This is a genomic window from Nocardia arthritidis NBRC 100137 (genome assembly GCF_001612765.1).
GTDB classification, from domain to species: domain Bacteria; phylum Actinomycetota; class Actinomycetes; order Mycobacteriales; family Mycobacteriaceae; genus Nocardia; species Nocardia arthritidis.
In genome coordinates this window covers 112,916-169,603 of sequence record NZ_BDBB01000019.1, presented here as the reverse complement: position 1 = coordinate 169,603, position 56,688 = coordinate 112,916, and the positions used below count along the sequence as shown (strand labels likewise).

Sequence of the window (56,688 nt, the reverse complement as noted above, 5' to 3'; positions counted from 1 at the left end):
GGGCTCGCCGGTTGCGGGATCGACCGCACCCCGATCCCGGAGGGTATTCCGCCCGGACCCGGCACGCCGCTGCCCGTGATCGACCTGGACGCCCCCGGCCGCACGGCCGTCCAGCTGCGCGGGTGGGCAGGCGAGCAGGCCGGGCGGCTCGGCATCCCGCCGGTCGCCCTCGAGGCGTACGGCTACGCGGCGGCCGTGATGACCAGGGCCCGCCCCGACTGCGGCATCGCGTGGACGACGCTGGCGGGCATCGCGAGCGTGGAGAGCAGGCACGGCAGCTATCGCGGTGCGCAGCTGGGCGAGGACGGCTCGATCCGCCCGCCGATCATCGGCATTCCGCTGGACGGCTCGCCCGGCGTCGCCCTGGTCGAGGACACCGACCGCGGCGCACTCGACGGCGATCCGGTGCACGACCGCGCCGTCGGCCCGCTGCAGTTCATCCCGGAGACCTGGAAGCGCTGGGGCGTCGACGCCAACGGAGACGCGACCGCGGATCCGCAGAACATCGACGACGCCGCGCTCACCGCCGCCAGGTACCTGTGCGCCAGCGGCGGCGATCTCACCTCCGAGCACGGCTGGCAGCGCGCGCTGCTCACCTACAACCAGTCGCACAGCTACCTGCTGACGGTGCGCGATCGAGCCGCGAGTTACAGCGTCGGCCGCCGGGTGTGATCCTCCGGTCCCCGGAGTGCCGGTTACCCGCCTCGCTGCCGGGACGATAGGCTCGCAGCGCACGGCCCATCCCGTGAGACCAACCGTGTCAGCAGCCGAAGGAGTGTCGTTTTCGTGGCCATCATCGAACAGGTCGGAGCTCGCGAGATCCTGGATTCCCGCGGTAACCCCACCGTCGAGGTCGAGATCGCTCTCGACGACGGCACCCTGACCCGCGCGGCCGTGCCCTCCGGCGCGTCCACCGGCGAGCACGAGGCCGTCGAACTGCGCGACGGTGGCGAACGCTACGGTGGCAAGGGCGTGCGCAAGGCGGTCGAGGGTGTGCTCGACGAGATCGCGCCCGCCGTCATCGGCTTGGACGCCGTGGAGCAGCGCACCGTCGACCAGGTGCTGCTGGACCTGGACGGCACCCAGGACAAGTCCCGGCTCGGAGCCAACGCCCTGCTGGGTGTCTCGCTGGCCGTGGCCCGCGCCGCCGCCGAGTCCTCGGGGCTCGAGCTGTTCCGCTACCTCGGCGGTCCGAACGCGCACGTGCTGCCCGTCCCGATGATGAACATCCTCAACGGTGGCGCGCACGCCGACACCGGTGTCGACGTGCAGGAATTCATGGTCGCCCCGATCGGCGCGCCTACCTTCAAGGAGTCGCTGCGCTGGGGCGCGGAGGTCTACCACGCGCTGAAGTCGGTGCTGAAGGCCAAGGGCCTGTCCACCGGCCTCGGTGACGAGGGCGGTTTCGCACCCGACGTCGCGGGCACCAAGGCCGCGCTCGACCTGATCAGCGAGGCCATCGACAAGACCGGCCTGAAGCTGGGCAGCGACGTGGCGCTCGCGCTGGACGTCGCGGCCACCGAGTTCTACAGCACCGGCAGCGGCTACAAGTTCGAGGGCGTCGTGCGCTCGGCCGAGGAGATGGCGCAGTTCTACGCCGACCTGATCGGCGCCTACCCGCTGGTGTCCATCGAGGACCCGCTGTCGGAGGACGACTGGGACGGCTGGGTGACCCTGACCGACCAGATCGGCGAGAAGATCCAGCTCGTCGGCGACGACCTGTTCGTCACCAACCCGGAGCGCCTGGAAGAGGGCATCGCCAAGGGCGCTGCCAACGCGCTGCTGGTGAAGGTCAACCAGATCGGCACGCTCACCGAGACCCTGGACGCGGTGGAGCTGGCGCATCGCAACGGCTACAAGACGATGATGTCGCACCGGTCCGGCGAGACCGAGGACACCACCATCGCCGACCTCGCCGTCGCGGTGGGCAGCGGCCAGATCAAGACCGGCGCCCCCGCTCGCAGCGAGCGGGTCGCCAAGTACAACCAGCTGCTGCGCATCGAGGACGCGCTCGGCGATTCGGCGCGTTACGCCGGCGACGTCGCGTTTCCTCGCTTCGCGTTCGAAGGCTGACCTGCGGTACGAGCGACGGGCCCTGAGGAGGTAGCGGTGCGTGATCACCCAGGGCCCCGGGAGTACCGCGAAGCAGAGACCGAGGCGTGAGATGACGGAGCGACGTGCGCGTGGGACCAGTCCGGCCGGACGTGGGGACCGCCGCACGTCGCGTGCCGACGGATCGCGCCCGGCCGATGCCGCGGCCAAGCGCGGCCGCAGGCGATCGGAGACCGCGGAGAAACCGAAACCGCGCAAGAGCGCGCGGGGTTCGGCCGCGGGCAGGCACGACCACACGTTCCTGGGGCTCTCCACCGGCAAGGCGGTGATCCTCGCGATGGTGGTGTGCGGGCTCGCGCTCACCCTCGCCGTGCCGATGCGCACGTACTTCACCCAGCGCGCGGAGGCCACGCAGCTCGCGCAGCAGCGCGAGGAACTCGAGGCGGATCTGGCTCGGTTGCGGGATCGCCGTGCGCAGCAACAGGATCCGGCCTACATCCGGACCGAGGCGCGCGACCGCCTTCGCCTGGTGCTGCCCGGCGAGACGCCGTACATCGTGCAGGTGCCCGGCATCGAGGCGCCCGCCCCGCCCCCGGCGCCCACCAGAGCCAGGGAACCCGAGCCCTGGTACACCGAACTGTGGCGCAGCATCGCCGAGCCGCAGCCGACGCCCGCGGCCGCTCCGGCGCCGCCCACCGCACCGGAAGGACCCAGGTGACCGCCCCGAACGACCAGGATCTCGCGATCATCGCCGAGCAGCTCGGCCGTGCGCCGCGCGGCGTGCTCGCCATCGCCTATCGCACCCCGGACGGGATCCCGGCCGTGGTGAAGACCGCGCCCCGGTTGCCCGACGGCACCCCCTTCCCGACGCTCTACTATCTGACCGATCCTCGGCTCACCGCGGAGGCGAGCAGGCAGGAATCCGCCGGTGTGATGCGCGAGATGACCGAGCGGCTGGCCGCCGACGCGGAGCTGGCCGCCGCCTATCGCGCCGCACACGAGAGCTATCTGGCCGAACGGGACGAAATCGAGTCGCTCGGTACGGATTTCACCGGCGGTGGGATGCCCGAGCGGGTCAAGTGCCTGCACGTCCTGATCGCGCACGCACTGGCCAAGGGGCCGGGGGTGAACCCGCTCGGCGACGAGTCCGTGGCGCTGGCTGCCGAGCACGGCTTACGTGGCACCGCCGTTCCGGCCGACTGGCCCGCACCGCGCCCGACCGGCCCGCGAGAGACTGGAGCACAGTGATGAGTGACCGCGTAGCCGCCGTGGATTGCGGCACGAACTCCATCCGACTGCTGATCGCCGACGTGCTCGCTGAAGGGCGCCTGGCCGACGTGCACCGCGAGATGCGCATCGTCCGCCTCGGCCAAGGGGTCGACGCGACCGGTTCGCTGGCGCCGGAGGCGATCGACCGCACCCGCGCCGCCCTGGCCGACTACGCCGCGATGATGCGCGAGGCGGGCGTCGGCCGGGTGCGGATGGTGGCCACCTCCGCCACCAGGGACGCCGCCAACCGCGAGGACTTCTTCGCCATGGCCAGGACCGAGCTGGGCACCGTGGTCGCGGGCGCGGAAGCCGAGGTGATCACCGGCGACGAGGAGGCGCGCCTGTCGTTCGCGGGCGCGATCGGCGAACTGTCCAGCGCCTCGGGTCCCTTCGTCGTGGTGGATCTGGGCGGCGGATCGACCGAGCTGGTGTTCGGGGACAGCGCGGGGGTGCGGTCGGCCTTCTCCGCCGACATCGGCTGCGTCCGGATCACCGAGCGCTGCCTGGCGGGCAACCCGCCGACCGCCGAAGAGATCGCGGCCGCCCGCGCCTTCGCCACCGAGCGGTTGACCGAAGCGTTCACGCACGTCCCCGTGGAGGGCGCGCACACCTGGGTCGGCGTGGCGGGCACGATGACCACCTTGGCCGCGGTCGCGCTCGATCTCCCCGAATACGACTCGGAGCGGGTGCATCTCACCCGATTGACCATGGACCAGGTCCGCGAGGTCTGCGACCGGCTGATCGCCATGGACCACGATCAGCGCGCCGCGCTGGGGCCGATGCACCCCGGCCGGGTCGACGTGATCGGCGGCGGCGCGGTCATCACCGAGGTGCTCGCGGAGGAACTGTCCCGGCGCGCGGGCATCGCCGAGTTGGTCGTCAGCGAGCACGACATCCTCGACGGCATCGCGCTGTCGATCGCCTGACCGGGCTCCATCCGGCGACCGGGCCGGTCAGTTCTGCGGTACGTTACCGTCGAGCCGTACCTCGGCGTGTGTCTCCGCGCCCGGCCGGGCTTGCGCGCGGCCCTCGAGACGGGCTTTGCCGACCGCGATATCGGCGAGCCGGGACAGCGATTCCTTGTTCCGCGGCACCAGGAGCAGCTCTTGCAGAATATTGGGCACCAGGTTGCCCAGTCCTCGCTCAGCGTGCTCGTACATCCGGATCTGGGTCTCGCCGGGTGCGGTCTCCACGAGTTCCAGACGGATCCACGCGGCGCCGAGCGGCGAGAGTTTGGCCTCGAGTTCGAGCATGTGCGGCGGATCCACCGACACGACCTGTGTGGAGTCGTTCACGGTGAACGGCCATACACCCGCGCTGTAGTGCAGTTGGGAGCCGACGCCGGGCCATTCGCCGTCGACGTCGCGGATGTGCGTGGCGCCGACCACCCAGGCGCAGAACAGCCATCCGTCGGCGAGGACGTCGAAGACCTGTTCCGGTGTCGTCGGCACGGTGATTTCCACGTGGACCATCAGCTCAACGCTTTCTGGGGGTAGTCCGTGGCGGGTTTGCCTGTCGATTGCGGGGTGCCCGGTGGTGCGGTGGGCAAACCACCTGCCGCGACCCGGTTGCCCCACGGGCGTGAACAGAACCTACGAATCCTCCACAATGCGGTCCGAGCTGCGATCTTCGAAACATGGTTGAAGCGGCAACGCCACGGCTCGGTGGTCTCGGAACGTCGATGTCGGGTAGTTTGGCTCGGTTCTATGACCCAGGTCACGAGTTCGCCGATTTCCGGTACCGCCGGGACGGTCATGGTTTGTGCGGGGGCTGATCGTCGCCGCCATCGCACCATGGATCAGCAAATTCCTGGCCGGCGTGCATCGCCTCGCCGGATGGGTACAGAACACCAAGCACAGCAGCACGATCTAAGGAGAACGCGTGACTAACCCCGGGCCACAAGCCGATCCGGCGGGTGATGTCTCGTCTCGGTGGGGCGGTTTGTTCCGCACCAAGTCCATCGAACAGTCGATCCGCGACACCGACGAACCCGACTCGAAACTCCGCAAGGACCTGACCGCCTGGGACCTCACCGTCTTCGGTGTGGCCGTCGTGGTCGGCGCGGGCATCTTCACCCTCACCGCACGCACCGCGGGCAATGTCGCGGGCCCGTCGGTCTCGCTGGCCTTCGTGTTCGCCGCGATCGCCTGCGGGCTGACCGCGCTGTGCTACGCCGAGTTCGCGTCCACCGTGCCGGTGGCGGGCAGCGCCTACACCTACTCCTACGCCACCTTCGGCGAGCTCGTCGCCTGGATCATCGGCTGGGACCTGATCCTGGAGTTCGCCCTCGCCGCGGCGGTGGTGGCCAAGGGCTGGTCGCAGTACCTCGGCGAGGTACTCGGGGACATCTCGCCGATCGCGCACCTCGGCCCGGTGACCTTCGACTGGGGCGCGGTGCTGCTGATCTCCGTGCTCGGCGTGCTGCTCGCGACCGGCACCAAGGTGTCCTCGCGGGTGTCGGCGGTGGCGGTCGCCATCAAGCTGGGTGTGATCGCGCTGGTGCTGGTCGTCGGCTTCACCTATTTCAAGTCCTCGAACCTCTCGCCCTACATTCCGCCGTCGCAGCCCGGTGAGCGGGGCGAGGGCCTGCGGCAGTCGCTGTTCTCCTACCTGACCGGCGCCGGGGACAGCAACTTCGGCTGGTACGGCCTGCTCGCCGCGGCCAGCCTGGTGTTCTTCGCGTTCATCGGCTTCGACGTGGTCGCCACGACGGCGGAGGAGACCCGCAACCCGCAGAAGGCGGTGCCGCGCGGCATCCTCGGCTCGCTGCTGATCGTCACCGTCCTGTACGTCGCGGTGTCGCTCGTGCTCACCGGCATGGTGCCCTACACCGAGCTGTCCGGCGGCGACGCGACGCTGGCGACGGCGTTCGCCATCCACGGGGTGACCTGGGCGAAGAACATCATCTCGATCGGCGCCCTCGCCGGGCTCACCACGGTGGTCATGGTGATGTACCTCGGGCAGACGCGGGTGCTGTTCGCGATGGCGCGCGACGGACTGATGCCGCGCAGGCTCGCGCACACCGGCGGCAACGGCACGCCGGTGCGCGTCACCGTCATCGTGGGGGTGGCCTGCGCGCTCCTGGCCGGGTTCGTGGATTTCGGCACGCTGGAGGAGATGGTCAACATCGGGACGCTGTTCGCGTTCGTGCTGGTGTCGATCGGCGTGCTCATCCTGCGACGCACGCGTCCGGACCTGCCGCGCGGATTCCGGGTGCCGCTGGTGCCGCTGATCCCCATCCTGGCGGTGCTGTCGTGCCTGTGGCTGATGCTGAACCTGTCGGTGGAGACCTGGCTGCGGTTCCTGGTGTGGATGCTGATCGGCTTCGTCGTCTACTTCGCCTACTCCCGGCGCAACTCCCTGGTCCGCAAGGCCGCGGCCACCCGGTAGCGCGGCCGTGTTCGGCGTGCCGGAGGCCGGCGGATAGCCTGACGCGGTGTCGCAGCGTGAGTTGGTTGTTCTCGGAACCGCGAGTCAGGTGCCGACAAAACAGCGAAACCACAACGGGTACCTGCTCCGGTGGGACGACGAGGCGATCCTGTTCGATCCCGGTGAGGGGACGCAGCGGCAGATGACCTATGCCGGTGTGTCCGTCACCGGGATCACCCGGATCGCCATCACCCATTTCCACGGTGACCACAGCCTCGGGCTGGCCGGAGTGGTGCAGCGGATCAACCTCGATCGGGTGCCGCATCCGGTCGACGTCTGCTTCCCGGCGTCGGGCGGCGTGTACTACGACCGCTTGGTCAACGCGACGTCCTACTATCACCGCGCCGAACTGCGGCCGCGCCCGGTCGCCGCCCCCGGCCCCGTGGACTTGCCGGGGGCGCCGTTCACGGTGACGGCGGTGCACCTCTCGCATCCGGTGGACACCTTCGGCTATCGGCTCAGCGAGCCGCCCGGCCGGCGCATCCTGCCGGATCGGTTGCGCGCCTTGGGGTTGCGCGGGCCGATCATCGCCGAACTGCAACAGCGCGGCGAGGTCGAGTTCGACGGTCGCACCATCACTTTGGCGGAGATCAGCGAACCCCGAGCCGGTCAGAGCTTCGCCTTCGTGATGGACACCCGGCTGTGCGCCGGTGTCGGCGAGCTCGCGGCCGACGCCGACATGCTCGTCATCGAAGCCACCTTCCTGGACGCCGACGAACACCTCGCCGTCGAATACGGCCATCTCACCGCGGGCCAAGCCGCGCGGGCCGCCGCCGAAGCGGGCGTCCGCACCTTGGTCCTCACCCACTTCTCCCAGCGCTACCGAGACCTCGACGAGCACCTGGCCGAAGCGGCGAAGTACTTCACCGGCGAGATCCACATCGCCACCGACCTCGCCCGAATCCCGGTGCCACCCCGGCGCTGACGCCCGACACGCCGAGTCGACCGGCGAACGTTAACACCGGCCCGCCCAGACCGATCTAGTTCTCTGGGACGCCTGCCGCCCCGGGCTCGAAACAACCGCCACCGGCGCCGGTCACCCGACCGCGCCCTCCGGCATCCGCCCACGGCCGACGCCCCGCCACCCCGAGGAACACTCGGAATTCCGGTACAGCCGTACGACTCGGTACGCTGTCCCGGACGCCCCTATAGCCCAATTGGCAGAGGCAGCGGACTTAAAATCCGCCAAGTGTCGGTTCGAGTCCGACTGGGGGCACTGCGACCACCTCGAGTTCGCGACGGCGCGGCTCGCAACCAGCACGGCCGACCGATGCGCTTCGGCGCGGGCTACGACTGCGCGAGTAAACGATCAGGTGCGCTCTTGTTGTTCAACCACGCCGAGGCGACCTTGCGCGCAACCGCGCGGAACAGTATGTCCTCGGTGCCGATCTCGGGGCGTATCGTCTCGGCGACCTTGTCGAGGAGAAGGGTTCGCTCGACTCCCGACGCGGTGGTGTAGGCGTAGCGGACCTGCCGCTGGTCTTCCGCTATCTTTCGGATCTCCGCGTACAGCGCCATCGGGTACTCAGCGCGAAAGGCCGTGGGCGCGGGCGATGATGCGTTCCATGACCGTGCGGGGGAGGAGGCGGCGGAGGGTGAAGAGGGCGGGGGCGTTGCTTCCTACGGCGTAGAGGGGTTTGGGGCGGTCGGCTTCGATCGCTTCGACGATCGTGGTGGCGACCTTCTCCGGGGCGATGCCCTTGCCCTGCTTGTCGTCCAGTTTCGCCATGAAAGTCGTGAAATCGGCGGTGTGGGGGGAGTTTTCGGCGAGGTACTTGGTGCGGCGCTCGCGCAGGCCGGTGTTGATCTGGCCGGGCTCGACGGCGGTGATCCAGACGCCGAAGGGGGACTCCTCGAAGCGGGCGGCTACCGCGAAGCCGCGCAGTGCCGCCTTGGTGGCGACGTAGGACGAGCGGTAGGGCATGGGGAAGCTGGCGAGCATCGATCCGACCATGACGACGCGGCCGTACCGGCGTTCCCGCATGCCGGGCAGCACCGCACCGGTCAGGGCGACCGGTCCGAGCACATTCAGCTGGAACAGCCGTTCGACGGCGTCGGTGGGTAGTTCGGCGAGCGGGCCCGCCTGGCTTTCGCCCGCGTTGTTCACCAGTACGTCGACCTGGTCCAGACCGGCGGCGAAGGCAGCGATCGACGACGGGTCGGTGAGGTCGAGCGCCCGGTACTCGACGCCGGGCACAACGGCGTCGGAGCCGATGGTGCCGGGGTTGCGGCTGGTTCCGATCACGCGATATCCCCGCCCGGCCAGAGCGGCGGCCGTGGCCTTCCCGATTCCGGACGACGCACCGGTGACCACGGCGACGCGAGACATAGGGCTCCTTTCGACGGGCAATGCGCTGACGATATCGTCAACTCCTCGGTTCGCGCTACCCGGAAGTAATTCTCTGCCGCTGACGAGGGCGTCCGGTGGGGTGGGGCACCGAGCGCCACGAGTGTGGCGTCGATGGGCACGTCCCGTCCGCGCGGCGGCGGGAAACGGGAATACAACGTGTGGTGGCGGGTCGGGGATTGCCCATTGAATTCTCCATGGCGGGCTAGGCGCCGCCCGCGGTGGCACGGTGCTGCCGCGTGCGCTCTGCTCGGGTCGATCGCGAGCCTGTGAGCTGGGCAGACGGACCCGCGCATCGTGGTGAGATGCGCACCGGCGCAGCCGAAATCGTTCACCGGAGGGAAGTCTGCGCGGATGTCGGCGGTCGCGTGATGGGGCTAGTGTTGGCCAGCGCGGTGCAGGCCGGAGACGCTGCCGCGTTACCCCCGACGCCGAGGAGACTGTGGTGGTTGTCGATACCGTCCGCGAGGAACAGGCGATCCGTCAGATGACGGAGCGGCTGGTCGAAAACTACACCGAGACCTATTCTCCCGAGCATATCGAGAGCACCGTGGGCGCGGCCCGGCAGAAGTTCGCGGGCCATCCGGTGCGGCAATTCGTTCCGATCCTGATCGAGCGCGTGGTGCGACGGGAGTTGGAGAAGTCTCCCGAAGCGGAAGTCCAACCCGCTACGGTCCCGATGGACAAGGCGCCCGAGCCCTCCGCGAGCCCTGCGGGGAAACTGTCGCAGCTGCGTGACCTGTGGTCGTCGAAGAAGCGTTTCGCGCCCTATGCGGTGGGCGCCGTCGTCATCCTGACGGTGGTCGCCGTCGTTCTCGCCGTGCGGCAACCCGCTCCCGAGGCGCCCGCGGCCGCTCCGGCTCCCGCCGCGCCGCTCACGGTGGTACGCGGCGTGGTCGGGTCGGAGAAGATACCGTTCTTCCAGGACCCGAAGGTGATCGACGCGCTGGCGCGCGGCGGCGTGCGCGTGGAGGTCGAGCCCGCCGGGTCACGCCAGATCGCCACGTCCATCGATCTCGCGAAATTCGACTTCGCCTTCCCATCCAGTGAGCAGGCGGCCGAGCGAATCCAGCGGCAGCGCAATGTGACCGCCAAGTACACGCCGTTCTCCTCGCCGATGGCCGTCGCGACGTTCACGCCGATCACCGATCTGCTCACCCGGGCGGGCGCGGTGCGCCCAGGCCCGGTGCCGACGCTGGACATGCGCCGCTACCTCGAACTCGTTCGCAACGGCACGCGCTGGGACGAGCTGCCCGACAACACCGCCTACCCGGTGCGCAAGAACATCTTGATCTCCACCACCGATCCGCGTAGCTCGAATTCCGCCGCCATGTACCTGGCGGCGGCGAGCTATGCCGCGAACAACAACTCGATCGTGCAGGGACAAACCGCCGAGCAAGCCGTGCTGCCCGCGGTGTCGCGACTGTTCGTGGGCCAGGGTTACACCGAGAACACCAGTGAGGGCCCGTTCAACAACTACCTCGCCACGGGGATGGGCCCGACGCCGATGGTGTGGATCTACGAGGCGCAGTACGTCGAGGCGCTGGTGCGCGGCCAGATCAAACCGGAGATGACGCTGGTGTACCCCTCCCCGACGGTGCTGTCCCGGCACACGCTGGTGCCGTTCGGCGAGACGGGTGACCGGCTCGGTCGCCTGCTGTCCACCGACCCGGAGTTGCAGCGGCTGGCCGCCGAGCACGGTTTCCGGACCAACGACGGCGCCCAGTTCGCGAAGGTCGCCGCCGAACGCAACGCTCCGGTGGCCGCGGACCTGCTGGACGTTGTCGCCACCCCGACCTACGACACACTCGAGCACCTGCTCGAGGGAGTCACCAAGACCTACAACTGAAGCCAAGCGGTTTCGGTGGAAATGATGCGGGCATCCTCTGCGCATCAGGTACCGGAAGAAATGGCCGGTATCGCGGCGGGAGGAAACACCGGTGACAGCGGACGACGGGCCATGGGAGATCCCTCCGATCGATAACGCTCCGGACATCGCGCGCGACCCCGCGCCCGCGCCCGGAGCGACGATGGCCGACACCAGGAACTGGCCGGGATACGGGTTGCTGCTGGTCGCGGCCGCGGTCGCGATAGCCGCAGCGGTACTGGCGGGCTGGGGGTTCGCCCAGCTATCGACCGTAGCCGCGATCATCGCGGCCGTCTTCCTGGTGATCGGGGTGGGCCTGATCGTGCTGGAGCAGGTGCGCGCACGAGCGCGGGCCCGCGAGCACACCGAGCAACCCGTCGAGCGGGCCACCGTCCCGCCGGGCAACTGAGTTGCTCAATCCCGGGGCAGGAAACCCGATTCGATGAACTCGCGGACGAAGGTGTCCACCACCGTGCGGTCCACCTTCGGGCAGTCCACGCCGGTGCCCGCCAGCGCCGCGCGGGTGTGCTCGTCGGCCCAGTCGAGGTGACCGGCGAGTTCGGCGAAATCGTGGCTCAGCAGCGCCGCGCGCACCAGCGAATCGTCGCCGCGCGCGTCCCGGCGGCGCGCTTCCCTGACCAGGCCCGCGCGCACGGCGTCCTCCGGCATCGTCGCCACCGGCAGCCCGTGGGCACGCAGACTGGCGAGAATGTCGCCGACCGCGACGGGGGCCCGATTGACCAGGTGGAACACGGTTTCCGGGCGCGGGCGGGCCGAAATCTCCACGACCGCGCCCGCCACATAGCTCACCGGAACCAGCGAGACGGTGGCGTCGCCCACATCGGGCGCCATACCGAGCATCACGGCGGCGCGGACCATGTTCCACAGCGAATCGTCCGGGCTGTTCACGCCGACGTCCGGGCAGCCGCAGATGGTGCCCGGCCGGTAGATGGCGATCGGCAGTCCGCGCTCACCGGCCTGACGGACCAGTTCCTCGGCAACCCATTTGGACGCGAGATAGCCGTTCCCGGGCACCTGGTCGGCACGCAGGCGGACGCCCTCGGCGACCACCGCAGATTCCGGTGCGACGCCGACGGCCGCGCCCATGGTGGAGATCAGATGGAACGGCTTCACCCGGCGAGTGGTCGCCAGCCGCAACAATTCCCGGGTGCCCTCCACGTTGGCCTGCCGTAGCCGGGCGTAGGGGTCGACGTGATTGACGCGAGCGCCGTTGTGGTAGATCGCATCGATACTGTCGGCCAGGCAGTCGTAGTCGGCAGGGTCCAGGCCGAGGCGTGGTGCGGTGAGATCGCCCGCGACGACGACGATCCGCTCCGCGGCGGTGGTCCCGGAGAGCCGGTAGTGGTTCAGCGCGCTCAGGATCCGGTCGATGCCCTCTTCGGCGTCGTCGGCGCGCACCACGCACCACACGCGCGCCTCGGTGCGATCGAGCAGTTCTTGCAGCAGGTGTGCGCCGAGAAAGCCCGTCGCACCGGTGAGCAGGACCTCCTGCGGCGGCCCGCTGTGCGCGGGTGCGCAGCCCCCGATGCCGATTTCCGGCTCGAGGACGGCGTCGCGTTCCGGCGTCGGCGCGGCGGGAGCGCACTCGCCGGTCAGCCGCGCCGCGAGGCCGCCGACGGTCGGGGCCGCGAGAATCGCCGACATGGGCACGTCGCGCCGCAGCCGGTCCGACAGCCGCTGGTGCAAGGTGAACGCGAGCAGTGACGACCCGCCGAGTTCGAAGAAGTCGTCGCTCACCCCGATCGGGGACACGGCGAGCACATCGGCGAAGACCTCCGCGATCGCGCGCTCCAGCGGGGTGCCGGGGCGCACTCCGGCGCGTGCGGTGAACACCGGCTGGGGCAGCGCGGCGCGGTCGAGTTTCCCGCTGGTGTTCACCGGGAACGTGTCGAGCACCAGCACCGCCGACGGCACCATGTAACCGGGCAGCACCCGGGCGACCGAGTGACGCACCGCGTCCGGATCGACCGTGGCCCCCGGCGCGGCTACCACGTAGCCGACCAGCCGGTCTCCCGCATCGGAGCCTTTGACCGCCACCGCGGCCCGGCCGACCGCCGGATCGGCCAGCAGGGCCGCTTCGATCTCGCCGAGCTCGATGCGATGGCCGCGGACCTTCACCTGGAAGTCGGTGCGGCCCAGATAGTCGAGGGTGCCGCCGCGATTCCACCGCACCAGGTCGCCGGTCCGGTACATCCGCTCGCCGGGGTGCAGCGGATCGGCGACGAACCGGGCCGCGGTCAGGCCGGGCGCGCCGTGGTAGCCGCGGGCCAGTTGAACTCCACCCAGGTAGAGTTCCCCCGCCACGCCCACCGGGACCGGCCGCAAACGGTCGTCAAGGACGTGGCATCGCGAATTCCATTCCGGCACACCGATGGAGACGCCGGAAGCGGTGCGGTCGGCAGCCGACACGGCGTGCCGGGTGATGCTCACCGCGGCCTCGGTCGGTCCGTACAGGTTGTGCAAGCCGGCCCGGGCCGCGCTCGCGAAAGCCCGTGCGGTCTCCGGAGGCAGCGCTTCACCGATGACGAAGACCGCGCGCAGCGAGGACAGTTCGTCCTCGGTCGCGTGCTGGGCGAACACGGTGAGCATCGCGGGAACGAAATCGGTGAGCGTCACCCGGTGCTCGGCGATCAACCCGACCAGCGCCGCCGGATCGCGATGCTCGTCCGGCCCGGCAAGGACCAGCCGTGCGCCCGCGCGCAGCGGCAGGAAGTAGCCCCACAGGGACACGTCGAAGGTCGCGGGGGTCTTGTGCAGATAGACGTCGGCGGCGTCGACGTCGTATTCGGCTTGCATCCAAGCGAGTTGGTGCACAATCGCCCGATGGCTGACCACCACGCCCTTGGGGCGCCCGGTCGAGCCGGAGGTGTAGATGAGGTAGGCGGGCTGATCGGCGCGCCATGGCGCTCGGCGCTCGGCGTCGACCACCGGCTCCGAGCCGAAGCGGTCGAGGTCCAAGGTGTCGACGTCGTACGCCTCGGCGGCCGTGAAGCCGTCGGCGGCGGTGGTCAGCACACATCGCGGCGCCGCCGATTCGAGCACGTAGCGAATGCGTTCGGCGGGATGGCCCGGATCGATCGGCACCCATGCCGCGCCCGCTTCCACGATCGCGTTGAGCGCGACCACCTGCTGGATCGACCGCCGCATCGCCACCGCCACGACTGTCTCCGGACCCACGCCCCGTTCGATCAGCCAGCGCGCCAGGCGGGCGGTCCGCTCGCGCAGTCGCGCGTAGGTGAGGGTCTCGGTTCCGCAGACCACGGCGATCGCGTCGGGCGTCGCCGCGGCCTGCCGCGCCGTCGCGGCGGTGAGCGGCTCGGCCGGGACCTCGTGCTCGGCTCCGGCGCCCCAGGACCGGATGCGCTTGTGCTCGACCGGGTCCATGATGTCGATGTCGCCGACGACGGTACCGGGGTCGGACGCGACCTGGAGCAGGACGCGGATGTAACCGTCGAGGAAACGTTGCACGGTGTGTTCGTCGAACAGGTCGGTGCTGTAGCCGAACCGGATGATGATCTCGCCCGGCTCGCCGTCGGCGTCGCGGGTGTCGACCACACCGATGTGCAGGTCGGTCTTCGCGGTGTCGGCGTCCACGTCGAGGAACGACACACTGGGCCCGGACAGTTCGAGGGTGGCCTGCGTGAAATTCTGGAACGCGAAGCCGACCTGGTAGAGCGGGTGGCGTCCGGGCGAGCGGGTCGGATCGACCGCGTCGACCACGTGCTCGAAGGGCACCTCCGAGTGCGCGAAGTTGACCAGATCCCGCTCCCTGGTGCGCCGCAGCAGTGCGGTGAAACTCTCCCCGGGCTCGATCCCGGTCCGGGAGACGGTCGTGTTGACGAACATGCCGACGACGTCGGCGAGCGCGGGCTCGGCCCGGTTGGTCATCGGCACGCCGATCGCGATGTCGGTACTGCCGGACAGGCGCGACAGCAGCACGGCGAGCGCCGAGCGCATCACCATGAACAGCGTCGCCCGGTGTGCCCGGGCGACGGTGAGCAGGTCGCGGTGCAGGGTGGCGGGCACCGACCGCTGGGTGGCCGAGCCGCGCAGTGTGGCCACCGGCGGGCGCGGCCGGTCGGCGGGCAGGTCGAGTTCGTCGGGCAGGCCGGCCAGCTCGCCGGTCCAGTACGCCAGTTGCCGCGACAGCGGCGAATCCGGGTCGTCGCGGGAACCGAGCAGATCCCGCTGCCACAGGGCGTAGTCGGCGTACTGGACGTCCGGCGGCTGCCAGGCCGGGGCGGCGCCCGCGCTCCGGGACGCGTAGGCCATGGCCACGTCGCGAGCCAGCGGCGCCAGCGAGGACCCGTCGGCGCAGATGTGGTGCAAGGCGCAGACCAGGACGTACTCGGTGGGGGTGCGCAGCAGTCGGACCCGTAGCGGCACCTCGGCCGCTACGTCGAACCCGTGCCGCAGGATCGCGCGTACCCGGCCGGGCACCGCGTTGTCGGGCAGTTCCTCGATCGCGAAATCCTCGACCACCCGTTCGGTGTCGAGGATCAGCTGCCGTGGTCCCGCCTCGTCGGCGGGATACCTGGTGCGCAGCGACTCGTGCCGTTCGACGGTATCGGCGAACGCCGCGCGCAAGGCGGGGACGTCCAGCTCCGACAGCCGCAGCGCGAAGCCGATGTTGTCCACCGAGGACGTCGTGTCGAACTGGTTGCGCAGCCAGAACCGCAGCTGGGCGGGAGACAGCGGGATGCGTTCCGGCCTGGTTCGCGCACGCAGAACCGGGCGGGCCGTGTCGAATTGCTGCGAGCGGATCGCCTTCGACAGGCCCGCGACGGTGGGATGATCGAACACCAGTCGCGGCGGGATGCGCAACCGCCAGATTTCGCTCAACCGCGCGGCGACCTGCGTCGCCAGCAGCGAATTTCCGCCCGCCGCGAAGAAATCGGCGTCGGCGCCGAACCGCTCCCGGCCCAGCACACGGGCGAGGACCTCGGCGACCGTTTCCTCGCCGAGGTCGGCGGCGGGCCGATAGTCCGGCTCGTCGAGGGCACGCAAGCGCAGTGCGGGCCGATCGGCCTTCCCCGTGGGGGTGCGCGGGATTCGTTCGACGATGGTGATCGTGTTGGGCACCATGTACTTCGGCAGCAGTGCGGCGAGCGCGTCGGTCAGAGCGGTGGGGTCCGGGGCGTGTCCCGGTTCGGGCTGGACGAACGCGGCGAGCGTGGTCTCACCCGCGGCGGTCTTGCGGTCGACGGTCACCGCCAGCCGGACGCCGGGCTGCGTCGACAGGATCGCGTCGATCTCGCCGAGTTCGATGCGGAAGCCACGGATCTTGACCTGGTCGTCGGCCCTACCGAAATAGTCCAGATCACCGGTGGTGGTGCGCCGGACGAGATCGCCGGTGCGGTACATCCGGGAACCGGGCGGTCCGAACGGATCGGCGAGAAACCGTTGCGCGGTCAGATCGGGGCGTCCGTGATATCCTCGCGCCACCCCGGGTCCGGCCACGTACAGCTCGCCGACGACACCGATGCCGACCGGTCGCAGCCGGTGATCGAGCACCTGGCAGCGCGTGCCGGGCACGGCCGATCCGATGGTGACCGGTGTGTCCGGCGACAGCGCCGGGCTGAGCGTCGCCACGATGGTGGATTCGGTAGGGCCGTAAGCATTGTGGAACAGGCGGCCGTCGGTGGCCCAGTGCTGCGGCAACATCGGGGGACATGGCTCACCGCCGACCAGGACCGACCGCAGGGCAGGCAGCCCGGCCGGCTCGATCGTGGCCAGCGCGGACGGGGTGAGGAACGCATGGGTGATCGCGTGCTGTGCGAGCAGTTCCACCAAGGCGGTGCCGCCGTAGAGGCCGGGCGGGGCGATCACGAGAGTCGCCGCGGAGCAGAGCGCCAGCAGCAACTCCAGAACGGAGGCGTCGAAGCTCGGTGATGCGAAGTGCAGCACCCGCGAGTCCTTGTCCAGCCCGTGACGCGCGGCGAATTCGGTGCACAGCGGGGCGAGCCCGGTATGGGTGACGGCGACGCCTTTCGGGCGTCCGGTCGATCCCGAGGTGTAGATCAGGTAGGCCGCGTGGGCGGCTCGAACTCGTGCCGTCCGTTCGAAATACGCGATCGGGTTCGCGGGGTTCGCCGCCACCCGCGCGATCACTTCCGCGTCGTCCAGCGCGAGCCAGCGCACCTCGGTGGGCAGCGTCGTCACGAGCCCGGTTCGGGTCAGCCCCAGCGCAGCGCCGCAGTCGAGCACCTGGAAAGTAATGCGCGACAACGGAAGCGCCGGATCGATCGGGACGAAGACGGCGCCGGTCTTGGCGATCGCCCACACCGCGAGCACCGATTCGAGCGATCGCGGAAGCGCCACCGCCACAGCTGTTTCGGGCCCCGCGCCCGCGGCGATCAACGTGCGGGCCAGCTGGGACGAGCGGGCGTCGAGGTCGCGGTAGGTGATCGTGGTTTCGCCGTCCAGGACCGCGACGCCGTCGGGATTGTGCTCCGCGGCCGCGGCCAGCAGCGCGGCGAACGTCGGTGTGGCGGAGTCGGCTGATCTGCGGCGACGGCCGTTGCGGGCGGGTGGACGAGGATTCCGGATGCCGCTGGTCATATCTTCGTCCCGTTCCGCGTGGCAGTGAACGCGCCAGATGCTATAGCCGCGCGGCGGGATTCTTCACCGATGAGAAGGCGTCTGCACCGGCCCGGCGGGCCGCTCGGGTCATCCGGCGGCGTGTGCCGTCACGCGTCCAGCACGCGGGTGAGCGCGGAGGCGAACGCTGGTCGGCGCTTGGTCCTCCGCGTCGCGCACCCGCCGGGCGAACTCCGGATACGCGCCGCTCGCGATGACCTCGCGGGGTAGGGGCCGACCGCTCCAGAACCGTTGCCGGTCAGCGGGTGCCGTGCCCCTGACAGGCGGCCAGCGCGGTGTTCTTGGTGGCGTTGAACCGGTCGATCACCGCGTTCAGCGTGTCGGTGTCGGCGCGGCGGGCCAGCGTGTCGGCCAGGGCGTTCGTGTCGTCGCGGTAGGCGCGCAGCGGGTCGGCGACCCCGGACGGCACCTCTCTGGTCACGTTCTGGTCGACCGAGCGCGCGTTGTTGCGCAGCGTCGAGACCGCGGTGTCGGCTTTGCCGTTCGTATCGGGATCGCCGCGGCCTTTGGCGTTGCTGGCATCGATGTAGTCGTTGAATGCCCGTACCGAACTGCCGTTCGCGGCCAGGAAGGCGTCGCACGCCGATCCGGTCGCGCGTTCGACGGCGGCGGCCCTGGACGACGAGGCGGCGGCCGAGGAGGAAGTGACCTCCGAGGCGTACGCGGCCAGGTCGGTCCGGTTGACCTCCGCCGTACCGGAAACTTGCTGTGCGCAGGCGCCGATGAGCAGCACGCCTGCCGTGGTGGCCACCGCGGCCGCCAGCAGGCCCGCGCGTTCGAGTCGTCGCATGGTCGGTCCCCTCACTCCCCTCGAAAGTCCGGCCGGGACAGCAGGAGCGCCGGACAATCCGACCGTACGTTGCGTGGGCGAGACACGCGCGCCCGCGCCGATATCGATGGCCAACCGATATCGGCGCGGGGCGGGTTCAGCGTTGGCCGAGCATGGTCCGCATCTGCTCGATCTCGGTCCGCTGAGCGGCGATGATCGCCTCGGCGAGCGCCTTCGCGTCGGCATTGCGGCCCTCGGCCAGTTCCGTTTCGGACATGGCGATCGCGCCCGCGTGGTGCTCGATCATCATGTTCAGCCACTGGCGGTCGAAGTCCGGACCGGACGCTGCCTGCAGCGCGGTCATCCGCTCTGCGGACATCATGCCGGGCATCCCGTGGCCGCCGTGCCCTTCGTTCGCGGTGGGAGCCGGCTTGCCGAAGCTCTGCAGGAGGGCGGTGATCTGCTGCATCTCCGGCGCTTGAGCTTGCTCGACCTGTGTGGCGAGCGTCCGCAACTGCGGGTTGTCGGTGTGACTCGGCACCAGCCGCGCCATCTCGACGGCTTGGGCGTGATGCGGATACATCATCTGCAGAAACATCACGTCGGCGTCGTCGTAATCCGCGCGTGCGGGTGCGCTCGTGACGGCTGAGGCGGTTGTCGAGGTGCCGTGCTCGGTGGTGTGCCCGGTGTCGGCGTCGCCGCATCCGGCGAGGGTCACCGCTGAGATCGCGGCGAGGGCGAGGATCCAGCGGGTGCGAGTGATCGACATGGGTTGCTCCTTGCGAGGTGCGAAGTCTGAGGACGGAGTGGACAACGCCGCGACCGTGGTTCGGACACCCGGCCGCGGCGGACCTGTCAGATCCGCAGAATCGCCAGTTCGGCCAGGGTGAGCACGGTCCATGGCGGCGGTCGTTCCCGCCGCGCCCGCCAGTGCCGCGCCGCCGCGCCGCCGGGACGATCGACAGCCATCCGGTAGAGCAGCACCAACGCGGCCAGCGCGATCAGACCGGTCAGGATGAACACACAGTTGTGCAGCGCGCTGTGCGAGCCGTCGCACCCGCCGCCCGCGCAGTGCGGGAGCGTCGCCGCGCCGATGGCGGGCGTCGGGTAATGCGGGCGGGTCGCGTCGTGACGGGAGGTGCGTTGAGGAGAGGTCGCCGGTTCGCTGCCGTCGGATGTCGCATGGCTCGACCGGGCTACCTCGTGACCGGAGGTGGCACGGATCTCGGTATCCCGTCCGCGGCCGTCGGCCGATGTTGCGGAAGCGAGCGCCGGCGCGGCGTGCGCACCGGCGTGGACGTGGCCAGAGGACCCGAAGACCGCCGAGTGCATAACGACCACCCCGGCGAGCAGCGCCAGCATCACGAGCAGCCGGGCCGGCCCGGCTGCGTCGAGTATGCGGCGTTCGACCACGAGCGCCCAGTCTACCCCTGCCCGGATACCCGTTGGCGGTACCCGTATCTAGGGGTGCGCGATGTCCACGACGAGCCGGGTCGGGTTGGACAGCGCGGTGACGGTGAAGGGGGGCCGGTCGGCCTGTATGCCGATGAACGACTGGGTCACGCCCTCGAACACCGTCGTCCGGTAGACGCCCGCGATGCCGGGGACCTCCGGATTCACGGCGGGGTCGGGGCCCTCGTACGGCGTCACGCCGCTGTCGAACGGGTAGGCCGAGCCGAGGATGCGCACTTCCAGGATCGACCGGCCCGCCACGTCCACCGGATTGCCGCTGCCGTCCTGTACGGCACGGTCGGTGTACCGGACGAGCCAGCCGGGCGTGCCGACCCCGCCGAGGTCGTAGACCACGCGATCGAAGCCGGGCTGACGCCCCAGGCGAACGTCGGTCACCGTGAGTGCGGCGTCGCCGGAGGGCTTGCCCTGCTTCGGTGCGGTGTCCCCCGGCACAGGGGCCTGCGCCACCGCGGCAGGCGTCGCGGTGCTGGAGGCGACCGGGAGGTCCGGTTGCGAGTCGCCGTCACCACAGCCCGCGAGCAGTGCCGTCGCGACCGCGACCATGAGCACCATCCTGTTGCGCATGGCCCGATGCTACTCAGCGAAACGCGCCGGATGGCGTAACCGGAGGGCGTTGCGGCTGATTCGCCTGTGGTCGGCCACGGCGTGGCGGCGATCGTGAGCGCAGTGTCCGCCAAACCGTCTGTCCGGCAGCGGTTCAGCGCGCGAGCCGCGCTGCGGAGAAGGCGGCGAGAACGATTGGGCGGGGTGGGCGCGACCGTTCGGCAACGATCTAGCACACTTGAGGTGTGGGAGATGTCGAGGACGTACTGAGCCGGCTGCGGCGGTATCCGGACGTGGAGGCGCTGAACCTCTACGCCGTGGATGCCGCCGATCGGCTGATCCTCGACGTCGCGGCCGAAGCCCTGGCGACTGCGGATAGCGGGAAGGTAGCCGTTATCGGTGACGCCTACGGTGCGCTGACCCTTGGCGCCATCGCGGGGCACGATCTGCGCGACGTCCGGGTACATCAGGATCTGCTCACCGGTGAACTCGCCCTTGCCAACAACGCCCGTGCGGCGGGTCTGTCGGATCGCTACACGGCGCACCCGCTCGGTCCGGGGTTGCTGCGTGATGCCCGGGTGGTGCTGCTTCGCCTGCCCCGGGTGCTGGCCGGGCTGGCCGAGGTCGCCGACGCCATCGCGCGTTACGCGGATCCGGCGGTCGAGGTGTTCGCGGGCGGGCGCGACAAGTATTTGACCAAGTCGATGAACGACGTTCTGGCGCAATCGTTCTCCGAGGTGCGCGCCAGCCGTGGCAGGCAGAAGTCGCGAACGCTGCTGGTGGCCGGACCCAAACCCGTGGCGGGTCGGCCGTTTCCGGTGCGCGATCGGCTGGACGAACTCGGTCTCGATGTGGTCGCGCACGGCGCGGCCTTCTCCGGGGCGCGCCTGGACATCGGCACCAGATTCCTGCTCGAGCACATGAAACTGATGAAGCCGGACGCCCGCGACGCCATCGATCTCGGCTGCGGCACCGGCATCCTGGCCGTCGCGCTGGCCACGGCGCGGCCGGGCATCAAAGTGACCGCCACGGACCAATCCGCCGCCGCCGTCGCCTCGGCGCGGGCGACCGCCGAGGCGAACGGCGTCGCCGACCGGGTGTTTGCCGTGCGTGACGACGCCATGTCCTCCGCCGCGGACAACAGTGCCGACCTGGTGCTGTGCAATCCGCCGTTCCATGTCGGCGCGGCCGTGCACACCGGATCGGCGATCAAGATGTTCGCCGAGACCGGACGGGTGCTGCGACCGGGCGGGGAGTTGTGGACGGTGTACAACTCGCATCTGAACTACCGGGCCGTGGTCGAGCGGATGGTGGGCCGGACCGAGGTGGTCGGCCGCAACCGGAAGTTCACCGTGACTCGCTCGGTGCGTGGCCTGCACGACCCACGGCAGCGGTAGAGTCCGAATTGTCCGTCTCGGTGAGACTCTCCGGGAACTCGCGACGGATGACAAACGTTGGACTGGGCAGTTGGATATCGAGTGAACGAACTCGATGAACAGCGGCAACGACTCCAGAAAGGGACGCCGTTCACATGCGTACCACGAGCAATCCGGTTTTCAGGAACCTGCCAAGGCAGGAGGGCGGTGGATACGCCAGCTTCGGTTCGGGCGTGACCTCCGCGGGACAGTTCGGCAACCAGTACGGCCGGTATCCGCAGCAGTACGGCGAGCAACCGCAGCCCTATCAGCAGGCTCCTGCCACCACCCGGTCGATGACCATCGACGACGTGGTGACGAAGACGGGCATCACCCTCGCGGTGCTGGCCCTGTCCGCCATCGTCTCCTACGGGCTCACCAACGCGAACACCTCGCTCGCGCCGTTGTTCGTGATCGTCGGCGGCTTGGTCGGCCTGGTGCTGGTGCTGGTGGCGACCTTCGCGAACAAGATGGACAACCCGGTGCTCGTGTTGTCCTACGCCGTCGCCGAGGGCCTGTTCCTCGGTGCGCTGTCGTTCATGTTCACCAATGTCGAGTTCGGCGGGGTCGGCGGTAGCGCGCTGATCGGTCAGGCGGTGCTCGGCACGTTCGGTGTCTTCGCGGGCATGCTGGTGGTCTACAAGACCGGCGCCATCCGGGTGACGCCGCGCTTCACCAGGATCATCGTCGGCGCCATGATCGGCATCCTGGTGCTGATGCTGGGCAACCTGGTCGCGAGCTTCTTCATCGACGGCGGCCTCGGCCTGCGCGACGGCGGCCCGCTGGCCATCGTGTTCAGCCTGGTGGTCATCGCCATCGCCGCGTTCAGCTTCCTGCTCGACTTCGACGCCGCCGATCAGCTGATCCGCGCGCAGGCTCCGGAGCGGGCGGCCTGGGGCGTCGCCCTCGGTCTCACCGTCACCCTGGTCTGGCTGTACGTCGAGATCCTGCGACTGCTGAGCTACTTCCAGAACGACTAGCCATCCAGCAGAAGGGCGGTCACCGGAGATCCGGTGACCGCCCTTCTCGTATCCGGGTCAGCTCAGGCGTTCGATGACCATCGCCATGCCCTGACCGCCGCCGACGCACATGGTCTCCAGACCGAACTGCTTGTCGTGGGTCTGGAGGTTGTTGATCAGCGTGGTGGTGATCCGGGCGCCGGTCATGCCGAACGGGTGGCCCAGCGCGATCGCGCCGCCGGAGACGTTCAGCTTGTCCTCGTCGATCTTCAGCTCCCGGGCCGAGCCGAGCACCTGCACCGCGAACGCCTCGTTGATCTCGACCAGGTCGATGTCATCGATGGTCTTGCCCGCCAGCGCCAGCGCGCGCTTACAGGCCTCGATCGGGCCCAGGCCCATGATCTCCGGCGACAGTCCGGACACGCCGGTGGACACGATCCGCGCCAGCGGCGTCAAACCGAGTTCCTTGGCCTTGGTGTCGCTCATGATCACCAAAGCGGCGGCGCCGTCGTTGAGCGGGCAGCAGTTGCCCGCGGTGATGGTGCCGTCCGGACGGAACACCGGCTTCAGCGCGGAGACCGCCTCGTAGGTGACCCCGGCGCGCGGGCCGTCGTCCTTGCTGACCACGGTGCCGTCCGGCAGCGTCACCGGGGTGATCTCGCGGGCGAAGAAGCCGTTCGCGATGGCCTCCTCGGCGCGGTTCTGCGAGCGCACGCCCCAGCGGTCCTGGTCCTCGCGGGTGATGCCGGTGGAGGTCGCCACGTTCTCGGCGGTCTGTCCCATCGCGATGTACACATCGGGGATCAGGCCGTCCTCACGCGGATCGTGCCAGATGCCCGCGCCGCCCTCGGCGGTCTTCGCGGTGCGCGCCTGCGCCTCGGCGAACAGCGGGTTCTGCGTGTTCGGCCAGCTGTCGGCCGAACCGTTCACATACCGCGACACCGTCTCCACACCCGCGGAGATGAACACATCGCCCTCACCGGCCTTGATCGCGTGGAACGCCATCCGGGTGGACTGCAGCGACGACGCGCAGTAGCGGTGCACCGTGGTGCCGGGCACGAAGTCGTAACCGAGCTGCACGGCGACGACACGGGCGATGTTGAAGCCCTGCTCACCGCCCGGCGAGCCGCAGCCCAGGATCAGGTCGTCGATCTGGGCGGGGTCCAGGGCAGGCACCTTGTCGAGCGCTGCCCGCACAATCTGTGTGGTCAGATCGTCGGGCCGCAGGTCGACCAGCGAGCCCTTGCGGGCACGGCCGATCGGGGAGCGTGCGGTCGAAACGATGACGGCCTCGGGCATGAGGACTCCTTGGGTCGAACGGTTCTGGCGAACCCTTTTGTTACTCGTGGGTTCTTACCGAATCTACGTCCCGTCGCCGAGTACCGGAAGCGTGCGTCCCGGCCAGTGCGTCCAGCAGCACCGGCAGCAATTTCGCCGCGGCCAGTTCGTAGCCCGCGGCCGACGGGTGGAATCCGTCGGCGGAGAACAGGAGCTCGGGCGCGGCGCGGAACTCGGGCGCGAGCAGGTAGCCCATCCGCACCGGGTGCCCGCCCGCCACCGTCGTCGCCACGTGCTGCGCCTTGGCCAGCCGCGTGCTCCAGTTCTGCACGACGGTGCGCAGCGGCTGCGGGATGGCGGTCACGATGCCCAAGTTCGGGCAGGTGGCGACCACCACCACCGCGTCGGCGCGGCGCAACCGGGCGACCGCCGCGGCCAGTCTGCGCGCGGAGGCCCGGATCGAGTGCTTCTTGGTCACGTCGTTGGCGCCGACGAGGATGACCGCGGCATCCGGCGGCGGCCCTGCGACGAACATCGCGTCCACCTGACCGGCCAAGCCCTTGGAGGTGGCCCCGGAGATCGCTTTGGTGCTCAGACGGATCCGCCGCCCGGTCGCCTCGGCGAGTCCGCGGGCCAGGCGAACGCCCGGCACCTCGTCGGCCACCGTGCAGCCGAGTCCCGCCGCGGTGGAGTCGCCGAAGATCATCAGATGCAGGTCGGCGTGCTTGCCCGCCCGCCACGGCTCCGGCGCCGCGCAGCCCGCGGTGTAGATGCCGTCGGCTTCCGGCGGCTTGGAGGTGTCTCGGCCGATCATGCCGCGCGCGACGCCCGCCTGCGCCATGAGCAGGCGATAGGTCGCCCACCACGCCGTCCCCGCGCCCGAACCGGCGAGCAGGGCCGCGGCTCCGGTCATCGCCGCGGTGCGCCAGCGGAACTGAGGTGCGCTCACGCCAGGAATTTTACGAAAACGAGGTCAGCCCGGTACGACGAAGCTGCCGCGAGCGGGGATGCTCGCCGCGTCGGTGGAGACGGTGACCTCGACGAGGCCGGGGCCGGTGTCCTGGAACAGCGCGTACTGGATGCTGCCGTAGATGCCGGTGACCACGACGTTGTCGTAGCTGCCCGTCGCCCCGGTGGTGACATTGCGCCACGCGACGGTGGTGCGGACCTCGCACAGCGGCGCCAGCGGGTAGATACCGGGCCCGATACCGTTGACGGGGAGCGCGCGGACATTGAGGATGGCGCGCCCCGGCCATTCGGGACCGGTGTCGGCCCAGGTGCGGATGCTGGTCCAGCACAGACCGCCGCGCGCGAGCGTCGGCACCTGCGGGAATTCGACGGTCGCCGCCTCCGCCTGCGCGCCCGATCCGACCACTAGAGCCAGCGCCGATCCGGCCAGAAGCGTTGCGGCGCGGGTGATGTTCGGCTGCCTCATGGCAGCGATCCTAAGGCTGCGGGCGCCGGTTCGCGCGCACTCCGAGGCCGCTGCGCGCGGCGTGCGCGAACTCACAGTTAGTGCGTCTGCAACTATGGGGGCCATGCGCATCGCGGATCATGTCGTGGATCTCATCGGCAACACGCCGCTGGTCCGGTTGAACTCGGTCGTGGGACCGAACGCGGGGCTGGTCGCGGCCAAGATCGAATACTTGAACCCGGGCGGCAGTTCGAAGGACCGGATCGCGGTGAAGATGATCGACGCCGCCGAGCAGTCCGGGAAGCTGCGGCCGGGCGGCACCATCGTCGAGCCCACCTCCGGCAACACCGGCGTCGGCCTCGCCCTGGTCGCGCAGCAGCGCGGCTACAACTGCGTGTTCGTCTGCCCCGACAAGGTGAGCGAGGACAAGCGCAACGTGCTGCGCGCTTACGGCGCCGAGGTCGTGGTCTGCCCGACCGCGGTGCCGCCGGACCACCCGAACAGCTACTACAGCGTCTCCGACCGCCTGGTCCGCGAGATCGACGGCGCGTGGAAGCCCGACCAGTACTCCAACCCCGGCGGTCCGGCCAGCCACTACGAGACCACCGGCCCGGAGATCTGGCGCGACACCGACGGCAAGGTCACCCACTTCGTGGCGGGTGTCGGCACCGGCGGCACCATCACCGGCACCGGCCGCTACCTCAAGGAGGTCTCCGGCGGGAAGGTCCAGATCATCGGCGCCGACCCCGAGGGCTCGGTGTACTCCGGCGGCACGGGGCGGCCGTACCTGGTCGAGGGCGTCGGCGAGGACTTCTGGCCGTCGGCCTATGACCCCGCCGTGCCGGACGAGATCATCGCGGTCTCCGACGCGGACTCCTTCGACATGACCCGCAGGCTGGCCCGCGAGGAGGGCCTGCTGGTCGGTGGTTCCTGCGGCATGGCGGTCGTCGCCGCCGTCGAGGTGGCGCGACGCGATCCGGACGCGGTGGTCGTGGTGCTGCTGCCCGACGGCGGCCGCGGCTACCTGTCGAAGATCTTCAACGACGAGTGGATGAGTTCCTACGGCTTCCTCCGCGAGCGGCTGGACGGCACCGCCGAACCACTCGTGGGTGACGTGCTGCGGGGCAAGTCCGGCGCGCTGCCGGACCTGGTGCACACCCACCCGTCGGAGACGCTGCGCGACGCGATCGAGATCCTGCGCGAGTACGGCGTGTCCCAGATGCCCGTGGTCGGCGCCGAGCCGCCGGTCATGGCGGGCGAGGTCGCGGGCAGCGTGTCCGAACGCGATCTGCTCTCGGCGGTCTTCGAGGGCCGGGCCCACCTGACCGATTCGGTGGCTCAGCACATGAGCCCCTCGTTCCCGCTGATCGGTTCGGGCGAGCCCATCTCCGCCGCGACGAAGGCGCTCTCGGATACCGACGCGCTCATGGTCGTCGAAGACGGCAAGCCCGTCGGCGTGATCACCCGCCACGACCTGCTCGGCTTCCTCAGCACGGGCAGCCTGGGCCGGTAGGCGGACACCGACCGATCCGGACAGCGATGCTCTAGCGCCGACTCGCCGTACCGCACAGGGCAGTGCGGCGAGTAGGGCGCCTCTCGGCTGTCGGCCTACGCCGGTCTCCTGCCGCGCACCGTTTCGCGCACGCCGCCGGTGATCAGGTCGGTCCATTCGTCGGCCAGCAGGGCCAGCCGGTACCAGGCGGCGTGCACCCGCGCGTCGGACACCTTCTCGGCGGTGTGCAACAGGTGGCTGGCGTGGACGTGCGCGGCGGCCATGCGGTCGACCGTGGCGCCTACGGATTCGGCGCGCAGATGATCTGTCGACCGCTTCCTGGGCAGCTGGTCGACCACCCACGCGTCGATGGCCGCGACCAATTCCGCTCGGCGGCAATCTATTCCGGCTGCGGCCAGCGGATCGCGGTGGCGCCTGCGGTGCAGCGCGGCCAGTGTCGCGGCCCAGCCGAGCAGGGGATGGTCGTCCGCAGGATCACTCGGTCGACCGCCGAAGGCAGCCACCAATTCGCGCTGATCCGGCAGTCGGCGGGCGACGCCGTGGGAGCGCCGCGGCAGATGGTCACGCACGAACATGGCAGGCTCCCAGTACATCCGGAACCGACCACGGTGCGCGAGGGTCGATCGTCAACGTGTGCATCTTCGCACCTCCGATGGTGTGGCGGTGGAGGCATCGCCCCAATGCCCGGGTCCCCCAATATCATCCGCATTTCCCTTGGCCTGACGGTGACACCCATATGGCACCTGAATGACAAGAGGTAACAATCCTCTACCCATCCCGCCCGCGACTCGTGTGAGGCCGGCCTCGCACGAGTCGCGCATCTCGAGCCCTGTGCGCGAACGTGATTCCGCGGGGCGAACCGGATCAACCGGGCAAGAGGTGGTGGGACATGGCGAAGACCGCGGCGCCCGCCCGGGTGCGGTGGCCGGTCTTGGTGCGCAATTCGGTGAGGTGGTGGGTGACGGTGCGTTCGGGGAGGAGCAGTTCGGCGGCAATCTCCCGGCCACAGCGGCCGCGAGCCGACAGGCGCAGGACGTCGATCTCGGTGGCGGAGAGGCCGTGGCCGCCGGGGCCGGGGCGCTCCGCGGCGGCCGCGATCACGGCGGTGCAGGCGTCACCGTCGAGGCGCCCCGCGGCGACTTCGGCGCCGAGGTGCGCCGCGGCTTCCTCGGGACGAGCGGCCGGACGATAGGGTCGCGCTTCGGTGCAGGCCGCGAAGATGTTCGCGGCCGCGAGTAATCGGGCCCCCGGCGAAGCATCCCGCGCACCGGGGGGATAGCCGCTGCCGTCGAGTCGTTCGTCGTGCCCTGCGGTGAGTTCGGCCAGATCCGCCAGCCCGGGGCAGCGGCGCAGGATGCGTTCGGTCCAATAACCGCGCAGCCGTACGCGTTTCCAGTCCTGCGGTCCGAGCGGGCCGCCGCGGTCCCAGACCGTGCTGGACACCGCGGCCCGGCCGAGATCGTGCAGCAGGGCGGCGGCGCGCAGTACCGCCCGGTCGTCGGCGGGCACGCCCATCCGGCCGGCCGCGGCATCGGCCAGTCCGGCCACGTGCGCCGAATGCCCAAGCAGGTAACGGCCTTTCAGGTCGACGACCATGGCCAGCGCGAGGCCGGGCCGGTCGAGTTTGGCGGACGGGAGCGTGGCCTGCGCCCCTGGTTCCGCGGCGAGGACGGCGGCGAGCAGGTCGGGGACGTCGAGCACCGCGCGGATGGCATCCGCGTCACAGACGGCCACCAGGTCGGGGTCGAGGTGCCCACCGGCTCGTCGCCGCAACTCGCCGAGTACGACGCCCGGCCGGCTCGCCACCGCGCCCAGCGCGGGGTCGTGCCCGAACCCACCCCCCCGATGCTCGGTTCCTCGGCGCGGGAAGTTGCCGCCCACCGGCAGGGCGGTCGCGGGTTCCTCGCCGACCCCCTCCAGCGCGAGCACTGCCTGTTCGGCCACGTGCAGGATCCGTCCGGCGAGCGAGATGGCCTCCCCGCGCAGCCGGTCCGGCGCACCGAGTCCGTCCCAGCGTTCCTCCACCTCGGTCAGCGCGCGAACGGCGGCATCCGGCAGGCCCAGTCGCGATCCGAGCGCCCGGACCAGCTCGCTCGACGAACGCAGGGCCCGCGGGGCGCCGGCCTGCACCTGCGCGACGAACCGATTGCGCAGCGCGGATTGGGCGGCGGGCGACCAGTGGCCGAATCGGCGCAGCTGCGCGGTGAAGACGGTGGAATCACCGGGGTCGAGCACATGGCACGCGCGTTGGAAGGCGATGTCGTCGGCATACGACTCCGCATTCTCCGAGGCGCGGCCGGTACATCCGAGGGCGGCCAGCAGTGCGGCGAGGAAGACGGCGTGGCGCTCGGCGTCCGCCAGCCCGATCCGCTCGGCGAGGTGGGTGGCTACCAGGCAGGTGGCCAGCCCCTTTTCCAACGGCATCCCGGTGGCGAGATCGGTGGTCAGCGACAGTGCCGCGAGGACCTCGGCGGCGCGGATCGACGACATGCACCGACAGTAGTGTCCGTTCGCGGCGCGCGCAGGACCAATTCGGTTCTCCCGGACCGTAATCCGCGCCCGGCTCGCATCACGGGATCGAGCCCGCGCCGGATAGCCCGCTGGACGGCCGTTCGGCCCGGAGGGGCCTATTTCAGTGGTCCTGTCTCATTCATCAGATTTTGGCAACTTCTTCGCAAATCGCGTTGCCGAGTGAAGTCTGAGAGGTATAACCGGGCAATATGTCATCGTGGCAAACGTCATGTTGTCGACGGATAGCGAAGGGCAGGTAATGCGCACCTCCAGTTCGGCTATCGATTACCAGCAGGGATTGTCCGACGCGTGGAGTTCCGTGGCGAGGTTCGTGCCCCAACTCGCCGGGTTCCTGCTCATCCTGCTCATCGGCTGGCTGGCCGCCAAAGCGGTCGCCACGATCATGGGGAAGGTGCTGGAGCGGGTCGGTTTCGATCGCCTCGTCGAGCGCGGCGGGATCCGGCAGCTGCTGTCGCGCAGTCGCTACGACGCCCGCGATCTGCTGGCGAAACTGGCGTACTACGCGATCCTGTTGCTCGCCCTGCAACTGGGCTTCGGGGTCTTCGGGTCCAATCCGGTGAGCGACACGATCGACGGCATCGTCGCCTGGCTGCCCAAGGCGGGCGTCGCGATAGTCATCCTGGTCGTCGCGGGCGCGGTCGCCCACGCGACGCGCGAGATGGTCGGCAGCCTGCTCGGCGGCCTGTCCTACGGCCCGATGCTCGGCCGGGTCGCGGCGGTGTTCGTGTGGGGTATCGGCATCGTGGCGGCGCTGAACCAGATCGGCGTGGCCACCTCCGTCACGCTGCCGATCCTCATCACGGTGCTCGCCACCATCGGCGGCATCCTGGTGGTCGGCCTCGGCGGCGGCATGGTCCGCCCGATGCAGCAACGCTGGGAGAACTGGCTCGGCGAGCTGGAGGAGGAGATGCCCGCGGTCCGCGGACGGGCCGCGGCCTACCAGCGCGGCCGCTCGGACGCGGCTCGTGAGCAGCTGTGGATGGATCAGCAGGCGGCGCGGGGGCAGCAGTGGGAAGAGCGGCCGGACTCCGGTGCGGAATGGCAGTGGGACCGGTGGACCGACCGCGGGGAGAGCGTGCCGTGGCAGGACGGTCCAGGGCGGCAACGGCACCAGCACGGTGCGCGAACTCGGGGACAGCACCGGGGCGATGGGACGAGGTCCGGCGGCGCCCACCCGTCAGCGCGCGAGTACTTCGACTTCCCCGACGAGGACGATTTCCGTTAGACCAGCAATTTTTCAGTTTTCTTCGGTCTCGAACTCATCTCTCGGCCGCTCTGCTATTTGAACGCGATTCGGCGAATATCCCTGTGAAATAGCTTTCAGCGGAAGGCATTCGCGTCGGTCAGGGCCCGGCCGAGCACCAGCTGATGCACCTCCGCGGTGCCCTCGTAGGTGAGCACCGACTCCAGATTGTTCGCATGGCGGAGCACGGGGTAGTCGAGCGTGATGCCGTTGGCGCCGAGGATGGTGCGGCACTCGCGGGCGATGGCGATGGCCTCGCGCGTGCTGTTCAGCTTGCCCGCGCTCACCTGCTCCGGTGTCGCCACGCCGCGGTCCTTCAGCCGCCCGATGTGCAGCGCGAGCAGCTGTCCCTTGCCGAACTCCAGCGCCATGTCGGCCAGCTTGGCCTGGGTGAGCTGGTAGGCGGCCAGCGGCTTGTCGAACACCTCGCGGGTCCTGGCGTACTCGATGGTGGACGCCAGGCACTCGCGTGCCGCGCCGAGCGCGCCGAAGACGATGCCGAAGCGCGCCTCGCTCAGGCATGCCAGCGGCGAGGCCAGCCCCCGCGATCCGGGCAGCACCGCGTCGGCGGGCAAGCGCACGTCGTCGAAGTCCAGTTCCGCGGTGACCGACGCGCGCAGCGACAGTTTGCGGTGCATCTCCCGCGCTGTGAACCCGGGCGTCCCCGCGGGCACCAGGAACCCGCGGATCACCTGCCTGCCCTCGTCTTCGGTCTGCGCCCAGACCACCGCGACATCGCTCACCGACCCGTTGGTGATCCACATCTTCGCGCCGTTCAACACCCAGTCCGCGCCGTCGCGCTTCGCCCGGGTGCGCATGCCGCCAGGGTTCGAGCCGAAGTCGGGTTCGGTGAGCCCGAAGCAGCCGATCGCCCGGCCCGCGGCCAGTTCCGGCAGCCATTGCTGCTTCTGTTCCTCCGAGCCGAATTCGTGAATCGCGGTCATCGCCAGCGAACCCTGGACCGAGACCATGCTGCGGACACCCGAGTCAACCGCCTCCAGCTCCTGGCAGGCCAGGCCGTAGGTGGTCGCCGACATGCCCGCGCAGCCGTATCCCTCCAGATGCATGCCGAGCAGTCCCAGCTCGCCCAGCTCCGGGGCCAGCTCGCGGGCCGGGAAGGTGCCCGCCTCGAACCAGTCCGCGATGTGCGGTCGCAGCCGCCGGGCCGCGAAGGCCGCGACGGTGTCCCGGATCTCGCGTTCGTCCTCGGACAGCAGTGCGTCGGTAGCGAACAGTTCTTCCACAGTGACCATGGAGTCAGCCTAAATGGGGGCCGGTCCGGTGAGACCGAGCTCACGCCCCCTGCTCTCGGGCGAAAGATTTCCGACGCAACTCCGCAGGTCGCGGAAATCGACCGGACCCGCGGGGCAGGATCCCGCTGCGTCGACGCCGTTGTGGAGATTTGCCCGATTCTGCCGCAGGCGCGGCCGAGATATGCGCACACCTGGAAGTTGCCCAGGGATCGCCCCGATTAGGCTGACCCTCATGAGCGAGCTGGGATTCTCCACACGGGCCGTGCACGCCGGGTATGAACCCGATCCGCAGACCGGCGCGGTGAATGTGCCCATCTACGCGAGTTCGACGTTCGCCCAGGACGGCGTGGGCGGTCTGCGCGGCGGTTTCGAGTACGCCCGCACCGGCAACCCCACCCGGTCGGTGCTGGAGGCGAACCTCGCCGCGCTGGAATCGGGCCGCTACGGCCGGGCCTTCGCCTCCGGCATGGCCGCGACCGACTGCGCGCTGCGCGCCACGCTGCGTCCGGGCGATCACATCGTGATCCCCGACGACGCCTACGGCGGCACCTTCCGGCTGATCGACAAGGTCTTCAGCCAGTGGGGGATCGAGCACTCGCCCGCGCACGTGTTCAACGTCGACGAGATGCGTGCCGCGATCCGGTCGAACACCAAGCTGGTGTGGATCGAAACCCCGACCAACCCGCTGCTGAGCATCGGCGACATCCCGGCACTGGCCGAGGTCGCGCACGCGGCGGGCGCGAAGCTGGTCGTCGACAACACCTTCGCGACCCCCTATCTGCAGCAGCCCCTGCTGCTCGGCGCCGACATCGTGGTGCACTCCACCACCAAGTACCTCGGCGGCCACTCCGACGTCATCGGCGGCGCGCTGATCACCGACGATCCGGAACTCGACGCGGCGTTCGCCTTCCTGCAGAACGGCGCGGGCGCCATCCCCGGCCCGTTCGACGCTTTCCTCACACTGCGCGGCATCAAGACGCTCGCGCTGCGGATGGACCGGCACTGTGACAACGCCGAAATCCTCGCCGACTTCCTGTCCCGGCATCCGTCGATCTCGCAGGTGATCTACCCCGGTCTGCCGGAGCACCCCGGCCATGCCGTCGCGGGCAAGCAGATGCGCCGGTTCGGCGGGATGATCTCGGTGCGGTTGCACGGCGACGTAGAGGCCGCGCGCAAGTTCTGCTCGCGGACCGAGGTGTTCACCCTCGCCGAGTCGCTGGGCGGCATCGAGTCGTTGATCGAGCATCCGGCCGCGATGACGCACGCCTCCACCGAGGGGTCCGAGCTGGAGGTGCCCGCCGATCTGGTGCGGCTCTCGGTCGGTATCGAGGATGTCAGCGACCTGCTCGCGGACATCGAGCAGGCATTGAGCTAGGTTCACGGATATGAGGAAGCGGCCGCACCCGATGATCGGGCGCGGCCGCTCGTGTCCGCGGGGGTGTCGGCCGGGCGCGGGGCCGCGGCCGAGTGCATCAGCTGTGGTAGGGCTCGGCGCTGAGCAGGGTGACCTTCATCGTGTTGCCGTTGGGCAGCGTGTATTCCCTGGTCTCGCCCACCTTGGCGTCGATGAGCGCGCCACCGAGCGGAGAGTTCGGCGAGTAGGTCTCCAGCTTCGAATCGCTGAGGCCCTCCTCACGGGTGGCGATCAGGAAGGTTTCGGTGTCCGTCTCGTCGCCGTCGTAGTAGACCTTGACGACCGACCCGGGAAGCGCGACGCCGGACTTGGTCGGTGCGACGCCGACCTTGGCATTGTTCAGCAGCTCCTGCAGCTGGCGAATGCGCGCCTCCTGCTGACCCTGCTCCTCGCGGGCGGCGTGGTACCCGCCGTTCTCCTTGAGGTCGCCCTCTTCCCGGCGTTCGTTGATCTCGGCGGCGATGACCGGACGGTTGGCGATGAGCGCGTCGAGTTCGCTCTTGAGCCTGTCGTGCGACTCCGGGGTCAGCCAGGTCACTTGCGTCTCAGTCATCTCGATCACTCCCTAGTAGTTGTTCCCGGCAGGCCGGGATTCCCTGAGCACTGGCGTGTACCCACCCGGAAGCGGGCATGCACCAGTCGACGGCTAGAGCGATCCTGGGAAGTTCATCGAACCCCGACAGGCCCTGGTCGCGGGCAAGCTCGCAAGCCCGAACCGTCAGCGCTGGCCGCCAATGCAGCAAACACGGCTCCGAGCCCCGGAACCGTGTATCACGCCATTTTAGCATGATTCACAAATGTGCAGGTCGGAGTTGATTTCGTAGGCAGGTCGCCGGTGTATGCGCGGAAATCAGCCAGCTCGCAGGTAGCCGGGTACCCGATCGCTGCACGCGTACACACTGCCCGACGCGGGCCGCGCGGACGCGCGCACGACGGTGGTCAGCTCCACCGTCCCGCTGCTCGACGGTTCGATCAGCACTTCGCGGCGGCCGAGTTCGGAGCCGTCGCGCGCCATCGCGCGGACGAAACACACCACCGGCCGCTCCGGGTCGGCCCGGGTGACCTTGAGCCGGATGGTCATGGTCGAGTCGTCGACGACGACATAGCCGAGCTGCTCGGCCTCGATGTCCTCCGGCCCGTACTTCTGGTATCCGAGATAGGCCACGCCGAGGCCGGCGAGCACCACCAGAACGCCGAGCACCGGCACGATCCAGCGGCGCGGCTTGCGGGGCCGGGTGCCGTACCGGTCGGCGGGAGGCAGGCCCGGTGACGCCGCCGCGGCCTTCGCGTCACCGCCGGGCTCCGGCGCGGGCTGGCTCATGGTGGTCGCTCCCGGGGGGTACGTCGGAACAAATGTGGGTCGAATGGAACTATAGGTAACGAAGCCCCGACACCCGCGACCGAGAGCGACGGAGAACGAGACGTGAGTGGCCTTCGCCTCATGGCGGTGCACGCCCACCCAGACGACGAATCCAGCAAGGGTGCCGCGACGACCGCCCGCTACGCAGACGAAGGACACGACGTCCTCGTCGTGACGCTGACCGGCGGAGAGCGCGGAAGCATCCTCAACCCGGCCATGGACACCCCCGGTGTCCTGGAACGGATTCACGAGATCCGTCGCGAAGAGATGGCCGCCGCGGCGCGCGCGCTCGGCGTGCGCCAGCACTGGCTCGGATTCGTCGACTCGGGGCTGCCCGAGGGTGACCCGATGCCGCCGCTGCCCGAAGGCAGTTTCGCGCTGGTTCCGCTGGAGGAGGCCACCGAGGCCCTGGTGCGCGTGGTGCGCGAGTTCAAGCCGCACGTGATGACCACCTACGACGAGACCGGCGGCTACCCGCACCCCGATCACATCCGCTGCCACGAGGTGTCGATGGCGGCGTTCGAGGCGGCCGGGGATCCGGAGCGCTTCCCCGAGGCGGGGGAGCCGTGGACGCCGCTCAAGCTGTACTACGACCACGGCTTCAGCATGCGGCGGATGGAAGCGTTCGCCGCGGAGTACGAGCATCTCGGCGAACCGTTCCCGATGCAGGAATGGCTGGACCGGATGCGCAAGTACGCCGCCGAGCGGGGTGACATATTCGCCCGGATCACCACCCAGATCGAGTGCGCCAAGTACTTCCCGCAGCGCGACGACGCCTTGCGCGCGCACGCGACGCAGATCGACCCGAACGGCGCGTTCTTCGCCGTTCCGCTGGAGATGCAGCAGCGGTTGTGGCCGACCGAGGAGTTCGAGCTGGCCAAGACCCGGGTGCGCACCGAGCTGCCGGAGACCGACCTGTTCGCGGGCATCGAGGACGAGCGGTCGTGACGCTGGTCCTGCTCGCCCAGACGCCCGGGACGCCGACCGGCCCCGAGTTCGGCAAGGCGTCGCCGCTCGGTCTGGTCATCGTCCTGCTTCTGCTCGCGGGGACCTTTCTGCTGATCCGCTCGATGAACCGGCACATCAAGGGCCTGCCCGCGACGTTCGAGCCCGAACACCCAGAACCGGACCAGGAGGCCGACGAAGGCACCGAGCACGGCGTCACCCGTCGTGCCGAAGGGACCGAAGGCGCAGGCCCGGAAGGGCGCGCCGAATCGAGTTGACCGGGCGCTGAGCCCGCTGATCTGCTCTTTGTCACTCTTCCGCGCTCTCTTTCGTCGATGAGGTAGTCGCGGCACGAACCACGGCCCGTCCTGTCGGGAGGGCCGGCTCACGCATTCGTAGCTCGCGTCTGCTTCCGAACGCTGAGAGTCAGGACGAGCAATGACATTCGACGAACTGCGCGCCGCGCTGCCCGGTCGCGTGCTGGTGGCCGGTGACGAGGGTTTCCACACCGCGGCCCGGCCGTGGACGACGACGGTCACCCAGCCGGTGGCCGCCGTGGTGCGGGCCGGCGACGCCGGCGACATCGCGACCGTCGTCCGGTACGCCGCCCGTGTCGGCGCGCAGGTGGTGACCCAGCCGACCGGTCACGGCGCGTCCGGCGCAGTGCCCGACGCGATCCTGGTGCGCACCGGGCGGTTGGACGATATCGAGATCGATGCCGAGCGGCGGGTGGCGCGCGTCGGCGCCGGGGCGGCGTGGGGCCGGGTGCAGGCCGCCGCTGCCAGGCACGGCTTGACCGGTCTGGCGGGCAGCAATCCGGTGGTCGGCGTCACCGGCTACACCCTCGGTGGCGGTATGGGCTGGTTCGGCCGCAAGTACGGCTGGGCCAGTGACGCCGTGCGCGCGTTCGAGGTGGTGGACGCCGACGGCGCTCGGCGGCGGATCACGGCCGAGGACGATCCGGACCTGTGCTGGGCGCTGCGCGGCGGCGGTGGCGACTTCGCCGTGGTGACGGCGCTCGAGTTCGACCTGTTTCCCGCGCCGGAGCTGTTCGGCGGCCGCACGCTGTGGCCCGAAGCGCGGATCCGCGAGGTCTTCGACGTCTTCCAGGAGATCACCGCCGCCGCGCCCGAGGACCTGAGCGTGTGGTTCCAGCGCCTGCAGATCCCGGACGCACCGCCCATGGTCGGCCTGGACGCCGTCTACCTCGGTGATCCGGACCGCGGGCGTGCGTTGCTCGCGCCGATCGACGCCATCGGGAACCCGATCCTCGACCGGCGCGGCGTTTTCGGGCCCGCCGATATCGGCGCGGTCACCGGCGAACCGACGGACCCGAGCCCGTCGCTGTCGCGTGCCGAGCAGCTCACCGATCTCGGCGACGCCGTGCTCGAGACCCTGATCGATGAGCCGGTCGCGCCGCTGGCGAACGTGCAGATCCGGCACCTGGGCGGCGCCCTGGCCACAGCCGGGCCGGACGGGGGCGCGCGCGGCCCGATCGCGGAGCCGTACCTGCTCTACTGCCTCGGCCTCGGGCTGCCGCACCTCGCCGACGCGGTCACCGCGCGGCGCGCCGCCCTCGTCGACGCGGTGCGCGGGCAGATCAGCGGCCGCAAGCCGTACACCTTCCTCACACCCGGTGAAACCGCTTCGGCCGCTTTCGATTCCGAGACGCTCACCCGGCTGCGCGAGATCAAGCGCGCCCGGGACCCGCACGGCGTCATCCGGGCCAACTACCCGGTGTTCGGATAGACCGACGGCGGCGGGGCCGAGACCGGCCGGGTCTCGGCTCTCTGCTGTTCGAAAGGGCCAGTCGGCGTCGCAGCCCGCCTCGGGGAGCGGGTCGTCCGGAACGCCGCGTCGGTGAGGCAGCCGATTGTCGTATATCAATTTGTTCGGGGGTGTCCGAGAAAAGGCGGCGACGGCCTGCTCGCTGTGTCGAGCGACCGAAATACATCCGGCAGAAGTTGAACCCGAAGTAGCCGTTTCCCGCGTACCGGAAACGCACCGCGACTTCGCTCGAGCGAACCGGACGAGATCGTAGCCGGATTGTTCGCGGTCCCGACAAGCACACCGTCGGCAACTATCCCGGCGCAAGGTGGTGTTCGCATTACCGCGCACTTGTCGGCGTCCTGTGTTACCAATTCAGCCAAACCGCTCGACCGAAGGATGCTCATGGACAACGTGATCGGACAGATCGACCGTGCACTGGATGCGACCGGAGCGATCGTCGCCGCCGTGGGAGAAGCGGGTCTGGCAGCGCCGACGCCGTGCCGGGAGTGGGATGTCCGCGCCGTGCTCAACCACACGGTGGGCGGCATGCACATCTTCGCGGCAGCGCTGAGCGGCACGGACGCGGGCGCCGAGCACGAATCCGACTGGCTCGGCGGTGATCCGCAGGGCGCCTACGCCGCGGCGGCGGAGGTGGACCGCGCCGCCTGGCACCGGCTCGACGCGCTGGACGGCACGGTGGCCATCTCGCTCGGGGAACTGCCCGGCCCCGCGGCGGCACTGGTGCATCTCACCGAGCTCCTCGTGCACGGCGTCGATATCGCGGTGGCCATCGATCGGCCCGATCTCGCCGACGACGAGCTATGCGGCGAACTGCTCGCCACCATGCAAGCCATGGGAGGCATCGATACTTTCCGCGGGCCCGGCGTTTTCGGGCCCGAAGTCGCTGTCGCCGAAGACGAACCGGCACACCGTCGGTTGTTGGCGTACGTGGGTCGAGAAGTACTTGCCCGAACCGCCTAGCCGGCGGGAACGAGCCCCATGCGTCGCGGCAGGGGACTTGCGCACTCCATCCGGTTGCCGGGAATTCTCCATGGGACGCCGGTACCCGTTCCGGCTGCGTGAACGGAGATGACTCCGAGCCGGAATATCCTACCGATAACCGACATTCGCATTTCTCGCGCGGGAGCGGCCGAACCGAATTCAGCCGCTCCCGGACGGCGCATTGGGCGCCCGAGATCTCCAGGCGACGAAATACCGGCCCGAGCGAATCGAGCACCGACGGATCCGAGGATCCTGCCGTGGAACGCTCACCGATCGAGCTACCGGAATCGCATCGATACGGACGGGGCTCGAGCCCGCGACCAATCCAGTGAACCCAGTGAACACGGAATCAACCGTTGCCTGCGCGTCGGAGTCGCCCCACAACAAGCCCGAGAGTTTCGGCACGGCGAGTCCTGCCCCGCAGCCTTCTCCGCCCGGTTGGCCGGGTGGGGTTCGTACCGCGGTGGCGAGAGCGCGCCTGCCGCCTCAGCGGTGACGTAGTCGTTCGCGGCGGATGTCCGGACCACGAGTCGAGACCACCGGCCGTGCCGCCCGCACGGCGCCGGGATGCGCCGTACGGTGGAGCCATGAACCGGCTCGGAGAGGCGACGTCCCCGTACCTGCGCCAGCATGCGGACAACCCGGTGCACTGGCGGGAATGGGATGCCGAGGCACTGGCCGAAGCGCGCGAGCGGGACGTGCCCGTCCTGCTCTCGGTGGGGTACGCGTCCTGTCACTGGTGCCACGTGATGGCGCACGAGTCGTTCGAGGACCCGGCCACGGCCGAGCAGATGAACGAGAACTTCGTCTGCGTGAAGGTCGACCGGGAGGAGCGGCCCGATCTGGACGCGGTGTACATGAACGCCACGGTCGCGATGACAGGTCAGGGCGGCTGGCCGATGACCTGCTTCCTGACCCCCGACGGCGAGCCGTTCTACTGCGGCACCTACTACCCGAAGCTTCCGCGCGGCGGCATGCCGTCGTTCACCGAGTTGCTCACCGCGATCACCGAGACCTGGCGCACCCGGCGAGACGAGGTGAACCAGGCCTCCGCGCAAGTGGCGGCGGCGCTGCGCGACCAGACGGCGGGACTGCCCGACACGGACCTGACGATCACCCCGGAGTTGCTCGCCCACGCCGTCGCCGCCGTGCTGCGCGACGAGGACGCCGAGCACGGCGGGTTCGGCGGCGCTCCGAAATTCCCGCCGTCGGCGCTGCTGGAGGGATTGCTGCGGCACTGGGAACGGACCGGTGACGGCGCGGTGATCGACGTGGTGGCCCGCACCGCCGAGGCGATGGCCCGCGGCGGCATCTACGACCAGCTGCGCGGAGGATTCGCGCGGTATTCGGTCGACGCCGCATGGGTCGTGCCGCATTTCGAGAAGATGCTCTACGACAACGCGCAGCTGCTGCGCGCCTACGCGCACCTGGCCCGGCGCAGCACCCCGGCGCCTCCGGAATCGTTGTCGCGGCGAGTGACCCGGGAGATCGTACGGTTCCTGCTCGACGACCTGGGAACCGCACAGGGCGGCTTCGCCTCCGCGCTGGACGCCGACACTCACCTGGAGCCCGGCCAACCCGGCGTCGAGGGCGCGACCTACGTGTGGACGCCCGCTGAGCTGGCAGGCGAACTGGGGCCGATCGACGGGGTATGGGCGGCCGGATTCTTCGGCGTCACCACCGCCGGAAACTTCGAACAGGGCACCTCGGTGCCGACCAGGTACGTCGAGCCCGCCACGGCGGAGGACGCCGCGCGGGTGGAACGCGTGCGAGCGGCGTTGATCGCGGCCCGCGACCGCCGCCCACAGCCGGACCGGGACGACAAAGTGGTCACCGCGTGGAACGGAATGGCGATCACCGCGCTCGCCGAGGCCGCGGCCGCACTGGACGAACCGGAATGGACCGCCGCCGCTGTCCGGTGCGCGCGCTTCCTGCTGGCGCAGCACGTGGTGGACGGGCGGCTGCGGCGCGCCTCACTCGGCGGCGTCGCGGGCGCCGCGCCCGGCATCCTGGAGGATCACGCCTGGCTGGTCACCGGGCTGCTCGCGCTGCACCAGGCCACCGGTGGACTCGGCTGGCTGGACGACGCCCAGCGCTTGCTGGACCTGGCGATCGAGCACTTCGCCGACCCGGACCAGCCGGGCAGCTGGTTCGACACCGCCGACGACGCCGAAACTCTCGTCGCCCGCCCGCGTGATCCGATCGACGGCGCCACTCCCGCGGGCGCCTCCGCGTTGGCCGAAGCGCTGCTCACCGCCGCGGCCACGAGCGAGCCCGAACGAGCCGCCCGCTACCGCGAACTCGCCGACCGCACCCTCGAGCGCGGCGCGATCGTGCTGGCGCGCGCGCCCCGTTCGGCGGGCCAGTGGCTCGCCGTCGCCGAGGCGGCCCTGCGCGGTCCATTGCAGGTCGCCATCGCCACCGCCGAACCCGCCGACCAGCCCACCGAATTGCTCGCCGCGGCTCGTTCCGCCGCCCCGGGTGGCTCGGTCGTCCTCGCCGCCGCGCCGAACGCCGTGCCGCTCCTGGCCGACCGGCCCCTGGTCCGGGACGCGCCCGCCGCCTACGTCTGCCGCGGCTCCGTGTGCGACCTCCCGGTCTCCACTCCGGACCAGCTCCGCGCGGCGCTCCAGCGGAACTAGCGGCAATAAGGCGATCCAGCGGGCTCGTGCCCGAGCGGGCGAATCGATGCCTGGTCGGCGTATCGAAAGGTGCGGCGCCAGTCCGTGGGACCGTCCAGGCGCGCCCTGGTCCAGGGCGACACTCTGCAACACGATGACTTCCGGCTTCGAGGAAGTGAGGGCCTAACGACGAGGTGGGGCGTCGAGCTCGGTGCCCGGTGTCCTGGCCTCATCGGGCTCGGGTGCGGCGGTATGGATTTCGATGACGGGATTGGTGTCCGGCGGCAGCTCGGGCTGATCGGTGCGGGTGTTCGTGGACTCGGGCCGCGCGCCGGAGCTGTCGATGTCGGTCCAGCAGACCGTCGGCTCCTTCATGCCGCGTAGCACGATGGTGTCGTAGAACGTCCATTTGGCGCGTTCGTGTTCCGCGCCTGCCTCGATCACCGCCTGGCTCACCAGGATCCGCCGCGGCACCTCCTTGGCCGCCGTGGTGAGGCGGGCGGCCTCGTTGACCGCGTCGCCGATCACCGTGAACTCGAGCCGGGTGTCGGAGCCGACGTCGCCCGCGAAGACCGGTCCGCGCGCGACGCCGATCCCGATGTCGAGTTCGCCGGTGGCGAGCACCTCGTCCCGGATGCGCCGCGCCGCCCGCAGGGCCGGGGTCGCGTTGTCGCGCAACGCGATCGGCGCACCGAAGACACACAGGGCCGCGTCGCCCTCGAACTTGTTGACCAGGCCGTTGTTCTCCTCGGTCGCCGCGACGACGATCGCGAGCAGCCGGTTGAGTTTGGCCACGAATTCCTGCGGGGGCAGCCCGGTGGACAGCTCCACCGACCCGGTCACGTCGACGAACAGCGCCGACACCTCGCGCACGTCGCCGGTGAGGTCCGCCCCGCCCGCGAGCGCGCGCTCGGCCACCTCCGTCCCGACATGCCTGCCGAACACCTCCCGCATCCGCTCGCGCTCGCGCAGATTCGCGGCCAGCTCGTTGACCGAATGCTCCAACCTGCCGATCTCGCTGGTACTGCCGATCGGCACCCGGGCTTCCAGGTCGCCCTGGGCGATCCGGTCCAGGGCCTGACGCAGGGTGCGCATCGGCGCGGCGACCGCGCGAGCGAGGAATGCCGTGGCCAGCGCGCCGACGCCGATGCCGACCCCGGACAGGTAGATGGCGGTGCGCACCCGGTCGGACGCGGCCGCCGCCGGGTCGGCCAGTACGACGATCAGCATGAGCAGCGGAAGCGCCGCCGCCACGGCCCACGTCAGCACGACCCGCACCAGCACCGAGGAACTCCAGTGCATGGTCCAGCCGAGCACTCGGGCCACCACCGGAATGGTCGGGCGGATCAGCCGGTCCACGATCAGGAAGGTGACCGCCGCCGACTCGAAGGCGCCGATCGTGAACAGCGCCGCCGTCACGCCCGGGTCGTTGTGCGGGCTCAGTTGCGCGAAGATCACGGTCGCCACGATCACGCCGGGAATCCACAGTGCGAGCGCGCGCATGGTGATGGCGACGGGCAGGTGCAGCAGGCGCCGCGCCTCCACCTCGGTCGGCCTGCGCGCGGCGTCGAGCCAGCCGAAGTACGTCTTGCGGTCGCGCACCGCCAGCACGATGCCGGCCACGAACCCGACGGCGGGGTAGATGCCGACGAATGCCAGCGCCCGCGGCCAATCGGGGCCCAGCCTGCCGAGGAACCCGTTCAGCCACAATTGGGTGACGATCACCGCGAGGCCGCTGAGATTCGCCGTGGTGACCAGCGTGGCCAGACCACCCCGGGCTTTGAGCGCCCAGACGACGAGCTTCGCGATCATGGGGTTCGCAACCCCGATGGCCGGCGCCCGCCGGTGCCGAGTGCGGAGATCGGCAGGACGATGCCGGGCGCGGCGGCGACGAGGAACACGAACGAGCAGCATAGAACCAGGACGAGCGGCACAGGCGGTTTCCCGGTCATCTCCCTCGCCGTCCCATCGCGCGCCGCCCCTCCTCGTCCGACCTCCCCGCCGACTCTATGCGCTCAGCGCAAGACGACGAGCCAGACCGCCGCGTAATGGGTCAGTGCCGCGAGCACCGTGGCCGCGTGGAAGAACTCGTGGTGGCCGAAGACTTCCGGCCACGGGTTCGGCCACTTGGTGGCGTAGAGGATCGCGCCGCCGCTGTAGAACAGGCCACCGATCAGCAGCAGAATCAGCGGCGCGATGCCGATCTGATTGTTCAGCTGTCCGGCCACCGGCACGATGGCCCAGCCGAGCAGCAGATACAGCGGAACGCCCACCCAGCGGGGAGCGGTGGGCCACAGGAGTTTCAGCGCCACTCCGGCCAGCGCGCCCGCCCAGACCACGGCCAGCAGGGTCTGCCCGGTGCCTCCGGGCAGCCCGAGCAGAGCGAAGGGTGTATAGCTGCCCGCGATGAACAGGAAGATCATCGAGTGGTCGGCTCGCTTCATCCGGATGCGAGCGCGAGGGGTCGGCCAGGTCACCCGGTGGTAGACGGCGCTGACGCCGAACAGCCCGCACACGGTGATCCCATAGATCAGCGTCGACCATCCCGCGGTCGCCGAGATCGTCGCGGAGGTGGCGATCAACACGATCGCCGCGATCGCCGCGACGCCGACGGCCCAGGTATGGATCCAGCCCCGCAGGCGCGGCTTGACCAACGCCTCGGCGAGCGCTTCGCCCGCCGAGCCGGGGACCAGCGGGACCGGTGCCGGGTGGTTGGCGCCGACCGATTCGGACACGAGTACCTCCTCGAGGGGCAGCCGGACGAGTCTGTTCGCGGCCCCGCGCAGGGCCCGGTATCGACGAGCCGGCTAACCCGCCAGTAACCTACGCAACCGTAACTTGTGCGCTCCCGGCCACTCTACCGGCCAATCGCGGTCGATGCCGTGATCGTGCCCCCGAGGCGTAGGGTTGCCCGCGTGGAACTTCCGAGTCAGGTGCGGGGTCTGCCGTATCGCATCTACGAGGCCCGGCTGTCCAGGCAGCTGGCCGGCAAACAACATCCCCGGCACGTCGCGGTGATGTGTGACGGCAATCGCCGCTGGGCGCGGGAGAACGGTTTCACCGACGTCAGTCACGGCCACCGGGTCGGCGCGCTGAAGATCGCCGAGCTGGTCGGCTGGTGTGAGGCCGAGGGCATCGAGATGGTGACCGTCTACCTGCTGTCCACCGAGAATCTGCAGCGCGATCCCGACGAACTGGAGACGCTGTTCGAGGTGATCACCGACGTGGTCGAGGAGCTGTCGGCGCCGGAGCAGAACTGGAGCGTGCGCATCGTCGGCTCGCTCGACGGCTTCCCCGAGCTGATCGCCAAGCGGCTGCGCACCGCGGCCGAGCGCACCGACGGCCGCGACGGAGTGCACGTCAACGTCGCGGTCGGCTACGGCGGCAGGCAGGAGATCACCGACGCGGTGCGCTCGCTGGTCCGCCAGGAGATCGCCGCGGGCGAAACCGGTGAGGACCTGGTCCAGTCGATCACCGTGAACGCCATCGGCCAGCACCTCTACACCTCCGGTCAGCCCGACCCCGATCTGGTCATTCGCACGTCCGGCGAGCAGCGGCTGTCCGGGTTCCTGCTGTGGCAGAGCGCATACTCGGAGATATGGTTCACCGAGGCGTATTGGCCGGAGTTCCGCCGGGTGGATTTCCTGCGGGCGCTGCGCGACTTCGCCGCACGCCATCGCCGTTTCGGCGTCTGAGTCGATCTCGGCCCGATGCAATCGGCGCCACCTCCCGTCCGACACACGCCGTTCTCGCGTACCGTGCGGTCTCATGAGCGCGTTCGGCCAACGGCCCGCCGAAGCCGTCCGGCGCGAATCGGGCGACTTCATCAGCTATGCCGAGTTCGGTAGACGCTTCCTGGAGTACGCCGCCTCCGAAGAGCGCATCTCCGGCGCGTTCGCACAGCTGACCGGCACCGCCTTCGATTTCGGCCCGATCGGCGTCGGGCCGGGCCGCCTGGCCAAGGTGACCGCGGAGGTGCAGCTCGGCGCGTCCCGGCTGCGCCGTCGCGGCGACGAGACGATCGCGTTCGAGCTGATCATCCCGCTCCAGGTCGACCTGCTGGTGGACTTGACGGTCGATCGGCACCGGTTCCACGTCGAGGGCGCCGTGCACCTGCACCTGACGGTGCGCACGGCCGCGCCGCTGCGGGTGGTGATCGATATCGCCGAACCGCGGCCGGGCGACGTGCGCGTCGATGTGGCCGCCACCACCAAGCGCGGGCAGTTGCTGCGCATCCTCGCCAGCGTCGATCACGAGATCAAGCGTTTCGTCGCCCGCTACATCCGCGCCGAGATCCGTAAGCCGCACATCGCCGCGGTCCGCGATATCGATGTCGCCCTGCGCCTGGACGAGGCGTGGAAATTGTAATCGGAATCACAATTTCCGTAGCCGCAGCCGGTTGATGCTGTGATCGGCGTCCTTGCGCAGGACCAGGGTGGCGCGCGGTCGGGTGGGCAGAATGTTCTCCACCAGATTCGGCCGGTTGGTGTTGTTCCAGATCTCCTGCGCGGCGGCGGTGGCCTGTTCGTCGGTGAATCCGGAGTAGTGGTGGAAATGCGCGTTCGGATCGGCGAAAGCGGTGTTGCGCAGGGTGAGAAACCGTTGCACATACCACTTCTCGATGTCCTCGATGCGCGCGTCGACGTAGATCGAGAAGTCGAACAGATCCGAGACCATCAGGCGCGGACCGGTCTGCAGCACGTTCAGCCCCTCCACGATCAGAATGTCGGGCTGGCGCACGCAGTGCAGCTTGCCCGACACGATGTCATAGGAGATGTGCGAATAGACCGGGGCGCAAACTTCGGCCGCACCGGATTTCACCTCGGTGACGAATCGCAGCAGCTTACGGCGGTCGTAACTCTCCGGGAAACCCTTGCGGTGCATGATGCCGCGCCGGGTGAGTTCCGCGGTGGGATAGAGAAATCCATCGGTGGTGACCAGGTCGACCCGCGGGTGATGATCCCAGCGGGCCAATAGCGCCTGCAGCACGCGCGCGGTGGTCGACTTGCCCACCGCGACACTGCCCGCGACGCCGATCACGAACGGTACCTGCTGGTCGGGGTGGGTTTCGCCGAGAAAGGTCGCGGTCGCGGCGAACAGCCGCTGACGGGCGGCCACTTGCAGGTGGATGAGACGAGCGAGCGGGAGATATACCTCCGCGACTTCCTCGAGATCGATCTGTTCCCCGAGACCGCGCAGGCCGATCAGTTCTTCCTCGGTGAGCACCAGGGGAGTCGATTTACGCAGGGTCCGCCACTGTTTCCGGTCGAATTCCACGTAGGGACTCGGCTCGCTCATTCGTGCCACTTACCCGACGCTCCGTTTCGGCAAACACGCACAGTGCGGGTGCGGATCCGGTGAGATTCGGTCTAGCTGTCGCCGCATAGCCGAATTCTGCTCCGCGTCAACATCGTGGGATGAGCGGGGTACCACTACCCGTTGGTAACCGACTCGATGCCCCAGGTGTGAACCGCTAATGTCGGCTGGCATGGATGCGCATCCGCTCGTGACCGAATACTTGCGGCTCGGCCTCGCCTTCGACCGGCTGGAGGAAGGGTTCGTCGACGCCTATACCGGCGACCCCGCACTGCGCCGCGAGGTGCAGAACGCGCCCGCGCCACAGCCGCGTGAGCTGGCTCGTCGTGCCGCCGAGTTGCGTGCCGCGGTGCCGGAGGCCGGGCTGGCGCCGCAGCGCGCCGAATTCCTCGACGTGCACCTGCGCGCGCTGGAGTTTTCCGGGCGGAAGTTCGCGGGGGACGACATCGGGTTCGTCGAGGAGGTCAGCGCCTACTTCGACGTCGATATCGCGCCCGGCGACGTGGACGACTACCGCGAGGCGCACCGGCAGATGGACGAGGTGCTCGCCGGGGATGGTCCGCTGGCCGAACGGGTGGCCGCGCACCGCAAGGCCGATGAGATCCCGCCCGAGCGCCTGCCGGTCTGCGTCGAGGCGTTCTCCGGCGCGCTACGCGAGTTGGTCCGCGCCCGCTACCCGCTGCCCGACCACGAGCACGTCACCTACGAGGTGGTCGGGGACAAGCCGTGGTCCGGGTTCAACTACTACCTGGGCAACTACCACTCCCGGGTCGCGATCAACTCCGACCTGAAGCAGCACATGGCGCACCTGCCGCAGCTGATCGCGCACGAGTCCTACCCGGGGCACCACACCGAGCACTGCCGCAAGGAGGCCGGCCTGGTCGCCACCGGGCAGGCCGAGCAGACATTGTTCCTGGTGAACACGCCCCAGTGCCTGATGGCCGAGGGGCTGGCGGATCAGGCGCTGCGCTCGATCGTCGGACCCGGCTGGGGCAAATGGGCGCAGGAGATCTACGCGGACCTGGGGCTGCGCTTCGACGGCGAACGCGCCGAACGCCTTTCGAACGCCTCCGCCAAGCTGCTGAGCGTGCGCCAGGACGCCGCGCTGCTGCTGCACGATCGGAGACGGTCACACGAGGAGGTGGCGGAGTTCCTGCAGAAATGGAACCTGACGACACCCGAGCGGGCGCGCCAGTCGCTGCGCTTCCTGTCCTCGCCGCTGTGGCGGGCCTACATCTCCACCTACGTCGAGGGGTACCGGCTGCTGGGTGGGTGGCTCGATCGCGCGGCCGACGCCGAGGACCGGGCCGACCGCTTCCGCAGGCTGCTCGACGAGCCGCTCACGCCGGGAGCGGTGCGCGCGGCCGCGTGAGCCGGTGTCCGGCGGGAAGACGGGTTGAGCGGTTATCGGATGACCGCGCAGCCCTGGCCGCCCGCCGAGATGCTGCACAGCAGCGGCGAGAGAGTGCGCAGCAGCGCTTGGTCGCCGCACCGCCGCTCGTCACGGCTTGTGTTCGAGATCGCCGGGCCCGCGCGTTCGCGGGTTCAGGCGCCCGCGAACGTGATACGCACCGAGATCGGGTCGCTCTCCAAAGCTTTCATGGTTCGTTCGGCGACCGCGGCCGTGACCCGCCCCTTCGCGAACGTGCGCGAGCGGGCCACCACATCGTCCTCCGGCACGAAGGCGGCCGTGCCGGTACGCCAGTGGCTGCCCTGCCGCAGCCGCACGTGCGGGTCGGCGGCGATGTTGCGGGCCCACCCGGAGCGGTAGCCGTGTTGCGAGATCAGCCACGCGCCCGTCTCGTCGATCGACGCGGTGACCGGCACCCGCCGCGGCCGACCCGAGCGCGCGCCGACGGTCTCCAGTTCGGCGATCAGCCGCGACCGGACGCCGAGCCGGTCGAGCAGGCCGACGGCCGGGTTCACCAGGTAACGGCCGATCAGGCGTTCACGCCGGAATTTGCGTACCGCGGCGCTCGGTGTTCGTGCGGCCATGGCAGTGCTCCTCGGGTCACTGTTGTGCGCGAAAGATGACGCAGGTGGTGGTGGCGTGCGCGACCAGGCGGCCCTGCTCGTCGACCACCCGCCCCTCGGCGGTCGCGGTGGTGCGCCCGACATGGATCGTGGTGCCGGTGGCGGTGAGACGCTGTCCGCCGGTGGGCACGGCCCGGATGTAGTTGATCTTCAGCTCCAGCGTCGTGTATCCGACGCCGGGCTCCAGCGTGGTGTGCACCGCGCACCCCATCACCGAGTCGAGCAGAGTCGCGCAGATGCCACCGTGGGTGGTACCGAGCGGGTTGGCGAAGTCGGGCCGGGTGCGCAGCGCGAAGACCACCTTGCCGTGTTCGAGTTCGTCGACCTCCATGCCGAGCAGATCGCCGATGAACGGCGGGCGATCCGTCCGGCTCATCGCGGTGCGCAGGAGTTCGAGACCGGACAGTCGCGCGGGGTCGACCGTGGCTTCGGACATCAATCCCATCCTTTCGATGAACCGATCGGTCCACATCTGAGATGATTGCAGCATGGACCGATCGGTTCACGCAACCCTCGAGCAAGGAGCTCGCATGACCGCAGGGCCGCGCACCCGGCTGATCGAAAGCGCCATCGAACTGGTTCGCGAGCAGGGTGTGCACGCCGCGGGGCTGGCCACCTTGCTGGAACGCAGCAACGCCTCCCGCAACTCGCTCTACCAGCACTTCCCGGCGGGGAAGAGCGAGCTGGTCGAGACCGCCACCCGGGTGGCGGGCGCGCGGATCGGCGAGGTGATCGACAAGGTCACCGCCGCGCCGCCGCGCCGCTGGTTCGATTCGCTGCTCGGTTGGTGGGTGCCCGCGCTGCGGAAGACCGGTTATCGCGCCGGGTGCCCGGTCGTCGGGGCGGCGCTGGCCGAGTCCGAGCCCCGGGTGCAGGCGGCCGCGGGCGAAGTCTTCGCCGCCTGGCACGAGCGGCTCGGCGCGGCCCTGGTCTCCGCGGGCATGACCGCCGCCGACGCGCACTCGTTCAGCAGTTTCGCGTTCAGCGCGATGGAGGGAGCCATCATCCAGGCACGGGCGATGAAGTCCACGCGGCCGCTGGAAGACGCGCAGCGGCATCTCGCGGTGCTGTTGGAGAACTACCTTCCGGAGGATGACGGCTCCCGCTGACCACGGGCGGCGGCATGCGCAGGGAGTGTCGCACGTCACGGCCGTACCGCATGACGCGCCGACGGGGTGAACCCCCTGCTCGAGGGCCGGGCCCGCGGCCCATAGACTGAGGTCGTGACGCAGACGACCGCCTCTGTCAATTCCCAGTCTCTCGGTGAGCTCGATCCGGAGCTCGCTGCCGCGATGGCAGGCGAGCTCGCCCGCGAACGCGACACGCTCGAGATGATCGCCTCGGAGAACTTCGTGCCGCGCGCGGTGCTGCAGGCGCAGGGCAGCGTGCTCACCAACAAGTACGCCGAGGGTTACCCGGGGCGGCGCTACTACGGCGGCTGCGAGCACGTCGACGTGGTGGAAACCCTGGCGCGCGACCGTGCCAAGGAGCTGTTCGGCGCCGAATTCGCGAACGTGCAGCCGCATTCCGGCGCGCAGGCCAACGCCGCGGTGCTGATGTCGCTGATGGACCCGGGCGACAAGCTGCTCGGCCTCGACCTCGCGCACGGCGGTCACCTGACCCACGGCATGCGCCTGAACTTCTCCGGCAAGCTCTACGAGGTGCACTCCTATGGGGTGAGCAAGGAAGACCACCGCGTCGACATGGACGAGGTGCGCGAGATCGCCCTGCAGGCGCGTCCGAAGGTGATCGTGGCGGGCTGGTCGGCCTACCCGCGCCATCAGGACTTCGCGGCGTTCCGCTCGATCGCCGACGAGGTCGGCGCCTACCTGTGGGTGGACATGGCGCACTTCGCCGGCCTGGTCGCCGCCGGTCTGCACCCCTCGCCGGTGCCCTACGCCGACGTGGTGTCCTCCACCGTGCACAAGACTCTCGGCGGTCCGCGCTCCGGCCTCATCCTGGCCAAGCAGGAGTACGCGAAAAAGCTGAACAGCGCGGTCTTCCCGGGCCAGCAGGGCGGTCCGCTCATGCACGCCATCGCCGCCAAGGCCGTCGCCTTCAAGATCGCCGCGGGCGCGGAGTTCAAGAACCGTCAGGAGCGCACCCTGTCGGGCGCGAAGATCCTGGCCGAGCGGCTCACCGCCGCCGACGTCAAGGACAAGGGCGTCAGCGTGCTCACCGGCGGCACCGACGTGCACCTGGTGCTGGTCGACCTGCGCAACTCCGAACTCGACGGCCAGCAGGGCGAGGACCTGCTGCACGAGATCGGTATCACCGTGAACCGCAACGCCGTTCCGTTCGACCCGCGGCCTCCGATGGTCACCTCCGGCCTGCGGATCGGCACCGCCGCCCTGGCCACCCGCGGTTTCGGCGACACCGAGTTCGCCGAGGTCGCCGACATCATCGCGAGCGCGCTGGCCGGCAACGCCGACCTGGATGCGCTGCGCGCCCGGGTGAGCAAGCTGGCGCAGGACGTTCCGCTGTACGACGGCCTGGAGGACTGGCGCCTGCTGGGCTGACGCCGGGTTCCGCGCAGCAGCGCGAGGCTGGGGTCCGGGTCTGGCATACGTCCGCGTCGTCGAGTTCAGGGATATGCACCGTATCGCCGCCCAAGCAGACGCCCATGCCGTCCGCCCGCATTACGACGGTGGTCACTGGAACGCATGCCGCAGTTACCCCGACCGGGACGAGGTGAGTCTGCGGCTCGGTGGCACTGCGGCAGGATCGCCCAAGCCTCCCGTGGCCCGTGGCGGACGACACCCTCGCCACCGACTCGCGCCGCCGCGAGTGGCGCAGCGTGGAGTCCCCTTCTCGGGAAATGCCGCGGCCATGTGCCACTCGTAGCCCCTGACGGACGGGCTCGGTTGCGGCGTTTCGGCGATTTCCGGATCGCGCAGGGGCCGGTGCGGGCTGTTCGGGGCGAGCGGTCGCGGCGGTAGCGATTACCGGTCCAGGCGCGCCTTGGCCCGCACGATCGACTCGTCCAGGTATCGGGTGATGTCGGCGCTGGTACCCGGGCGGATCATCAGAGCGCGATTGGCGGGCACCTCGCAGTAGCGGCCATCGGGCGTGTCGATCCAGCGGAGGCGGCCGGTGCGCAGCGGTTCGGCGTTGCGCGGGCCGAGCAGAACGGCCGCGGTCCCGCGAGTGGTGCACGATTGCCGCCAGAAACGCCGGTAGCGTTCCTTGGCCTGACTGGACGGCGCGTTTCCGAACACATCGGGACGATCGTCGTTGAGGTCGTCGAGCAGGAAGCTCTTCTCACCGACCGTTCCGGCCGGGGTGTCCGGCAGCAAGCGCACCATTTCGGTGGCGAGCTGATCGGTTCGGTAGCGGCGCAACCTGACTCGGCCGCCGTCCGCGCCCGGCGTCTGCACGGCGAGCACACCGGAGCCGGTCCGTGTCCCACCGGCGACGGCGCGCAGTTCGACGCCCTCGCGCGTGTTGTCGTAACCGAACAGTTCGATGCGCCAGTCGGGACCGGCAAGCGTGGTGATCGCGCTGCGCAGGGGCAGACGCTCGTCGCGGTCCAGCTCGGCGCGGAACTGCCGTTGATACTCCTGGTACTCGTGCAGGCCGGGGAACCGGCTGGTGAATCGGAACGGGAACGGCATGCGATCCAGTCCCGTGCCGAACCATGCCGCGGCGAACTGCTCGGCCGACAGCGACCACTGCGCCGTCATTTCTCTCCCAGCGCGGGCGGCACGGTCGGCTGCACCTCGCCGAGCAACTCCTTCGCGTGTTCCTCGGTGCGCAGATATTTCGGCGACTTGTGCTCGTCGTCGTCCGCGCGCCTGCCGCGCAGCCCCGGTGGGACCATGCCCGAGTACCCCGCGCCGCCGGACGCTGCCGGGCGTCCCGCCGTGGTGTTCTGCGGATTCGCCGCCGCCGGGGCGGTGGGTTGGGCAGGACGTGAGGTGCCCGACCGCGCCTCGTTGTCCGCGACGCCGGGAGTTCCGGCCGCACCGGGCGTGCCCGGCCGGGCCGGTGTGCCGTTCGGTCGGCCGTCGAACGATGTGGGGACGACGGCGGCGGGTGCGCTGGTAGGCGGAGTCGTCGTGGACACGAACGGCGTGCCTGAGCTTGTCGTCGTCTGTGCGCTCGTAGTGGATGCCGGTGTGGTGGTCGCGGTGTCCTGGCCTTGTGCGATGGCCTGTGGCGTGGTCGTTTCCGAGATGTCCTCGGCCGTCGGCTGCGCAGGCTCGTCCGGGGTGCCTTCCTCCTCCACGTCACCGGGCGAGGTGGTGGCTCCTTCGGACGAAGGCTCGTCGCTGGAGGAAGAGGTGTCGGTGGGGCGGTCGCCGCCCAGCGGCTGCGAACTCGCGTCGGGGTTCACAGCCGCACCGGTGCCCGTCTCGATCGCTGTCGGCGTCGTGGCGGCGGGACCGACCGGCGGCGGCAGCGTGGGGATGGCCGGGGCGGTCGCCCCGTACGGCTGGATGTACTGGGTGTTCATCTCGTCGCGGGCCTGCTCCTCACGCGAGTTGCGCTGTTCCGCGTTCGCCGCGCCTGCCGAGACGTCCACCAATTCCGGCACCGACGCTTTGAATTTGGCCGCCGCGTCCCCCGCCGCCGACAATGGCAGGCTCTGTGCGCCGAGGGCCTCGCCGAGTTCGCCCACCCGCGCCGCGTAGTCCCGTACGCCGCGCACCGCGCTGTCGGCCGCCGCGCCCTCCCAGTTCTGTTCCACCGCTTTCTTGATCGCGTTCTCGAACTGCTGCCCGGCGTTCGTGACCGCCGCCGCGATGGCCGACCACGCCGCGAACACCCCGTCGAGCCCGCCCGGATTCATCGCGTCGGCGGCCTGCTTGATCTCCGCGTGCGAGAAGCTCTGCGCGTTCTCCGGATTGGTGATCGCGCGGCCGTCGGTCTGTCTCATGATCGCTTCCCCCGGTGTTCAGCTGCCCGCGGGCAGCAGTGGTGCGATTGCTCGGGCGATATCGGTGGCGATATCGCAGGCAACGAGGTTCTTGTTCGCCGACGTCTGCGGAACATTCGTCAGGATGTAGAGCGAGCCGGACCTCATCTCGACGTTGATCGTGCAGCCACCCGGCACGTCCGGACGGGCTTCATAGCGCACGGCTTTCCGATCGCCTGCCGGAAGGTCCACGGCGGAAGGGTATTTGCTGCGAACCTGGTCGAGGGTGCCGTTGGTGGTTTCGACGACGAATCCGTATCCAGCCCGCGCGATGTAACGGCATCCCTTCCAGTTGATGCCGCCTTGGCTGTCCTGTCTGGGTTCCGGGGGTCTCGAGTCCCACTGCCGCTCGGCGAGAAACTGGGGCGTCAGCGCGGTGCAGGGATCGAACGCGGACTGGATATTCGCCCCCGGCGATGCGCTCGGGCCGGAACCGGTGGGGCGGGTGGTCGACGTCGCTGGTTCGCTCGGTGTCCTCCCGTCGCCGCATCCGGCGAGCAGGACGAGTCCTACCGCTCCCGCGACGGACCCGGCTGCCACAACACCTATGCCGGCTTTCATACGCTGAGCTCCCGCATCGCTGCCGCGAATTCCGTATCGGTCCGAACGTAGCCATCGCGGATGGACTGGAACATGGATCGGATTTCCTGCGTCACGGAGATGTACTCGGTCAGTGTGTCGAATGCGTTGTTCGGGCCGCCGAAAGCCTTCTCACGGAACAGTCGCACAAGCTCGACGGCGGAGGTCAGCTTCGAATCGTCCTCACCCAGACCCCAGTGCTGCCGCTCGCCGAGTTCGCGAACGTCGGTTTGCGCGGCCACGAGCGCGTCGATCAACTCCTGGCACGCCTGGTCTATCTCCACGAACCCTTGCGGGTCCATCCGTACCCGCAGCGCCCCGGTTTTCGCAGCTTCGATGTACCCGGGAAATGGGCTGTCCGCCATCGCCGCCCCTTCCGTCAGTGCCGTCTGACCTTATAGACGCGTCCCGCCGCACTCCGGTTCCATCGAAACACAGCCGACCTCTCGGGGCGCCCCGTCGTGCCGCTCGTCGCAGGCGGCGCGACGGTTCCGAACTGGGATGTTGTGCCGAATGCGGTAGGGCGCGGCCGATCCGATCGTTGTCAAGGCCACTGACGAGGACTCAGCGCGCGTTCGCCGCGCCGACCAGCGTGGGGTAGTCCTTCAAATCGATGTCGTTGGCGGCGTTGTCGCTGTATTTCATCATCAGCGCGAACAGCCGGGAACCGAGGAACCAGTTGCGCATCCTGATGCCGCGCGCGGTCTTGGGCGCCAGGAAACGACCGGCGTTGCTGTTGCCCGCGATCTTCGCGTAGCGCTTCATGATCTCGTCGTAGTGCGCGAACGCCACGGTGTGGTCGCCGCCGGCCGATGCCAACTCGCCCGCGATGACGTACGCGCCGACGACGGCGAGTCCGGTGCCGAAGCCTCCGAGCGTGTTTCCGTATCCGGAGTCGCCGACCAGCGCCACACGTCCCTTGGTGTATCCGTCCGGCATGCGCACCTGGCTGATCGTGTCCATGTAGAAGTCGTCGAATCCGGCCAGCTCGGCGAGCATCCGCGGCACTTCCCAGCCCACCTCGGCGTAGGTCTCCGCGAGGATGCGGCGCTGGGCCGCGCTGTCGTCCCGGCCGTAGTCGAGCTCCGGGGAGGCGAACATGTACATCTGCTGTGCCTTCGGGCCGCCGCTGATCGCGAGCCGTCCGGGAGCGTTGTGGGCGTGCGCGGTCACCCGTTCGCGTGGTCCGGTGGTCTTGCCGGTCCAGGGGCTGGCGCCCGCGACGGCGTAGTGATAACCCAGGTATTTCACGAAATCGCGCTCGGGGCCGAACGCCAGCCTGCGGACCCGCGAGTGGATGCCGTCGGCGCCGAAGACGAGGTCGAAGGTGCGGGCGGGCGCGTGCTCGAACTCGACGTCGACGCCGTCCGCGGTCTCGGTGAGCGCGGTGATCGAATCGCCGAACAGATATTCGCAGTGGTCGGCCGTGCGCCGATGGATGATCTCGGACAGGTCGCCGCGCAGGATCTCGACGTCGCCGCCGGTGAATTCACCCGACATCAGCGCCAGCCGGGTGCCCCGCTCGTCCACGAACACCGTGTCGGTGGTGCCCGTCCTGCGTTGCTCGATGTCCTCCAGCATGCCCATACGTTCCAGCACGGTGCGGTGGGTACGGCCCTTGAAGTCGATCGCCTGACCCCCGGGGCGCAGCGCCGGAGCGCGCTCCACGACGGTGACCGCGAACCCGTAGCGGTGCAGCCAGTAGGCCAGCGCGGGTCCGGCGACGCTCGCGCCGGAGATGAGCACGGTGGTGTTGCGCATGATGAGCTCCTGTCAAATCTGCGTCCTATGGAAACTGTATCCGATGGACTCAAATAAGAGTATGGTGGACACAGTTTCACGTCAAGACGTTCTCCGGAAGGATTTCGGGCATGCCGACACCGACCGCACTCGAATTGCTCTGGGGCACCGGTCAGCGCCCCAAGCGGGGCCCCAAACCAGCGCTGTCCTTGGAGCGGATCGTCGCGGAGGCCGTCGAGCTGGCCGATGCCGAAGGGCTGGCGCATCTGTCCATGCAGCGGCTGGCCGAGCGGCTCGGCTTCACGAAGATGTCGCTGTACCGCTACGTGCCCGGCAAGGCCGAGCTTGTCGCGCTGATGCTGGACACGGCGCTGGGCGCACCGCCGGAGATGAGCGCGGGCGCGGAGGCGGCGCAGGACGCTTGGCGGGATCTGCTGGCCGTGTGGTGCGAGACGATCTACGAACGCTTCCGCGCTCATCCCTGGTCGCTGGAGGCGCTGGTGGGCATGCGGCCGATCGGCCCGAACGAGCTGGCCTGGCTGGAAGTCGCGCTGGGCGCGCTCGCCGGGACCGGGCTCACCACCGCCGAACGTCTGGACACCATCGTCCTGCTGACCGGGCACGCCCGCAGCCTGGCGCAGCAGGTGCGGATGGCGGACGCCGAGGAGTTCGAGAAACAGATCGCGGGGCAGTTCGCCGAGATGGTGGCCGCCGCGGCCGAGCGATACCCCGCCGCGGCCGCCGCGTTCGCCGAGGAAGGCGCGGTCGCGGGAGGGGCGGGTGCGCTGAGATTCGGCATCGCGCGCATTCTGGACGGGCTGGCGGTGCTCATCGCGCGCCGCGCAGGACCGGCGCGGCCTACGCTCGGACCATGACCGACGAACCCGACCTGGAACAGGACTCGATCACCACCGTGCGGGAGTTCTTCGCCGCGCTGGAGATGGGCGCCGCAGAGGAGGCGATCGACCTGCTGCACCCGGACATCGTCTGGAAGAACACCTCGCTGCCCGAC

52 protein-coding genes and 1 tRNA gene (2 of these 53 only partly in view) are annotated in these 56,688 nt (G+C 69.6%); 27 read left to right on the top strand and 26 right to left on the bottom strand.

Features of this window, described 5'->3' with window-relative positions; translation table 11 throughout:
• From NA8_RS16225 to NA8_RS16205, 5 genes are all read left to right on the top strand, one after another.
• On the top strand, positions 1-672 hold the 3' portion of the coding sequence (locus NA8_RS16225) for a lytic transglycosylase domain-containing protein (RefSeq protein ID WP_063051233.1). Its footprint begins 54 nt before the window's first position; 672 of the gene's 726 nt are visible here — the last part of the coding sequence; the start codon falls outside the window, past its left edge; it ends in the stop codon at positions 670-672.
• Between the two features lie 114 nt (positions 673-786).
• On the top strand, positions 787-2,073 hold the full coding sequence (gene eno, locus NA8_RS16220) for a phosphopyruvate hydratase (RefSeq protein ID WP_063051205.1): 1,287 nt from the start codon (positions 787-789) through the stop codon (positions 2,071-2,073).
• 91 nt (positions 2,074-2,164) lie between these two features.
• Complete coding sequence (locus NA8_RS16215) at positions 2,165-2,770, top strand: FtsB family cell division protein (RefSeq protein WP_063051204.1); 606 nt, start codon at positions 2,165-2,167, stop codon at positions 2,768-2,770.
• Positions 2,767-3,300: a DUF501 domain-containing protein gene (locus NA8_RS16210; protein ID WP_063051232.1), complete on the top strand. Its 534-nt coding sequence runs from the start codon at positions 2,767-2,769 to the stop codon at positions 3,298-3,300. The genes NA8_RS16215 and NA8_RS16210 overlap by 4 nt, the downstream gene beginning before the upstream one ends.
• On the top strand, positions 3,300-4,247 hold the full coding sequence (locus NA8_RS16205; protein ID WP_063051203.1) for a Ppx/GppA phosphatase family protein: 948 nt from the start codon (positions 3,300-3,302) through the stop codon (positions 4,245-4,247). The genes NA8_RS16210 and NA8_RS16205 overlap by 1 nt, the downstream gene beginning before the upstream one ends.
• 27 nt (positions 4,248-4,274) lie before the next feature.
• Here NA8_RS16205 and NA8_RS16200 read toward each other — a convergent pair whose 3' ends face one another.
• Positions 4,275-4,793, bottom strand: a complete 519-nt coding sequence (locus NA8_RS16200) for an SRPBCC family protein (protein ID WP_084466840.1) — start codon at positions 4,791-4,793, stop codon at positions 4,275-4,277.
• A gap of 409 nt (positions 4,794-5,202) precedes the next feature.
• On the opposite strand from NA8_RS16200, the gene NA8_RS16195 reads away from it, so the two are divergent.
• The 3 genes from NA8_RS16195 (at position 5,203) to NA8_RS16185 (ending at position 7,966) form a co-directional block, all read left to right on the top strand.
• Complete coding sequence (locus tag NA8_RS16195) at positions 5,203-6,711, top strand: amino acid permease (protein ID WP_063051202.1); 1,509 nt, start codon at positions 5,203-5,205, stop codon at positions 6,709-6,711.
• 46 nt (positions 6,712-6,757) lie between these two features.
• Positions 6,758-7,675: a ribonuclease Z gene (locus NA8_RS16190; protein WP_063051201.1), complete on the top strand. Its 918-nt coding sequence runs from the start codon at positions 6,758-6,760 to the stop codon at positions 7,673-7,675.
• Between the two features lie 217 nt (positions 7,676-7,892).
• A tRNA-Leu gene (locus NA8_RS16185) sits at positions 7,893-7,966 on the top strand.
• Between the two features lie 71 nt (positions 7,967-8,037).
• On the opposite strand, the gene NA8_RS16180 is transcribed toward NA8_RS16185, so the two are convergent.
• Together NA8_RS16180 and NA8_RS16175 are read right to left on the bottom strand one after the other, a co-directional pair.
• Entirely contained in the window at positions 8,038-8,268 is a 231-nt protein-coding gene (locus NA8_RS16180) for a hypothetical protein (RefSeq protein ID WP_063051200.1), read from the bottom strand.
• Between the two features lie 7 nt (positions 8,269-8,275).
• Entirely contained in the window at positions 8,276-9,079 is an 804-nt protein-coding gene (locus NA8_RS16175; RefSeq protein WP_063051199.1) for an SDR family oxidoreductase, read from the bottom strand.
• 463 nt (positions 9,080-9,542) lie between these two features.
• Here NA8_RS16175 and NA8_RS16170 point away from each other — a divergent pair, with 463 nt between their 5' ends.
• Together NA8_RS16170 and NA8_RS16165 are read left to right on the top strand one after the other, a co-directional pair.
• A complete protein-coding gene (locus NA8_RS16170) occupies positions 9,543-10,946 on the top strand; it encodes a three-helix bundle dimerization domain-containing protein (protein WP_245663858.1) in 1,404 nt (467 codons plus the stop codon).
• A gap of 91 nt (positions 10,947-11,037) precedes the next feature.
• Positions 11,038-11,373, top strand: a complete 336-nt coding sequence (locus tag NA8_RS16165) for a hypothetical protein (RefSeq protein WP_063051198.1) — start codon at positions 11,038-11,040, stop codon at positions 11,371-11,373.
• A gap of 5 nt (positions 11,374-11,378) precedes the next feature.
• Here NA8_RS16165 and NA8_RS16160 read toward each other — a convergent pair whose 3' ends face one another.
• The 5 genes from NA8_RS16160 to NA8_RS16140 form a co-directional block, all read right to left on the bottom strand.
• Complete coding sequence (locus NA8_RS16160; protein ID WP_063051197.1) at positions 11,379-17,546, bottom strand: non-ribosomal peptide synthetase; 6,168 nt, start codon at positions 17,544-17,546, stop codon at positions 11,379-11,381.
• Between the two features lie 277 nt (positions 17,547-17,823).
• Positions 17,824-18,375, bottom strand: a complete 552-nt coding sequence (locus NA8_RS16155) for an Rv2240c family protein (RefSeq protein ID WP_063051196.1) — start codon at positions 18,373-18,375, stop codon at positions 17,824-17,826.
• A 136-nt stretch (positions 18,376-18,511) separates the two neighbouring features.
• Positions 18,512-19,123 (bottom strand): DUF305 domain-containing protein, encoded by a 612-nt coding sequence (locus tag NA8_RS16150; protein WP_063051195.1) that lies wholly within the window; start codon positions 19,121-19,123, stop codon positions 18,512-18,514.
• A gap of 86 nt (positions 19,124-19,209) precedes the next feature.
• The gene (locus NA8_RS16145; protein WP_063051194.1) at positions 19,210-19,767 is read right to left on the bottom strand and encodes a hypothetical protein; all 558 of its coding nucleotides are present in this window, start codon (positions 19,765-19,767) and stop codon (positions 19,210-19,212) included.
• Between the two features lie 48 nt (positions 19,768-19,815).
• Complete coding sequence (locus NA8_RS16140) at positions 19,816-20,391, bottom strand: AMIN-like domain-containing (lipo)protein (protein WP_063051193.1); 576 nt, start codon at positions 20,389-20,391, stop codon at positions 19,816-19,818.
• A 224-nt stretch (positions 20,392-20,615) separates the two neighbouring features.
• Here NA8_RS16140 and NA8_RS16135 point away from each other — a divergent pair, with 224 nt between their 5' ends.
• Positions 20,616-21,767: a class I SAM-dependent methyltransferase gene (locus NA8_RS16135; protein WP_063051192.1), complete on the top strand. Its 1,152-nt coding sequence runs from the start codon at positions 20,616-20,618 to the stop codon at positions 21,765-21,767.
• 134 nt (positions 21,768-21,901) lie between these two features.
• Entirely contained in the window at positions 21,902-22,765 is an 864-nt protein-coding gene (locus NA8_RS16130; RefSeq protein WP_063051191.1) for a Bax inhibitor-1/YccA family protein, read from the top strand.
• Positions 22,766-22,822: 57 nt separating this feature from the next.
• Here the strand turns inward: NA8_RS16130 and NA8_RS16125 are convergent, their stop codons facing one another.
• Genes NA8_RS16125 through NA8_RS16115 form a run of 3 tightly spaced genes read right to left on the bottom strand, consistent with a single transcriptional unit; the run spans position 22,823 to position 25,457 of the window.
• Positions 22,823-24,043, bottom strand: a complete 1,221-nt coding sequence (locus NA8_RS16125) for an acetyl-CoA C-acetyltransferase (protein ID WP_063051190.1) — start codon at positions 24,041-24,043, stop codon at positions 22,823-22,825.
• Between the two features lie 40 nt (positions 24,044-24,083).
• Positions 24,084-24,935, bottom strand: coding sequence for an SGNH/GDSL hydrolase family protein (locus NA8_RS16120; protein ID WP_063051230.1), 852 nt, complete (start codon positions 24,933-24,935; stop codon positions 24,084-24,086).
• 60 nt (positions 24,936-24,995) lie between these two features.
• Positions 24,996-25,457 carry a hypothetical protein gene (locus tag NA8_RS16115; RefSeq protein ID WP_063051189.1) on the bottom strand — a complete coding sequence of 154 codons (462 nt, stop codon included), beginning with the start codon at positions 25,455-25,457 and terminating at the stop codon, positions 24,996-24,998.
• A gap of 103 nt (positions 25,458-25,560) precedes the next feature.
• Between NA8_RS16115 and NA8_RS16110 the strand changes: the two genes are divergently transcribed.
• Positions 25,561-26,949: a cystathionine beta-synthase gene (locus NA8_RS16110; protein ID WP_063051188.1), complete on the top strand. Its 1,389-nt coding sequence runs from the start codon at positions 25,561-25,563 to the stop codon at positions 26,947-26,949.
• A gap of 95 nt (positions 26,950-27,044) precedes the next feature.
• Here NA8_RS16110 and NA8_RS16105 read toward each other — a convergent pair whose 3' ends face one another.
• Both NA8_RS16105 and NA8_RS16100 read right to left on the bottom strand, forming a co-directional pair.
• Positions 27,045-27,524: a DUF4254 domain-containing protein gene (locus NA8_RS16105; protein WP_063051229.1), complete on the bottom strand. Its 480-nt coding sequence runs from the start codon at positions 27,522-27,524 to the stop codon at positions 27,045-27,047.
• A 289-nt stretch (positions 27,525-27,813) separates the two neighbouring features.
• The gene (locus NA8_RS16100) at positions 27,814-29,439 is read right to left on the bottom strand and encodes an HD domain-containing phosphohydrolase (RefSeq protein WP_063051187.1); all 1,626 of its coding nucleotides are present in this window, start codon (positions 29,437-29,439) and stop codon (positions 27,814-27,816) included.
• A gap of 238 nt (positions 29,440-29,677) precedes the next feature.
• Between NA8_RS16100 and NA8_RS16095 the strand changes: the two genes are divergently transcribed.
• The gene (locus NA8_RS16095) at positions 29,678-30,706 is read left to right on the top strand and encodes a mechanosensitive ion channel family protein (protein WP_245663857.1); all 1,029 of its coding nucleotides are present in this window, start codon (positions 29,678-29,680) and stop codon (positions 30,704-30,706) included.
• Positions 30,707-30,801: 95 nt separating this feature from the next.
• Here NA8_RS16095 and NA8_RS16090 read toward each other — a convergent pair whose 3' ends face one another.
• Positions 30,802-31,977 (bottom strand): acyl-CoA dehydrogenase family protein, encoded by a 1,176-nt coding sequence (locus tag NA8_RS16090; RefSeq protein WP_063051186.1) that lies wholly within the window; start codon positions 31,975-31,977, stop codon positions 30,802-30,804.
• Positions 31,978-32,209: 232 nt separating this feature from the next.
• Here NA8_RS16090 and NA8_RS16085 point away from each other — a divergent pair, with 232 nt between their 5' ends.
• Positions 32,210-33,352, top strand: a complete 1,143-nt coding sequence (locus tag NA8_RS16085) for a cystathionine gamma-synthase (RefSeq protein WP_063051185.1) — start codon at positions 32,210-32,212, stop codon at positions 33,350-33,352.
• Positions 33,353-33,449: 97 nt separating this feature from the next.
• Here the strand turns inward: NA8_RS16085 and greA are convergent, their stop codons facing one another.
• Entirely contained in the window at positions 33,450-33,944 is a 495-nt protein-coding gene (gene greA / locus NA8_RS16080; RefSeq protein ID WP_063051184.1) for a transcription elongation factor GreA, read from the bottom strand.
• A 297-nt stretch (positions 33,945-34,241) separates the two neighbouring features.
• A complete protein-coding gene (locus NA8_RS16075; RefSeq protein ID WP_084466838.1) occupies positions 34,242-34,712 on the bottom strand; it encodes a DUF4307 domain-containing protein in 471 nt (156 codons plus the stop codon).
• 120 nt (positions 34,713-34,832) lie between these two features.
• Between NA8_RS16075 and mca the strand changes: the two genes are divergently transcribed.
• The 5 genes from mca to NA8_RS16050 all read left to right on the top strand — a co-directional run bounded on the left by mca (position 34,833) and on the right by NA8_RS16050 (position 41,110).
• Positions 34,833-35,699, top strand: coding sequence for a mycothiol conjugate amidase Mca (gene mca / locus NA8_RS16070; protein ID WP_157106733.1), 867 nt, complete (start codon positions 34,833-34,835; stop codon positions 35,697-35,699).
• The gene (locus NA8_RS16065; protein WP_063051182.1) at positions 35,696-35,974 is read left to right on the top strand and encodes a hypothetical protein; all 279 of its coding nucleotides are present in this window, start codon (positions 35,696-35,698) and stop codon (positions 35,972-35,974) included. The genes mca and NA8_RS16065 overlap by 4 nt, the downstream gene beginning before the upstream one ends.
• A gap of 160 nt (positions 35,975-36,134) precedes the next feature.
• A complete protein-coding gene (locus NA8_RS16060) occupies positions 36,135-37,445 on the top strand; it encodes an FAD-binding oxidoreductase (RefSeq protein WP_063051181.1) in 1,311 nt (436 codons plus the stop codon).
• Positions 37,446-37,868: 423 nt separating this feature from the next.
• Entirely contained in the window at positions 37,869-38,447 is a 579-nt protein-coding gene (locus NA8_RS16055; RefSeq protein ID WP_063051227.1) for a TIGR03086 family metal-binding protein, read from the top strand.
• A 608-nt stretch (positions 38,448-39,055) separates the two neighbouring features.
• The gene (locus tag NA8_RS16050) at positions 39,056-41,110 is read left to right on the top strand and encodes a thioredoxin domain-containing protein (RefSeq protein WP_063051180.1); all 2,055 of its coding nucleotides are present in this window, start codon (positions 39,056-39,058) and stop codon (positions 41,108-41,110) included.
• Between the two features lie 162 nt (positions 41,111-41,272).
• On the opposite strand, the gene NA8_RS16045 is transcribed toward NA8_RS16050, so the two are convergent.
• The gene (locus NA8_RS16045; RefSeq protein ID WP_084466837.1) at positions 41,273-42,901 is read right to left on the bottom strand and encodes an adenylate/guanylate cyclase domain-containing protein; all 1,629 of its coding nucleotides are present in this window, start codon (positions 42,899-42,901) and stop codon (positions 41,273-41,275) included.
• Between the two features lie 203 nt (positions 42,902-43,104).
• Entirely contained in the window at positions 43,105-43,782 is a 678-nt protein-coding gene (trhA, locus tag NA8_RS16040; protein WP_063051226.1) for a PAQR family membrane homeostasis protein TrhA, read from the bottom strand.
• 222 nt (positions 43,783-44,004) lie between these two features.
• Here trhA and NA8_RS16035 point away from each other — a divergent pair, with 222 nt between their 5' ends.
• On the top strand, positions 44,005-44,784 hold the full coding sequence (locus NA8_RS16035) for an isoprenyl transferase (RefSeq protein ID WP_062972490.1): 780 nt from the start codon (positions 44,005-44,007) through the stop codon (positions 44,782-44,784).
• Between the two features lie 73 nt (positions 44,785-44,857).
• Positions 44,858-45,457, top strand: a complete 600-nt coding sequence (locus NA8_RS16030; RefSeq protein WP_063051179.1) for a hypothetical protein — start codon at positions 44,858-44,860, stop codon at positions 45,455-45,457.
• Positions 45,458-45,463: 6 nt separating this feature from the next.
• On the opposite strand, the gene coaA is transcribed toward NA8_RS16030, so the two are convergent.
• Complete coding sequence (gene coaA, locus NA8_RS16025; protein ID WP_063051178.1) at positions 45,464-46,396, bottom strand: type I pantothenate kinase; 933 nt, start codon at positions 46,394-46,396, stop codon at positions 45,464-45,466.
• Between the two features lie 181 nt (positions 46,397-46,577).
• Here coaA and NA8_RS16020 point away from each other — a divergent pair, with 181 nt between their 5' ends.
• A complete protein-coding gene (locus NA8_RS16020; RefSeq protein ID WP_063051177.1) occupies positions 46,578-47,777 on the top strand; it encodes a hypothetical protein in 1,200 nt (399 codons plus the stop codon).
• A 173-nt stretch (positions 47,778-47,950) separates the two neighbouring features.
• On the opposite strand, the gene NA8_RS16015 is transcribed toward NA8_RS16020, so the two are convergent.
• The gene (locus NA8_RS16015) at positions 47,951-48,400 is read right to left on the bottom strand and encodes a nitroreductase family deazaflavin-dependent oxidoreductase (protein WP_063051176.1); all 450 of its coding nucleotides are present in this window, start codon (positions 48,398-48,400) and stop codon (positions 47,951-47,953) included.
• 16 nt (positions 48,401-48,416) lie between these two features.
• Positions 48,417-48,875 carry a PaaI family thioesterase gene (locus tag NA8_RS16010; RefSeq protein WP_373283909.1) on the bottom strand — a complete coding sequence of 153 codons (459 nt, stop codon included), beginning with the start codon at positions 48,873-48,875 and terminating at the stop codon, positions 48,417-48,419.
• Positions 48,876-48,969: 94 nt separating this feature from the next.
• On the opposite strand from NA8_RS16010, the gene NA8_RS16005 reads away from it, so the two are divergent.
• Together NA8_RS16005 and glyA are read left to right on the top strand one after the other, a co-directional pair.
• A complete protein-coding gene (locus NA8_RS16005; RefSeq protein ID WP_063051175.1) occupies positions 48,970-49,548 on the top strand; it encodes a TetR/AcrR family transcriptional regulator in 579 nt (192 codons plus the stop codon).
• Between the two features lie 114 nt (positions 49,549-49,662).
• Positions 49,663-50,958, top strand: coding sequence for a serine hydroxymethyltransferase (gene glyA / locus NA8_RS16000; protein WP_063051174.1), 1,296 nt, complete (start codon positions 49,663-49,665; stop codon positions 50,956-50,958).
• Positions 50,959-51,381: 423 nt separating this feature from the next.
• Here the strand turns inward: glyA and NA8_RS15995 are convergent, their stop codons facing one another.
• The 5 genes from NA8_RS15995 to NA8_RS15975 all read right to left on the bottom strand — a co-directional run bounded on the left by NA8_RS15995 (position 51,382) and on the right by NA8_RS15975 (position 55,697).
• Positions 51,382-52,122 (bottom strand): ESX secretion-associated protein EspG, encoded by a 741-nt coding sequence (locus NA8_RS15995; RefSeq protein ID WP_063051173.1) that lies wholly within the window; start codon positions 52,120-52,122, stop codon positions 51,382-51,384.
• Positions 52,119-53,318: a hypothetical protein gene (locus tag NA8_RS15990; RefSeq protein WP_063051172.1), complete on the bottom strand. Its 1,200-nt coding sequence runs from the start codon at positions 53,316-53,318 to the stop codon at positions 52,119-52,121. The genes NA8_RS15995 and NA8_RS15990 overlap by 4 nt, the downstream gene beginning before the upstream one ends.
• 18 nt (positions 53,319-53,336) lie before the next feature.
• Positions 53,337-53,897, bottom strand: a complete 561-nt coding sequence (locus tag NA8_RS15985; RefSeq protein ID WP_245663856.1) for a DUF3558 domain-containing protein — start codon at positions 53,895-53,897, stop codon at positions 53,337-53,339.
• A 17-nt stretch (positions 53,898-53,914) separates the two neighbouring features.
• Entirely contained in the window at positions 53,915-54,301 is a 387-nt protein-coding gene (locus NA8_RS15980; RefSeq protein WP_157106728.1) for a hypothetical protein, read from the bottom strand.
• A 199-nt stretch (positions 54,302-54,500) separates the two neighbouring features.
• On the bottom strand, positions 54,501-55,697 hold the full coding sequence (locus NA8_RS15975; RefSeq protein WP_063051169.1) for an FAD-dependent monooxygenase: 1,197 nt from the start codon (positions 55,695-55,697) through the stop codon (positions 54,501-54,503).
• A 110-nt stretch (positions 55,698-55,807) separates the two neighbouring features.
• Between NA8_RS15975 and NA8_RS15970 the strand changes: the two genes are divergently transcribed.
• Positions 55,808-56,551 (top strand): TetR/AcrR family transcriptional regulator, encoded by a 744-nt coding sequence (locus NA8_RS15970; protein ID WP_063051168.1) that lies wholly within the window; start codon positions 55,808-55,810, stop codon positions 56,549-56,551.
• Positions 56,548-56,688: the 5' portion of a limonene-1,2-epoxide hydrolase family protein gene (locus tag NA8_RS15965; RefSeq protein ID WP_063051167.1), read on the top strand. 282 nt of this gene lie beyond the right edge of the window; 141 of the gene's 423 nt are visible here — the first part of the coding sequence; the start codon lies at positions 56,548-56,550; the stop codon falls past the right edge of the window. Before NA8_RS15970 ends, NA8_RS15965 begins: the two co-directional genes overlap by 4 nt.

Excerpts from the sequence above, each read along its gene's own strand:
- NA8_RS16215 (WP_063051204.1), top strand. The coding sequence starts at position 2,165 with ATGACGGAGCGACGTGCGCGTGGGACCAGTCCGGCCGGACGTGGGGAC.
- NA8_RS16205 (WP_063051203.1), top strand. The coding sequence starts at position 3,300 with ATGAGTGACCGCGTAGCCGCCGTGGATTGCGGCACGAACTCCATCCGA.
- NA8_RS16200 (WP_084466840.1), bottom strand. The coding sequence starts at position 4,793 with ATGGTCCACGTGGAAATCACCGTGCCGACGACACCGGAACAGGTCTTC.
- NA8_RS16180 (WP_063051200.1), bottom strand. The coding sequence starts at position 8,268 with ATGGCGCTGTACGCGGAGATCCGAAAGATAGCGGAAGACCAGCGGCAG.
- NA8_RS16175 (WP_063051199.1), bottom strand. The coding sequence starts at position 9,079 with ATGTCTCGCGTCGCCGTGGTCACCGGTGCGTCGTCCGGAATCGGGAAG.
- NA8_RS16160 (WP_063051197.1), bottom strand. The coding sequence starts at position 17,546 with ATGACCAGCGGCATCCGGAATCCTCGTCCACCCGCCCGCAACGGCCGT.
- NA8_RS16155 (WP_063051196.1), bottom strand. The coding sequence starts at position 18,375 with ATGCGACGACTCGAACGCGCGGGCCTGCTGGCGGCCGCGGTGGCCACC.
- NA8_RS16150 (WP_063051195.1), bottom strand. The coding sequence starts at position 19,123 with ATGTCGATCACTCGCACCCGCTGGATCCTCGCCCTCGCCGCGATCTCA.
- NA8_RS16140 (WP_063051193.1), bottom strand. The coding sequence starts at position 20,391 with ATGCGCAACAGGATGGTGCTCATGGTCGCGGTCGCGACGGCACTGCTC.
- NA8_RS16130 (WP_063051191.1), top strand. The coding sequence starts at position 21,902 with ATGCGTACCACGAGCAATCCGGTTTTCAGGAACCTGCCAAGGCAGGAG.
- NA8_RS16125 (WP_063051190.1), bottom strand. The coding sequence starts at position 24,043 with ATGCCCGAGGCCGTCATCGTTTCGACCGCACGCTCCCCGATCGGCCGT.
- NA8_RS16120 (WP_063051230.1), bottom strand. The coding sequence starts at position 24,935 with ATGACCGGAGCCGCGGCCCTGCTCGCCGGTTCGGGCGCGGGGACGGCG.
- NA8_RS16115 (WP_063051189.1), bottom strand. The coding sequence starts at position 25,457 with ATGAGGCAGCCGAACATCACCCGCGCCGCAACGCTTCTGGCCGGATCG.
- NA8_RS16110 (WP_063051188.1), top strand. The coding sequence starts at position 25,561 with ATGCGCATCGCGGATCATGTCGTGGATCTCATCGGCAACACGCCGCTG.
- NA8_RS16105 (WP_063051229.1), bottom strand. The coding sequence starts at position 27,524 with ATGTTCGTGCGTGACCATCTGCCGCGGCGCTCCCACGGCGTCGCCCGC.
- NA8_RS16100 (WP_063051187.1), bottom strand. The coding sequence starts at position 29,439 with ATGTCGTCGATCCGCGCCGCCGAGGTCCTCGCGGCACTGTCGCTGACC.
- NA8_RS16090 (WP_063051186.1), bottom strand. The coding sequence starts at position 31,977 with ATGGTCACTGTGGAAGAACTGTTCGCTACCGACGCACTGCTGTCCGAG.
- NA8_RS16085 (WP_063051185.1), top strand. The coding sequence starts at position 32,210 with ATGAGCGAGCTGGGATTCTCCACACGGGCCGTGCACGCCGGGTATGAA.
- greA (WP_063051184.1), bottom strand. The coding sequence starts at position 33,944 with ATGACTGAGACGCAAGTGACCTGGCTGACCCCGGAGTCGCACGACAGG.
- NA8_RS16075 (WP_084466838.1), bottom strand. The coding sequence starts at position 34,712 with ATGAGCCAGCCCGCGCCGGAGCCCGGCGGTGACGCGAAGGCCGCGGCG.
- mca (WP_157106733.1), top strand. The coding sequence starts at position 34,833 with ATGGCGGTGCACGCCCACCCAGACGACGAATCCAGCAAGGGTGCCGCG.
- NA8_RS16060 (WP_063051181.1), top strand. The coding sequence starts at position 36,135 with ATGACATTCGACGAACTGCGCGCCGCGCTGCCCGGTCGCGTGCTGGTG.
- NA8_RS16055 (WP_063051227.1), top strand. The coding sequence starts at position 37,869 with ATGGACAACGTGATCGGACAGATCGACCGTGCACTGGATGCGACCGGA.
- NA8_RS16050 (WP_063051180.1), top strand. The coding sequence starts at position 39,056 with ATGAACCGGCTCGGAGAGGCGACGTCCCCGTACCTGCGCCAGCATGCG.
- NA8_RS16045 (WP_084466837.1), bottom strand. The coding sequence starts at position 42,901 with ATGATCGCGAAGCTCGTCGTCTGGGCGCTCAAAGCCCGGGGTGGTCTG.
- NA8_RS16030 (WP_063051179.1), top strand. The coding sequence starts at position 44,858 with ATGAGCGCGTTCGGCCAACGGCCCGCCGAAGCCGTCCGGCGCGAATCG.
- NA8_RS16020 (WP_063051177.1), top strand. The coding sequence starts at position 46,578 with ATGGATGCGCATCCGCTCGTGACCGAATACTTGCGGCTCGGCCTCGCC.
- NA8_RS16015 (WP_063051176.1), bottom strand. The coding sequence starts at position 48,400 with ATGGCCGCACGAACACCGAGCGCCGCGGTACGCAAATTCCGGCGTGAA.
- NA8_RS16010 (WP_373283909.1), bottom strand. The coding sequence starts at position 48,875 with ATGTCCGAAGCCACGGTCGACCCCGCGCGACTGTCCGGTCTCGAACTC.
- NA8_RS16005 (WP_063051175.1), top strand. The coding sequence starts at position 48,970 with ATGACCGCAGGGCCGCGCACCCGGCTGATCGAAAGCGCCATCGAACTG.
- NA8_RS15995 (WP_063051173.1), bottom strand. The coding sequence starts at position 52,122 with ATGACGGCGCAGTGGTCGCTGTCGGCCGAGCAGTTCGCCGCGGCATGG.
- NA8_RS15990 (WP_063051172.1), bottom strand. The coding sequence starts at position 53,318 with ATGAGACAGACCGACGGCCGCGCGATCACCAATCCGGAGAACGCGCAG.
- NA8_RS15980 (WP_157106728.1), bottom strand. The coding sequence starts at position 54,301 with ATGGCGGACAGCCCATTTCCCGGGTACATCGAAGCTGCGAAAACCGGG.
- NA8_RS15975 (WP_063051169.1), bottom strand. The coding sequence starts at position 55,697 with ATGCGCAACACCACCGTGCTCATCTCCGGCGCGAGCGTCGCCGGACCC.
- NA8_RS15970 (WP_063051168.1), top strand. The coding sequence starts at position 55,808 with ATGCCGACACCGACCGCACTCGAATTGCTCTGGGGCACCGGTCAGCGC.